This window comes from Paenibacillus sp. CR_12 (assembly GCF_041953985.1).
Taxonomy (GTDB): domain Bacteria; phylum Bacillota; class Bacilli; order Paenibacillales; family Paenibacillaceae; genus Paenibacillus_AQ; species Paenibacillus_AQ lautus_A.
On sequence record NZ_JAVFHO010000009.1, the window covers coordinates 115,344 to 173,014 of the forward strand.

56 protein-coding genes and 1 riboswitch (2 of these 57 cut by a window edge) are annotated in these 57,671 nt (G+C 52.3%); of the genes, 9 read left to right on the forward strand and 47 right to left on the reverse strand.

Going from position 1 to position 57,671, the window contains the following annotated elements:
* On the forward strand, positions 1 to 899 hold the 3' portion of the coding sequence (rnjA, locus tag RB297_RS26290; RefSeq protein ID WP_015737537.1) for a ribonuclease J1. The gene continues 820 nt to the left of window position 1, outside the view; the window shows 899 of its 1,719 coding nt (coding positions 821–1,719); its start codon lies off the left edge, out of view; it ends in the stop codon at positions 897 to 899.
* A 158-nt stretch (positions 900 to 1,057) separates the two neighbouring features.
* On the opposite strand, the gene RB297_RS26295 is transcribed toward rnjA, so the two are convergent.
* Together RB297_RS26295 and RB297_RS26300 are read right to left on the reverse strand one after the other, a co-directional pair.
* Positions 1,058 to 2,281, reverse strand: a complete 1,224-nt coding sequence (locus RB297_RS26295; RefSeq protein ID WP_015737538.1) for an MFS transporter — start codon at positions 2,279 to 2,281, stop codon at positions 1,058 to 1,060.
* Positions 2,282 to 2,342: 61 nt separating this feature from the next.
* The gene (locus RB297_RS26300; protein ID WP_375121803.1) at positions 2,343 to 3,416 is read right to left on the reverse strand and encodes an ATP-binding protein; all 1,074 of its coding nucleotides are present in this window, start codon (positions 3,414 to 3,416) and stop codon (positions 2,343 to 2,345) included.
* A 307-nt stretch (positions 3,417 to 3,723) separates the two neighbouring features.
* Between RB297_RS26300 and RB297_RS26305 the strand changes: the two genes are divergently transcribed.
* Positions 3,724 to 4,344, forward strand: a complete 621-nt coding sequence (locus RB297_RS26305) for a hypothetical protein (RefSeq protein ID WP_009590113.1) — start codon at positions 3,724 to 3,726, stop codon at positions 4,342 to 4,344.
* 207 nt (positions 4,345 to 4,551) lie between these two features.
* On the opposite strand, the gene RB297_RS26310 is transcribed toward RB297_RS26305, so the two are convergent.
* From RB297_RS26310 to RB297_RS26385, 16 genes are all read right to left on the reverse strand, one after another.
* Positions 4,552 to 5,202: a YqaA family protein gene (locus RB297_RS26310; protein WP_015737540.1), complete on the reverse strand. Its 651-nt coding sequence runs from the start codon at positions 5,200 to 5,202 to the stop codon at positions 4,552 to 4,554.
* A gap of 261 nt (positions 5,203 to 5,463) precedes the next feature.
* A complete protein-coding gene (gene pdxK, locus RB297_RS26315) occupies positions 5,464 to 6,276 on the reverse strand; it encodes a pyridoxine/pyridoxal/pyridoxamine kinase (RefSeq protein ID WP_096776902.1) in 813 nt (270 codons plus the stop codon).
* A 589-nt stretch (positions 6,277 to 6,865) separates the two neighbouring features.
* On the reverse strand, positions 6,866 to 7,612 hold the full coding sequence (gene map, locus RB297_RS26320; RefSeq protein ID WP_015737542.1) for a type I methionyl aminopeptidase: 747 nt from the start codon (positions 7,610 to 7,612) through the stop codon (positions 6,866 to 6,868).
* A gap of 531 nt (positions 7,613 to 8,143) precedes the next feature.
* Entirely contained in the window at positions 8,144 to 8,929 is a 786-nt protein-coding gene (locus tag RB297_RS26325) for a TerC family protein (RefSeq protein ID WP_192570526.1), read from the reverse strand.
* A gap of 299 nt (positions 8,930 to 9,228) precedes the next feature.
* A complete protein-coding gene (locus RB297_RS26330) occupies positions 9,229 to 9,864 on the reverse strand; it encodes a hypothetical protein (protein WP_375121804.1) in 636 nt (211 codons plus the stop codon).
* A gap of 155 nt (positions 9,865 to 10,019) precedes the next feature.
* A complete protein-coding gene (locus tag RB297_RS26335) occupies positions 10,020 to 10,586 on the reverse strand; it encodes a class I SAM-dependent methyltransferase (RefSeq protein WP_375121805.1) in 567 nt (188 codons plus the stop codon).
* Positions 10,587 to 10,908: 322 nt separating this feature from the next.
* Entirely contained in the window at positions 10,909 to 12,306 is a 1,398-nt protein-coding gene (locus RB297_RS26340) for a (Fe-S)-binding protein (protein WP_375121806.1), read from the reverse strand.
* Between the two features lie 16 nt (positions 12,307 to 12,322).
* Entirely contained in the window at positions 12,323 to 13,792 is a 1,470-nt protein-coding gene (locus tag RB297_RS26345) for an FAD-linked oxidase C-terminal domain-containing protein (RefSeq protein ID WP_375121807.1), read from the reverse strand.
* Positions 13,793 to 13,922: 130 nt separating this feature from the next.
* Entirely contained in the window at positions 13,923 to 15,113 is a 1,191-nt protein-coding gene (locus RB297_RS26350) for an anhydro-N-acetylmuramic acid kinase (protein ID WP_375121808.1), read from the reverse strand.
* A 3-nt stretch (positions 15,114 to 15,116) separates the two neighbouring features.
* Positions 15,117 to 16,295 (reverse strand): DUF1343 domain-containing protein, encoded by a 1,179-nt coding sequence (locus tag RB297_RS26355; protein ID WP_375121809.1) that lies wholly within the window; start codon positions 16,293 to 16,295, stop codon positions 15,117 to 15,119.
* Entirely contained in the window at positions 16,292 to 16,987 is a 696-nt protein-coding gene (locus RB297_RS26360; RefSeq protein ID WP_375121810.1) for a hypothetical protein, read from the reverse strand. Before RB297_RS26360 ends, RB297_RS26355 begins: the two co-directional genes overlap by 4 nt.
* Before the next feature lie 26 nt (positions 16,988 to 17,013).
* The gene (locus RB297_RS26365) at positions 17,014 to 18,120 is read right to left on the reverse strand and encodes an ABC transporter ATP-binding protein (protein ID WP_375121811.1); all 1,107 of its coding nucleotides are present in this window, start codon (positions 18,118 to 18,120) and stop codon (positions 17,014 to 17,016) included.
* A gap of 14 nt (positions 18,121 to 18,134) precedes the next feature.
* Positions 18,135 to 18,968 (reverse strand): carbohydrate ABC transporter permease, encoded by an 834-nt coding sequence (locus RB297_RS26370; protein WP_009590118.1) that lies wholly within the window; start codon positions 18,966 to 18,968, stop codon positions 18,135 to 18,137.
* Between the two features lie 31 nt (positions 18,969 to 18,999).
* Positions 19,000 to 19,917, reverse strand: coding sequence for a carbohydrate ABC transporter permease (locus RB297_RS26375; protein WP_009590108.1), 918 nt, complete (start codon positions 19,915 to 19,917; stop codon positions 19,000 to 19,002).
* Positions 19,918 to 20,047: 130 nt separating this feature from the next.
* Positions 20,048 to 21,442, reverse strand: a complete 1,395-nt coding sequence (locus RB297_RS26380) for an ABC transporter substrate-binding protein (RefSeq protein WP_009590111.1) — start codon at positions 21,440 to 21,442, stop codon at positions 20,048 to 20,050.
* A 45-nt stretch (positions 21,443 to 21,487) separates the two neighbouring features.
* Complete coding sequence (locus RB297_RS26385; RefSeq protein ID WP_036663781.1) at positions 21,488 to 22,324, reverse strand: MurR/RpiR family transcriptional regulator; 837 nt, start codon at positions 22,322 to 22,324, stop codon at positions 21,488 to 21,490.
* A 225-nt stretch (positions 22,325 to 22,549) separates the two neighbouring features.
* Here RB297_RS26385 and RB297_RS26390 point away from each other — a divergent pair, with 225 nt between their 5' ends.
* Positions 22,550 to 23,506, forward strand: a complete 957-nt coding sequence (locus tag RB297_RS26390; protein ID WP_277747093.1) for a BadF/BadG/BcrA/BcrD ATPase family protein — start codon at positions 22,550 to 22,552, stop codon at positions 23,504 to 23,506.
* A gap of 55 nt (positions 23,507 to 23,561) precedes the next feature.
* Entirely contained in the window at positions 23,562 to 24,473 is a 912-nt protein-coding gene (gene murQ / locus RB297_RS26395) for an N-acetylmuramic acid 6-phosphate etherase (RefSeq protein ID WP_213580936.1), read from the forward strand.
* Between the two features lie 253 nt (positions 24,474 to 24,726).
* Here the strand turns inward: murQ and RB297_RS26400 are convergent, their stop codons facing one another.
* The 12 genes from RB297_RS26400 to RB297_RS26455 form a co-directional block, all read right to left on the reverse strand.
* Entirely contained in the window at positions 24,727 to 25,590 is an 864-nt protein-coding gene (locus RB297_RS26400; RefSeq protein WP_375121812.1) for an SDR family oxidoreductase, read from the reverse strand.
* Between the two features lie 463 nt (positions 25,591 to 26,053).
* Positions 26,054 to 27,016 carry an MraY family glycosyltransferase gene (locus tag RB297_RS26405; protein ID WP_375121813.1) on the reverse strand — a complete coding sequence of 321 codons (963 nt, stop codon included), beginning with the start codon at positions 27,014 to 27,016 and terminating at the stop codon, positions 26,054 to 26,056.
* A 525-nt stretch (positions 27,017 to 27,541) separates the two neighbouring features.
* Complete coding sequence (locus RB297_RS26410) at positions 27,542 to 28,843, reverse strand: pyrimidine-nucleoside phosphorylase (RefSeq protein WP_096776890.1); 1,302 nt, start codon at positions 28,841 to 28,843, stop codon at positions 27,542 to 27,544.
* 177 nt (positions 28,844 to 29,020) lie between these two features.
* Complete coding sequence (deoD, locus tag RB297_RS26415; RefSeq protein ID WP_009589537.1) at positions 29,021 to 29,728, reverse strand: purine-nucleoside phosphorylase; 708 nt, start codon at positions 29,726 to 29,728, stop codon at positions 29,021 to 29,023.
* 23 nt (positions 29,729 to 29,751) lie between these two features.
* Positions 29,752 to 30,930, reverse strand: a complete 1,179-nt coding sequence (gene deoB, locus RB297_RS26420) for a phosphopentomutase (protein WP_096776889.1) — start codon at positions 30,928 to 30,930, stop codon at positions 29,752 to 29,754.
* Between the two features lie 83 nt (positions 30,931 to 31,013).
* Positions 31,014 to 32,192, reverse strand: coding sequence for a NupC/NupG family nucleoside CNT transporter (locus tag RB297_RS26425; protein WP_119846310.1), 1,179 nt, complete (start codon positions 32,190 to 32,192; stop codon positions 31,014 to 31,016).
* Positions 32,193 to 32,276: 84 nt separating this feature from the next.
* Positions 32,277 to 32,942, reverse strand: coding sequence for a deoxyribose-phosphate aldolase (gene deoC, locus RB297_RS26430; RefSeq protein WP_096776887.1), 666 nt, complete (start codon positions 32,940 to 32,942; stop codon positions 32,277 to 32,279).
* A 394-nt stretch (positions 32,943 to 33,336) separates the two neighbouring features.
* Positions 33,337 to 34,272, reverse strand: coding sequence for a DNA-binding transcriptional repressor DeoR (locus RB297_RS26435; RefSeq protein ID WP_096776886.1), 936 nt, complete (start codon positions 34,270 to 34,272; stop codon positions 33,337 to 33,339).
* Between the two features lie 118 nt (positions 34,273 to 34,390).
* Positions 34,391 to 36,526: an MMPL family transporter gene (locus RB297_RS26440; protein ID WP_375121814.1), complete on the reverse strand. Its 2,136-nt coding sequence runs from the start codon at positions 36,524 to 36,526 to the stop codon at positions 34,391 to 34,393.
* Between the two features lie 16 nt (positions 36,527 to 36,542).
* On the reverse strand, positions 36,543 to 36,971 hold the full coding sequence (locus RB297_RS26445) for a hypothetical protein (protein WP_096776884.1): 429 nt from the start codon (positions 36,969 to 36,971) through the stop codon (positions 36,543 to 36,545).
* A 199-nt stretch (positions 36,972 to 37,170) separates the two neighbouring features.
* Positions 37,171 to 37,746 (reverse strand): TetR/AcrR family transcriptional regulator, encoded by a 576-nt coding sequence (locus tag RB297_RS26450; RefSeq protein ID WP_096776883.1) that lies wholly within the window; start codon positions 37,744 to 37,746, stop codon positions 37,171 to 37,173.
* A gap of 273 nt (positions 37,747 to 38,019) precedes the next feature.
* A complete protein-coding gene (locus RB297_RS26455; protein WP_375121815.1) occupies positions 38,020 to 38,754 on the reverse strand; it encodes a ThuA domain-containing protein in 735 nt (244 codons plus the stop codon).
* A gap of 149 nt (positions 38,755 to 38,903) precedes the next feature.
* Between RB297_RS26455 and RB297_RS26460 the strand changes: the two genes are divergently transcribed.
* Positions 38,904 to 39,791 carry an AraC family transcriptional regulator gene (locus RB297_RS26460; protein WP_249732912.1) on the forward strand — a complete coding sequence of 296 codons (888 nt, stop codon included), beginning with the start codon at positions 38,904 to 38,906 and terminating at the stop codon, positions 39,789 to 39,791.
* A gap of 358 nt (positions 39,792 to 40,149) precedes the next feature.
* Here RB297_RS26460 and rnhA read toward each other — a convergent pair whose 3' ends face one another.
* The 3 genes from rnhA to RB297_RS26475 all read right to left on the reverse strand — a co-directional run bounded on the left by rnhA (position 40,150) and on the right by RB297_RS26475 (position 41,830).
* Positions 40,150 to 40,815: a ribonuclease H gene (gene rnhA, locus RB297_RS26465; RefSeq protein ID WP_251501974.1), complete on the reverse strand. Its 666-nt coding sequence runs from the start codon at positions 40,813 to 40,815 to the stop codon at positions 40,150 to 40,152.
* Between the two features lie 29 nt (positions 40,816 to 40,844).
* Positions 40,845 to 41,069 (reverse strand): hypothetical protein, encoded by a 225-nt coding sequence (locus RB297_RS26470; protein ID WP_036663762.1) that lies wholly within the window; start codon positions 41,067 to 41,069, stop codon positions 40,845 to 40,847.
* Between the two features lie 104 nt (positions 41,070 to 41,173).
* Complete coding sequence (locus tag RB297_RS26475) at positions 41,174 to 41,830, reverse strand: hypothetical protein (RefSeq protein ID WP_375121816.1); 657 nt, start codon at positions 41,828 to 41,830, stop codon at positions 41,174 to 41,176.
* Positions 41,831 to 41,927: 97 nt separating this feature from the next.
* Between RB297_RS26475 and RB297_RS26480 the strand changes: the two genes are divergently transcribed.
* Together RB297_RS26480 and RB297_RS26485 are read left to right on the forward strand one after the other, a co-directional pair.
* Positions 41,928 to 42,887 (forward strand): helix-turn-helix transcriptional regulator, encoded by a 960-nt coding sequence (locus RB297_RS26480; RefSeq protein WP_277747108.1) that lies wholly within the window; start codon positions 41,928 to 41,930, stop codon positions 42,885 to 42,887.
* Positions 42,888 to 42,962: 75 nt separating this feature from the next.
* Positions 42,963 to 43,484: a DinB family protein gene (locus RB297_RS26485; RefSeq protein WP_375121817.1), complete on the forward strand. Its 522-nt coding sequence runs from the start codon at positions 42,963 to 42,965 to the stop codon at positions 43,482 to 43,484.
* A gap of 137 nt (positions 43,485 to 43,621) precedes the next feature.
* On the opposite strand, the gene RB297_RS26490 is transcribed toward RB297_RS26485, so the two are convergent.
* The 13 genes from RB297_RS26490 to RB297_RS26550 form a co-directional block, all read right to left on the reverse strand.
* Positions 43,622 to 44,152, reverse strand: coding sequence for a DUF2179 domain-containing protein (locus tag RB297_RS26490; RefSeq protein WP_015737571.1), 531 nt, complete (start codon positions 44,150 to 44,152; stop codon positions 43,622 to 43,624).
* Positions 44,149 to 45,057: an ectoine hydroxylase gene (thpD, locus tag RB297_RS26495; RefSeq protein WP_375121818.1), complete on the reverse strand. Its 909-nt coding sequence runs from the start codon at positions 45,055 to 45,057 to the stop codon at positions 44,149 to 44,151. The genes RB297_RS26490 and thpD overlap by 4 nt, the downstream gene beginning before the upstream one ends.
* Positions 45,058 to 45,071: 14 nt before the next feature.
* Positions 45,072 to 45,464 (reverse strand): ectoine synthase, encoded by a 393-nt coding sequence (locus RB297_RS26500; RefSeq protein WP_009589551.1) that lies wholly within the window; start codon positions 45,462 to 45,464, stop codon positions 45,072 to 45,074.
* Positions 45,461 to 46,753, reverse strand: a complete 1,293-nt coding sequence (ectB, locus tag RB297_RS26505; RefSeq protein ID WP_096776875.1) for a diaminobutyrate--2-oxoglutarate transaminase — start codon at positions 46,751 to 46,753, stop codon at positions 45,461 to 45,463. The genes RB297_RS26500 and ectB overlap by 4 nt, the downstream gene beginning before the upstream one ends.
* Before the next feature lie 16 nt (positions 46,754 to 46,769).
* A complete protein-coding gene (gene ectA / locus RB297_RS26510) occupies positions 46,770 to 47,282 on the reverse strand; it encodes a diaminobutyrate acetyltransferase (RefSeq protein ID WP_096776874.1) in 513 nt (170 codons plus the stop codon).
* Positions 47,283 to 47,306: 24 nt separating this feature from the next.
* On the reverse strand, positions 47,307 to 48,158 hold the full coding sequence (gene ehuA / locus RB297_RS26515; RefSeq protein ID WP_375121819.1) for an ectoine/hydroxyectoine ABC transporter ATP-binding protein EhuA: 852 nt from the start codon (positions 48,156 to 48,158) through the stop codon (positions 47,307 to 47,309).
* A gap of 12 nt (positions 48,159 to 48,170) precedes the next feature.
* Positions 48,171 to 48,833 carry an ectoine/hydroxyectoine ABC transporter permease subunit EhuD gene (gene ehuD, locus RB297_RS26520; RefSeq protein ID WP_090913364.1) on the reverse strand — a complete coding sequence of 221 codons (663 nt, stop codon included), beginning with the start codon at positions 48,831 to 48,833 and terminating at the stop codon, positions 48,171 to 48,173.
* 3 nt (positions 48,834 to 48,836) lie between these two features.
* A complete protein-coding gene (ehuC, locus tag RB297_RS26525) occupies positions 48,837 to 49,490 on the reverse strand; it encodes an ectoine/hydroxyectoine ABC transporter permease subunit EhuC (protein WP_277747112.1) in 654 nt (217 codons plus the stop codon).
* A 1-nt stretch (position 49,491) separates the two neighbouring features.
* The gene (gene ehuB / locus RB297_RS26530; RefSeq protein WP_375121820.1) at positions 49,492 to 50,346 is read right to left on the reverse strand and encodes an ectoine/hydroxyectoine ABC transporter substrate-binding protein EhuB; all 855 of its coding nucleotides are present in this window, start codon (positions 50,344 to 50,346) and stop codon (positions 49,492 to 49,494) included.
* Between the two features lie 354 nt (positions 50,347 to 50,700).
* A riboswitch (cyclic di-AMP (ydaO/yuaA leader) is annotated at positions 50,701 to 50,847 on the reverse strand.
* A gap of 368 nt (positions 50,848 to 51,215) precedes the next feature.
* Positions 51,216 to 51,959: an SDR family NAD(P)-dependent oxidoreductase gene (locus RB297_RS26535; RefSeq protein ID WP_375121821.1), complete on the reverse strand. Its 744-nt coding sequence runs from the start codon at positions 51,957 to 51,959 to the stop codon at positions 51,216 to 51,218.
* A 178-nt stretch (positions 51,960 to 52,137) separates the two neighbouring features.
* Complete coding sequence (locus RB297_RS26540; RefSeq protein ID WP_375121822.1) at positions 52,138 to 52,749, reverse strand: flavin reductase family protein; 612 nt, start codon at positions 52,747 to 52,749, stop codon at positions 52,138 to 52,140.
* Positions 52,746 to 53,699: a ring-cleaving dioxygenase gene (locus RB297_RS26545; RefSeq protein ID WP_375121823.1), complete on the reverse strand. Its 954-nt coding sequence runs from the start codon at positions 53,697 to 53,699 to the stop codon at positions 52,746 to 52,748. Before RB297_RS26545 ends, RB297_RS26540 begins: the two co-directional genes overlap by 4 nt.
* Before the next feature lie 246 nt (positions 53,700 to 53,945).
* Positions 53,946 to 55,025, reverse strand: a complete 1,080-nt coding sequence (locus tag RB297_RS26550) for an AI-2E family transporter (RefSeq protein WP_009589554.1) — start codon at positions 55,023 to 55,025, stop codon at positions 53,946 to 53,948.
* Positions 55,026 to 55,248: 223 nt separating this feature from the next.
* Between RB297_RS26550 and cls the strand changes: the two genes are divergently transcribed.
* Together cls and RB297_RS26560 are read left to right on the forward strand one after the other, a co-directional pair.
* The gene (gene cls, locus RB297_RS26555) at positions 55,249 to 56,697 is read left to right on the forward strand and encodes a cardiolipin synthase (protein ID WP_375121824.1); all 1,449 of its coding nucleotides are present in this window, start codon (positions 55,249 to 55,251) and stop codon (positions 56,695 to 56,697) included.
* A gap of 123 nt (positions 56,698 to 56,820) precedes the next feature.
* Positions 56,821 to 57,225, forward strand: coding sequence for a VOC family protein (locus RB297_RS26560; protein ID WP_015737584.1), 405 nt, complete (start codon positions 56,821 to 56,823; stop codon positions 57,223 to 57,225).
* A 47-nt stretch (positions 57,226 to 57,272) separates the two neighbouring features.
* Here RB297_RS26560 and RB297_RS26565 read toward each other — a convergent pair whose 3' ends face one another.
* Positions 57,273 to 57,671, reverse strand: partial view of a MarR family winged helix-turn-helix transcriptional regulator gene (locus RB297_RS26565; RefSeq protein ID WP_213580984.1) — the 3' portion only. 30 nt of this gene lie beyond the right edge of the window; only the last 399 of its 429 coding nucleotides appear in the window; its start codon lies off the right edge, out of view; it ends in the stop codon at positions 57,273 to 57,275.

The window sequence follows — 57,671 nt, forward strand, 5'->3', positions numbered from 1 at the left end:
GCAGCATGGAAAAGGTGTTTGTGATCGGCCAGGAGCTTGGTTATATTCGCGTGCCGGACGGCATGATGATTGACGTCAAAGCCGTTAACCGCTATCGCGACGACCAGGTGCTGATTATTTGCACGGGCAGTCAGGGCGAACCCAATGCGGCGCTGACGCGCATCGCTTCTGGTGCCCATCGTTCGATCCAGATTCATCCGGAGGACACCGTCATTTTCTCGTCATCGCCGATTCCCGGGAACACCCAGAACGTTAACCGCAGCATCGATCTCTTAATGCGGGCCGGGGCCGAAGTTAAATACGGCTCCATTCTCGATATCCACACCTCGGGCCACGGCTGCCGCGAAGATTTGAAGCTCATGATCAGCAGCTTGCGTCCCAAATACTTTGTGCCGATTCACGGAGAATACCGGATGATGCTCAATCACCGTCATCTTGCCGTGCAGGTCGGGGTTCCCGACAGCAACGTCTACTTGATGAACATCGGCAACACGCTGTCCCTTTTCCGCAATTATGCGCGCAAAGGCCGGAACATCCCTTCGGGTGACGTCTATATTAACAATGGTGAACTGCGCACCCATGAGAAGGAGCTGCTTGAGGAACGCGTTCAGCTCGCTCACGATGGCGTGGTGATCGTCGCGATTACCATCAACCGGGAAACGCGCAAGCTGCTCTCCGGACCGGAGTTGATTACCCGCGGGTTCGTGTATATGCAGGACTCCAAGCCGCTTCTGCGCCGGGCCGAAGCGATGCTCCGCAAACAGCTGAACAAAGCCGGCGAACAGCGGGAATACAATCGTGCTGCCTGGGAGCAGATGACCAACAACACGCTCAACCGCTATTTCAAGCGGGAGCTTGGCAGAAGCCCGTACATTATGCCTTCCATCATGGAGGTATAATGCTTCGATCTCGCTGACGCTTGACGCTGTACACTAAAATAAGGGTGGATCCCAAGTCATTGAACCTTGGGATCCACCCTTTTTTGTCATATTAGAAAGCATGAATTTCGAAGCCTATTGCCCTTCCTGTAAATCAAGCCATAAAGCACGGGCCTGCTTTAGTCTGCAAGCTCCAGGCCTTTCGTTTCCTTGCCAAGCACCAGTACCCCCAGCGCCCCGATCAGGATGGTTACGAAAAACATCACGAAAATGATTTCGATGCGGGTCCCATTCTGCTTCAGCACCCCGACGAGCAGCGGCGCAATCACGCCGCCGATCCGACCGAACGATGTGGCAAGCCCGACCCCCGTTGAACGAACCTTCGTCGGATAAAGCTCCGGACTGTACGCATACAAGCCTCCCCATGCTCCCAGATTGAAGAAGGACAAGGATATGCCTGCGGCGAGCAGCGAGCCTTCCGTATTGGCGTAGCCAAACCAAATTGCGCTCAGCGCCGTAAGCACCAAATAAGTAACCAACACGAACTTACGTCCGAACTTCTCGATAAAATACGCCGCCGTGAAATACCCCGGCAATTGGGCAAGCGTCATAATCAGCACGTACTGGAAGCTTCGAACCAAGCTGAATCCTTTATCGACCATGACGGTGGGAAGCCACAGGAACATCCCGTAATATGAAAATACGACCGTAAACCACAATATCCACAGCATAATGCTCGTACGCCGATGTTCGACCGACCAGACCGAGGCCACACGCTGCCCGAAGGTCAGCTTCCGGACGGCCTTGGCCTTCTGCTCGATATACCTTGGCGAATCCTCGATGGCTCGCCGCAGGTAGAGAGCATAGAACGCGGGCAAAGCCCCGATGACAAAGGCTGTCCGCCAGCCGTAATCCGGAATGACGAAGTAAGCAATAAGCGCGGATAGTATCCAGCCTGCCGCCCAAAAGCTTTCCAGCAGCACCACCGCTCTTCCCCGTTCATGAACGGGCATGCTTTCGGATACCAGCGTTGAAGCTACCGGAAGCTCTCCGCCAAGTCCGAAGCCGGCGATAAAGCGCATCAAGCACAGCATGACAAAACCGGTAGCCAGAGCGGAAAGCCCGCTCGCTATCGAGAATATGAGCAGTGTCCACAGCAGAATATTTTTCCGTCCATATTTATCCGCCAGAAATCCGGCCATGGCCGCGCCGAATACCATTCCGATCGATGTGGTGCTTGTCAGAATGCCGACCTGCTGCGAGCTTAGCGACCATTCCGCTGCCAATGCCGCAACAACAAACGAAATCATGCCGACATCCATCGCATCGAACATCCAGCTGGCACCCGCGCTGAACAGCAGCTTGCGCCGTTTGGGCTCTTTTAACAATTGCATGTTGCCCATTTTAACCGCCCCCTCTCCTATATCTTTCTATAATGTAGAGCGAACCATACGTCCGGTCAAGCTAGATTATGCTTAGCGGCAACATGACCGTTATGGTCGTTCCCTCCTGAAGCTTGCTGGTCACATACACCTGCCCCCTGTGATCCTCGATCATTTTTTTGCTGATCATGAACCCTAAGCCGTTGCCCTTCTCCTTCGTTGTGAAGAACGGTTCCCCGAGACGGGATAGGATCGATTCCGGGATTCCGCATCCGTTATCCGTGAAATGGATGACCACGGTCTCGTCGCTGCCTCTCTCCAGTCGTATGGTCAACTCGCCGCCGTCCGGCATCGATTCCACCGCATTTTTTATAAAGTTGATGAAGACCTGCTTCAGATGATTCACGTCACCGTCCACATTGGCCTCTTGCTCTCCAAAATCGGTTATGATCTCTACGTTATGTATAATCGCCTGCGTATTTAATAACGTAATCACTTGTTCCAGCAGCTGCCGGATATCGGCACGCTCGAATTTCACGCTTTGCGGCTTCGCCAAGAACAGAAGCTCACTGACGATCAGTTCGATCCTTTCAATCTCCGAAGAGATAATATCGAAATATTCATCCTTCCGTCCGGCGCCGGAGCGAATCAGCTGCACGAACCCTTTGATGGACGTCATCGGGTTTCGGATTTCATGGGCGATTCCTGCGGCAAGCTGCCCGGCCATGGACAGCTTGTCGGACTGGATCAGCCGCTTCTCTTCCTGATCGGCCGCTCTCTTCATGTCGGTGATATCCGTCAAATGCGCTACATAGCCCAGCGCCCTTCCCTCTCTGCTGCGGGCTGTGCTAAGCCTGCACGATACCCACCTGATATCTCCCTGTTTATGTATCAATCTCTTTTCCATTTGCAAGGAAGAGATCCGGCCCGTTTTAAATTTTTCCATCATTTCCCTGTCCTTATTTACGTCCTCCGGATAAACCCAATCGTTATAGGGATGATGCAGACATTCGTCCTCCTCATATCCGAGCATCGTGCAAGCGGCCGGATTGATTCGGATAATGCTCCCCTCTGAATCGATGAATACCGTTCCTATCGGCGCAACTTCTATCGCCTGAACCATAAAATCATAGCTGAGACATTCACTATTCATCATCGTTTGGAGATCCTCCTGTCTTTCATTGTTCAAATCGGTTTTACCTAATTTCTAGATATGGGATTGCTTCTCCTTTAGCCTATATGGAATATAAATAAAACAATCCAAAGGATAATTCGGACATGAAGCGAATATATTGGATATGAGGTTTCTAATATTTGGTGTCTATCCCAGCGCTATTCTAGTGAAATTGAGAGAAAATGGTTTTTTTTGACTTGAACGCCATGGCTTTTTCGTTTATTGTGAAAGAAAGCAAGTCATTTACAATTGCTAGTCGTTAGGATCGTTAACAAAGGAGTTTGCGAGTATGTACACGGAACAAGATATTTGGATTGTGCTTACAGGCACGGGCACCTGGTTCAGCAGAATGATCCAATATTTCACGAAGGCCCCACTTAACCATGCATCCATAGCGTTTGATTCCGAGTTACGCGAAGTGTACAGCTTTGGGCGAAAGAAGGCGAACAATCCGTTTGACGGCGGTTTGGTTCGCGAGAACCTGCGTGACCCTTTCTTCTACACTTCGGAGTGCGCGGTATATCGCTTCCGCGTCAGTAATGAAGACTATCAACGCATGCACAATCTTGTCAAAGAGATGATGCGTGATCAGGACCGCTACAAATATAATCTGCTAGGGCTGCTGGGTATATTGTTTCGGATTCATATCGATCGTGATGATGCTTTTTTCTGCTCCCACTTTGTCGCGACGGTGCTGGAGCAAGCAGGCCTGCGGCCTGTGAACAAGCCTTGTCATCTTGTAACGCCGGAAGATTTCTCCCACTCCCCCCAGTTGAATGAAGTCTATCGCGGGCCTCTCCACGGTTATCTTGCTCAAGATATGCCAGCCCCGTTGTCCCCGTCGCCGACATTTGTTCCTGTGACCACGAAAGGCCGAGGCAAGTTCTTCAGAATCGGAAAAACGGGTTAATACCGAGAATATGTAGCTATGATATAAATATGTTTCTCTGATACCTTGGAAAAAAGCAGCCGGGCTCGCACCCGGCTGCTTTTTTTAAATAAGTTTTTTGGGGTCCCCGCAAAGTATTTGGAATAAGCATCGAAGCATAGGCTCCACTTTGTGGGGTTATTTTATATGTTCCTCGCGGGGGTTAACCCCCGGCGTCATTCTCTAGCGTTAGGCCGATGGAGTCTGATCCGACGCCTGCTCCAGAACCGCCTTCTCCACCACGACGGGACCGGATTCAGCCAGCTTTTGCTGCTCCATTTTCTTGCGCTTGCGTTTGCGGTTGAAGTACACGCCGATCAACAGAAGCGGAACGGCGATCAGCGCAATATATAACGATACATCCTTAACCATGCCCTCCGCGGCGTTACCGTACAGATAGAACAGGGTACCCACCACATAAAACTTGGTAGCCCGGCCAAGCGCGGCATATGCCAACAGTCTCCATAGCGGGAATTTCAAACATCCCGACAGAATCGTAAACACTTTAAAGGGAACCGGCGTAAAGGAGCCGATCAGTATGGCGGCTTCGCCGTTTTTTTGAAACATGTTCGTTGCAGCGTCAATCCACTCTTTTTTCAGTATCTTGTATAATACCGACTTCCCAAGCAGCTTTCCGATCAAATAGCCCAGCGGCGTCCCCAGCAAGCATCCGATAAAACCATACGTTGCAAGCCACAGTGCATTCTGCGGATGCATGATGCTAAGCGAAACCTGCAGAAAAAAGGCGGGAACCGGAAAAATGACAGCATCCGCAAACGAATGAATAAACAATCCCCATGGACCAAACTTCATCAAAAAATCCAAAATGTCCTGAAACATGTCTCAACCCCTAAACATTTTCTTCCTGTTTCTATCAGACCCTTTATAAAGTATAGCACATAATTATACTGGAAAGGACCTAAGCCGCTTGATCCCTGCCGAAAAAACGCGCAGAACGAAGCATGCCTTTGCACCTATATACTATATGCAGCAGGTTCGACTAACAACAAAAAAACCTTTCTTCTAGGAAGAAAGGTTTTCGGTCGCTCCTCGCAAGCGGAATTTCAAACATGAATAAGCTTGCAAAGAAATGCATCTTGTTTAATTCGCAGATAAACTGCGGTGTGCGGAATGCCTTGTCGGACCTACGAATTCATTCAGCGGAAAGCCGTTCGAAATCGCCTGGGTAATGAAGGCTTTGGCTTGCTGTACCGACTCGCGAACGCTCAAGCCCTTGGCAAGATTGGCCGTGATGGAAGCGGATGACGTGCAGCCCGCACCGTGGGTGTACTTGGTAACGATGGCGTCGGCCTCGAACCATTCGAAGCTGTTTCCGTCATAGAGCAGATCCATGGCTTTGCCTTCGCGGATCTTCCCTCTGTCTTTAATCAGCACGTTCTTTGCGCCGCGCTCGTGAATGATGGCGGCAGCCTGCTGCATTTGATCCAGGGACGTGATCGGACCGGATTTGGCCAGCTGGGACGCCTCGAACAGATTTGGCGTTACCAAATCGGCGCGCGGGAGAAGGAATTCCAGCATCGCTTCCGTATTCTCGGGCTGCAGCACTTCATCCGTGCCTTTGCAGACCATCACCGGATCGATGACGATCCGTTTCAGATCATAGCGGTCGATATACTGGGAAACGAGCTCGATGATCTCTACGGATCCAAGCATGCCGGTTTTCATGGCATCGATGCCGATGCCCTCGAGCACGGTTTTCAACTGCGTTTCAACGATATCCAATGCCACCGGGAAAACCTGGTGATCCCATGTCTTTGGTTCCATGCAGACAATCGTGGTCAGTGCGGTCATTCCGTATACGTCAAATTCCTGAAAGGTTTTCAGATCGGCCTGGATGCCAGCGCCGCCGCTTGTATCCGAGCCGGCTACGGTTAATGCTTTTCGTATCGTCATGTTCCATGTTCCCTTCGCTTGTAAAATGATTACTCTATTATAAGAAAAACTGGGATTGACGTCTATTCGCTGATGTCGAATTCTTCTTTAGCGGTTGTTTTTCTTGCGAGATCAAGTCGGTTGAGCTTCGATGCCTTCTCTTCCTGATCTCTAAAGAAAAACTGGGATTGACGTCTATTCGCAGATGTTGAATTCTTCATGGTAACGCATCACTCCGCCTGCGGATTATTCTTCCGATCGCTGTTGCCCCCAAATTTCCTTTGAACCACGATATCTATCGTTGGAATTCGGGGGCAAAGGCGACCACTCCGTTTCTACAGAACAATTTCGCCTGCTTCGTTGGAGTTTATCTTTAAAATCCTTAAAGAAAAATTCAGTTTAGCGTGATTCGCTGATGTTGAATTTTGCTTGATCACGCATCACTCCGCCTGCGGATTGTTCTTCCGATCGCTGTTGCCCCCAAATTTCCTATGAACCACGAAATCAATCGTTGAAATCCGGGGGCAAAGGCGACCACTCCGTTTCTACAGAACAATTCCGCCTGCTTCGTTGGAGTCCTTTGCCTAGGCTCACACTATAAAGTCGCCACTTATTGTTCCGTCAGGATCACCGGGCCATCCTTCGTGATGGCGAGCGTGTGCTCATACTGCGCGGACCATTTCCCGTCCACGGTTCTGGCGGTCCATCCGTCCGAATCGATCTTGCATTGATATGTTCCCAGGTTCAGCATCGGTTCGATGGTGATGACCATGCCCTCTTTAAGCCGAGTCCCGCGGTTGGGTGGCCCGTAATGCGGTACCTGCGGTTCCTCATGCATATTTTCGCCGATGGCGTGCCCCACGAAGTGGCGGACAACCGATAAATTCTGTGCTTCCGCATAGGATTGAATCGCATGGGAAATATCGCCGATCCGGTTGCCGATCACCGCTTGCTCAATTCCGAGGTACAGAGCTTTCTTCGTCACGTCGAGCAGATGCTGCGCTTCCTCGGAGACGTTTCCGACCGGATAGGACCAAGCCGAGTCGGCGAGCCAGCCATCATACTTCACCACCATATCAATGGTAACGATATCCCCGTCCTTCAGCGGCTCATGGCTCGGAAAACCATGGCAGATCACGTCATTGACCGATGCGCAGGTCGCAAAAGGATAACCATGGTACCCCTTCTGCTCCGGCGTCGCGCCGCGCTCCGCCAGGAACCGTTCGACAAACTGATCAATCTCCAGCGTCGTTACGCCCGGCTTGATCATGTTGGCGATCTGACGGTGGCATTCGGCGAGAATATCGCCGGCTTTATTCATTTTGGCGATTTGTTCTTGTGTTTTGAGGATTATCAATCCTGCTCACTCCTTTTCATGGCTGCTCTCCTACTCAAATCAAAAAGCCTTAGCTGACCGAAGGAGCTTCAGGACAGGCATCCGCGTCCTCCTCACTCCCCGGCCAATAAGGCTGATTCACAATCACAAGGTGTATCTGTTTTCTTGTCTTGTATCCAAAAAAAGAAAAGCTGATAGCGCCCTACATAATCTTATTCTACTCTTAAGCCAGGGTAACCTCAATGATTTCCGTTAGGAATTTCTGCCTTTCGGTCAAATGCGGACAGGTACGGATGCCGCAGCATAACCGTTTTGCATTCTCGGAGGCATCTTTAACTCGGCGGTAACCCAGAAAGTCATATGACTCTCAATGACCATGAACAGAATCAGGGCGGGCAGCATTTTATCCAATTTTAAGCTTCATTTATCCAATGACAATCGTTTCTCCTCATATCTATATATTTTAAGGTTGCGCAGAAACGATAATTTTACACGCGAGATCACGATTCCTTTCTTTTTCCTATGTTCATTATATCAAAAGGGGCCGTTGCTTTAGCTTTCCACTTGTTTCCGTTCCTTCTCGGTCATATCGCTTTTCTCCTTGGACAAGAACCAGCCGAGGACCGCGATCAGGATCAATACGCCCCAGAATATGAGCTTCCAGCCGGCGCTCTTGGGAAACGTCTTCTCTAATACAGCGATATCCGGGTGCGCGAGCGTATAGACGGCCAGCTTGATTCCTACCCATCCCACGATCAGGAATGCAGCCGTTTCCAAGCCGGGCCTTCTTACGAGCAGCCTGCCGAAATACGATGCCGCGAACCGCATGATCACCAAGCCGATAATTCCGCCTGCCAGGATAACCAGGAACTGTCCGCCGTCCATGCCCCCGATATTCGGGAGGCCGGTTTCCGGCAGCGTCAAGGCGAGGGCTACGGCAGCCAAAATCGCATCGACCGCAAACGCAATATCCGCAAGCTCTACCTTTAACACGGTAACCCAGAATTTTTCTTGTTTCATTTCAGCTTCCTTCAGATGTTTCTTCTTCTTCACAAAGAACTGCTTCACCATATGATTGATACTGATATACAGCAGGTAGAAGGCCCCAATCGCCTGTACGTACCAGACATCCGCCAGAAAAGAGATAATGAAGAGGGATGCGAAACGGAACACAAACGCACCGGCCAATCCGTAAAATAACGCCTTCTTCCTCTTGTCCTCCGGCAAATGTTTAACCATGATGGACATCACCAGGGCATTATCGGCTGCGAGAATCCCCTCGAGTCCAATCAACACCAGCAGCACCCACCCATATTCGAGCAACAGTCCCATTTCCAAACGCAATCTCTCCTTCATGTATAGGATGATCCGATTTACGTTTCAAAGGCGTATAAAACAAAAAACCTTTATCCCGAAAATCGGCGATAAAGGTATCTACCCAGAAATAGGCTGTAGGAATAAGCACCTTTACCGAATCGGCAAAGGTCTCGCAAACAACTTTCGTTGCCAACAAAGCCGGAGACACGTTCGTGTCACGAATTGACGACTTTGCTGCGACTGCTACTCCCCTTTACTTGAATACATGAATTATAGCATGGCCGTTTATCACCGCCAATAGACTTTCAAAAATTTTACATTCACTTTACATTTCTTTTTTTCTTCCTCCAAAAATAGAGCCATAGTCCAGCTGCCAGCAGCACGACGGCAGCCCCCCACAGGAAAGGCCTCTGCATAAATGTCTGATCTGCAGCCTCACCTTCACTTGGAAGCATTCCCTCAGCAAGCGTATCAGACCCCGTTTCGCCCGGTGGAGGCGCAGCTTTCGGAGGATATCCGGCCCCTAGCTCGGATAGCTCCTTGCCGGCGGCGGTGAGCGGCTTCGTTCCGTCACAAAGCCCCGTTGTCAGCCGTCCCGAGTCCGCGGACGCGAACACCAGATATTCGCTGCCTACGGTAAATTGGTCATAACCGCAGCTTGCCGATGACATGGCCGTGGTAAGCTCCGTTACGGGGTTCAGCTCGCCTTTCCATATCTCCGTTACCTCTAACGTAATGTGAACCGGATCTGCCGAGGACATGACCAGCTTCTGCGCCGGGCCCGCGATCTGAGTCACCTTGCCTGCGAATATCGCTGCGCTCCGTTCCAAGCTTTCCGCAACCTCAGGCGGTCCGGCACATGAGCAAGCAAAGACGTCGGATGGTTGTATCGTAAACAGGCTGACGAGCAAGAGCAAACAGCTAAGCATGATCATAACCTTGGATTTTCTCATCATGGGTCACCTCAATCCTTAGACGGCCCTTCCCTCTAAAATGTTCCAGTTCTATCCATAAATGCGCCGATCCACTCCAAAAATGAGGGAGGGATAACGGCGCATTTCGGCTGCCGATCTAAGGAAGCACCCCCGCAAGAAGCTGCCAACGTCATGAACTACTTGCTGGCGATGATCAGGTAGTGACGATCCGTGGGATACCGGATTCCGTCAACCTGCAGCCCTGCTTGCTCCAACATAGCCTGCAGCACCTGCGGGTCAACCCGGTTCGGCCTCGGAACCCGCTTCTCGGACGGGTCTTCCTGCCATTCCAGACACAAGCAGCGCCCGCCTGGCCGTAACACTCTTGCGATTTGGGAGATCGACTCCTCCAGCTGGTCGGTGATGTGAAGGATCAAGGACGCGATGACTCGATCCACGGTTTCATCCTGTAAAGGAAGCTGTTCCAACACGCCTTCCATCACCTTCACATTCGTGATTCCTTGTTCCTGTGCACGCCCGCGCATCATGTCGAGCATGGCTGGCTCGGTATCCAGCGCGTAAACGGTGCCTGTCGTTAATGAGGCTGCCGGTATGGAAAAATAGCCGGTGCCCGCCCCGATATCCAGCACATCCACCTCGCCATTCACCTGAAGCATCTTAAGCAGCGAAGAAGCCGGCAGCTCTTTTTTCCTTTCCGGACTTTCCAATCGCTCGATGAGTGACGGATCAAAACTCTCTTTCATGTTATCGCTCTCCTCCTTGATGAATCGCATTTCATGGCATGTTGCAATATGTATTTGCATCAAATGTGAAAAGGAATTCTCCCTGTGGGTCTACCATACCGTTGATTGGGAACGATGTAAACCGGTTCGTTGGTCTATAACGATTACGGCCGATCCCCTTCCGCTTGGCATGCCTTAGACAGCCTCTTGATTCTACGCGAACTGTACGAAAGAACCATGCAAGAGATCGTTGGATTGGAATAGGAACTGCGGCCATAATAAGGAGTTGAACCAGAAAAGGGCATTTCCCTGATCATGTTGACCATGGAAATGCCCCGATTCGTTACTCGCCCTTATCCTCAATCCATACCTGCCCTGCCAGAAAATCGGCAAGATGAACGGCCTCGATGCCGCGTTGTTTCCCGGCACGCTCGATGCCCCACTTCATCTGCAGCAGGCAGCCCGGATTCGAGGTCACGATGACCTCGGCCCCTGTTGCCTCCACATGCTCCATCTTATGATCGAGCAGCGTCGTCGACATTTCCGTCTGGGTCAGATTGTAAATGCCCGCGGAACCGCAGCAAACCTCTGCTCCCTGAAGCTCGCACATGTCTACGCCCGGAAGCTGCTGCATCAGCTGGCGAGGCGCTCCTTGCACCCGCATGACATTGCGCAGATGGCAAGAATCCTGGTAGGTGACCTTAACGGTCTTATTCGCGCTTTCCGCTTGAATCGGCGTAAGCGGCCGTCCCGGACTGCTCAGCAGCTCCGAGATGTCCTTTACCTGTTCTGCGAAACGAACGGCCGCTTGCTGAAGCCGCTCATCCTGTTCGGCATGCATCAGATGATCGTATTCCTTCAGCAGGGCGCCGCAGCCCCCCGCATTGCTTGCAATGTAATCTACGTTTGCTTCCCCAAAAGCCCATATATTCTGGCCGGCCAGCTGTTTGGCATCGTCCATTTCACCGGCATGGGCATGCAGCGCACCGCAGCATACCTGCTCCTCCGGAATGACAATCTCGAACCCGGCCTGGCGCAGCAGCCGCACGGTGTTCACGTTCGTAGAAGCAAACATGACATCCATAATGCAGCCCCGGAACATGCCGACCCGGCCAACCCTGGCCCCGGACGCGGGGATCACCATAAGCTTGGAACCGCTCCCTGTCGTCTCGCGGCGGTAGGGCAAGCCGGCCTTGCTCCACAGTTCTTCCAGACCATCGCCCGTTACGTCAGGCAGCGCCTTTTCCAGCTGCTGAAGATGGTCGGGAAACAGCTTCATGGCCCCGGAGCTGCGCGCAAACTTCTGCAGCCCGGATTTCTGATAGAACGATAGCGTCTTGCCGATCAGCTTCAGTCTTCCGCGATGCGGGAAAATCCCTTGCAGGAACGTCTTGCGGACGACTCGTACCGGCAGCGAATAAGGCTTCTCCGCCGCAATGGCCGCCCGGGTCTGCTCGATCAATTGGCCGTATTTCACGTCGGACGGACATGCCGGCTCGCATGCCCTGCACCCCAGACAGAGATCCATTTGGCTCCGAAAGCTCTCATCCGGTTCCATCAAACCATCGACAACCGCTTTCATGAGGGCGATCCGCCCGCGTGGGGAGGCAGCCTCGAGCCCGGTTTCGATGAATGTCGGACATGCGGTCTGACAGAACCCGCAGCGCATACAGTTCGTCAATTGATCCTCGTCCAGCGTCAGCTTCAGCGATTGTGCAAGCTTCTCATGGGTTGAATTCATGCGCGATCGCCTCCTCTCACGATGTTTCGATCTTCCGATCCTGATCCGAAGCTGAGTCCCGCCCTGCTTGCTCCGTCCGCTCCTGGAATACGATGCGCTTTCGGGTTTCCGCAAACAGCTTGCCCGGATTCATGATCTGGTGCGGGTCGATTGCATCCTTGATGGATTTCATCATCCGGATGCCGGCTTCTCCCACCTTCCATTCCAGGTAAGGCGCCTTCACGATACCGACGCCATGCTCGCCGGTAATCGTGCCGCCCATGGCAATTGCCGCCTCAAAGATTTCGGCGAATGCCTCTTCCACGCGATGAATTTCTTCCGGGTCGCGGGCATCCGTCATCGCGGTCGGATGCAGATTGCCGTCCCCGGCATGGCCAAACGTGCAGATCTGCACATCGTATTTCTCGGCGATGCGCTGAACTTCAAGCACCATGTCCGCAATCTTCGAACGCGGAACCGTTGCGTCCTCCAAGATCGTGGTCGGCCGCAGACGGGACAGTGCAGCGAGCGCGCTCCGTCTCGCCTCCATCACCTTCGCCCCTTCTTCCGGGGTCTTGGCGATATTCAGCTGCACCGCGCCGGAAGCAAGACATATCTCCTCCAGTTTCTTCAGATCCCGCTCCACATCCTCCACGCTGCCGTCCTGCTCGATCGCCAGCATCGCTTTGGCGTGAACCGGGAGCCCGATTTTGGCAAAATCCTCAACCACCTGAAGAGTCGGCTGATCCATGAACTCCAAGGTGCACGGGAATATATGATTGGCTATAATGTTGGATACCGTTCGAGCCGCCGCTTGAAGGTCATCATATACGGCGACCATGGCCTTTCTGTATGAAGGCTTCGGAATTAGCTTCACCGTGGCTTCCGTCAGTATGGCTAACGTTCCGCCCGATCCCACCAATAACCGGGTCAAATCATACCCGGCAGCATCCTTCACCAGCTTGCCGCCCGTGCGCAGGATACTGCCGTCCGGCAATACGGCCTCCAGGCCGAGTACGTAATCCTTGGTCGTTCCATACTTCAATCCGCGCAGCCCGCCGGCTCCCAAGGCAATATTGCCGCCCATCGTGCAGATGATCATGCTGCTCGGATCCGGAGGATAGAACAGCCCCGTCCGCTCGACCGCCAGATGAAACTGCTTTGTATTCAGACCCGTCTGGAAGGTTGCGGTTAGATTATCCGCATCGATCTCCAGCAGCTTGTTCATACGGGTCATGACCACGATCAGGCCGCCCTGAAGCGGAATGGTGCCGCCGCACAGATTGCTGCCCGCTCCCCGCGTAATAACGGGTATCCGGTGCTTCGAGCAAATTTTGACGATGTCGGAGACCTCCTGCGTGCTTCCAGGAAAGATAACTCCGTCCGGCATCGCTTGATACAGCGGCGTAGCATCATAACTGTATGAGACGAGACTTTCCGGATCATCCTTGAACCACTTCCCGCCAACCACGGCGGCCAGCTGCTCGCGAATGACAGTTTCCAGCATGTTGTTTTTCCCCCTCCCCTATGCGGGTTTGACTACTAAAGATAATCACAATGCTTACCACCCAATCGCTGCCTAGCACTACCCCTACGCCATCGCTTGGCGCTTCCGTTTGCTGGCTTTAATGAATGGTCTATGGCAGCGCCAGCTTTCCCATAACGGTCGGCCTGCGAGCACCGGTTGCCGCTGGCAAATTGTTAGGAACGCCGAGCATGAAATCATTGCCCAGCAGCGCAAAAATCACGGCTTCCTTGGCATCGTCATCGAAGCCCAGCGCCTTGGAGGTCATGACCTTCTGCTTCGGCAACAGCTCCCCTAACATCGAGATCAGCGTCTTGTTATGAGCCCCTCCACCGGTTACGATCACCTCATCCATTCTGTGGTGAGGAAACACATAGTTCACATAGCTATCGGCAATGGAATGTGCGGTAAACGCCGTCGCCGTGGCCATCGTATCCTCATCCGAGAGGCTCCTGAGCCTGGCTTGCTCCAGAAACGAAACCGCGTAATTGTGGCCAAACAATTCCCTGCCCGTTGATTTCGGCGGCTCTGCTTGAAAATAGGGATGCGCCATCATCTCCCTTAATAAGACTTGATCCGGGTTCCCCCGGGCAGCCCATGTGCCGCCTTCATCATAGGGTAATCGCCCTTCGGTCAGCATATGGGCCACCGCATCCATGATCATATTGCCGGGTCCGGTATCAAAGGCCAGCACATCCGAAGGATCCGCCCCTGCGGGCAGCGCCGTACAATTGCCGATCCCGCCGATGTTCTGCAGCAGCCTCCCCCGCTCCGGATGCCGAAACAGGATCAAGTCTCCGTAAGGCGCAAACGGTGCTCCTTGGCCCCCAACCGCCATATCAGCGGGCCGGAAGTCTCCTACCGTAAGTTTGCCGGTGCGCTTGGCGATAACGGAAATATCGCCGATCTGCAAAGTCGAAGCGACGGAATACGGATCCCCTTGCTCCGGTACGGGCTGATGCCAAATCGTTTGTCCATGGGAGCTTACCAAATCCACCTCATCTATGCGCATGCCGGCATCGGCAACCGCTTCCAGGACTGCGGCTCCAAACTGATACCCCAAGTATGCATTCATGCTGCAGACAGCAGCGCTATTCGAATTCTCCTCACTGCACAAATCGCGCAGCCGCTGACGGAGCTCCGGTTCGTAAGGCTTGCTATAGTAATGCAGCAGCTCAACCGATGCCCCGAAGCCGCTTCCCTGTATGCGGACGATGGCCGCATCGATGCCGTCCAGCGAAGTACCGGACATCAGGCCGACCACAATGGCCGGCCTGCCCTCCTTCCATGGCGAGAACATCATATTTTACGCCTCCCCGTACAGCAGATACGGAGCCCGCATCGTTCTCCACTGCTCCGCGTCCTTGCCCCACTCCGCAACCAGACGCTGGAGTCCGGCTTCTTCGTGGATGTGCCAGCGGACATCCTCGCTTCCCGTCAGCAAATCAATGAAGTACCGGCTTCGTCCTTCCGGCGGGCTAAGCCACTGGAACTGATCCGGGTACATCCGGCTGACAAGATGCAGGAGCACAAGCCCTGTGCGCACAGCCTCTACTTCTGCCGGACGGGTCACAAACAGCATGACCCCGCCGCAGCCTTCGCCCTGATGCTTCGAGAAGGTAGGGGTCATGTACATGGAATGGGCATGGACGCCGGGCAGTCCGTATGCGTTGAACGCCTGGGCCAGCTCCTCCCCGTTGACCCATGGAGCGCCGATCCATTCAAACGGCCGGGTCGTCCCCCGACCTTCCGAAAGATTGGTCCCTTCGAAGAAACAGGTCCCGCTGTACAGCCGCACCGTATCCATCGTGGGAATGTTCGGCGAAGGCAGCACCCACGGCAAGCCCGTGTCGGTATATTCCATGCCGCGCGTCCAGCCTTCCAGCCTAATGACATCCAGATCGCAGCCGGTTCCCCGCATGTCATTGGCCATGCGCGCAAATTCGCCGATGGTCATCCCGGTGTTAATCGGAATGTGCCATCCGCCCACCATGGATTCATATCCCGGCTTAAGGAAACCTCCTTCGCAGCGCTCGCCGCCCAGCGGATTCGGTCGATCCAGGACAAGCAGGCTCTTGCCATGTTCGGCGCATGCCTCCATAACATACAGCAGCGTCGTCATATACGTATAAAAGCGCACGCCAAGATCTTGAATGTCGAAGATGACCGTGTCTACGTTCTTCAGCATGTCAGCATCCGGCTTGCGCCGCGAACCGTACAGACTGTACACCGGCACGCCGAATACCGGATCCACTTCGTCATCCACGTGCTTGCCTGCCTGCAGCTGGCCGCGCAGCCCGTGCTCACAGGCGAACAAAGCCGTCAGTTCCGACTCTGGCAAGCCTGCAACCACCTCGATAGATGAACGAAAATCCGACGTGAGCCCCGTCGGATTCGTAATGACGCCAAGGCGACGACCCGTGATTTTCTCGTGCTTGATGCCCGGCAGCACATCAATGCCGCTTCGCACATTGACTTTTATCATATGCTCACACCTCTCGCTTCGGAGGCTACCACACCGTCTTCCGCCGGCTTGGCCTCTTCCGGATTCAGTACATTATACGTAACCTTATGCTGGTATATGGCCCACATGCCGTTAAATAAGAATCCAAAGCCAACAACCGTGACGAGCAGCGGAATGGCGACGCAGAAGGCTTGGAAGCACGCGCCCAGCGTATAGGCCGGAAACTTCAAGAACAGCTTGACGCTGTGCGCCATGGCCTTGAAGATCCCCATCCCTTCCTGAATGACAAGCTGAAAGGTGTAGAATTGGGAGATGAGCGCCATGATGACAAAATAGGTTTGGAACACGCCGATCGCAAGATAGCCGATCCCTTCTTTTCCCCCGTAATACCACCAGGTGGACCATAGGATCAATGTCATCACGACGAAGAAGAAACCCATCACAACGGCGGGGCCAAGCCCTTTCAGCGCACCCTGAAACACGTCCTTCAGCCTGGACTTGCCCCGCACCGTCTTGCGGTGATAGGCATAACAAACACCATAGAAGAGCGGCATATACAGAACCGGCAGCAGCACCAGCGCTGCCCACAGCGGAACGAACATGACCACCGTCACGAGCACCAGCGAGGTAATCATGCTGTACAAGGCCACCGCCGTAATCTCACGGTAAATCTCAACCCCGGTCTTCTTTAACACATCATTCAGCTTGCGCATAGCTTTCCTCTCCTCTTCGTCGTTGTTTACCAATCGATACGCTGCTCCGTCTCCGGATCGAAGAAATGCACTTTATCGAAATTGAAAATGAAGGTTTTGTCCATGCCCGGATAACCCGTCGTTTCCGGATGAACCTTCGCGGTCACGGTCCGGTTGCCTACGCGGAAGTACGCCAGATTCTCCGAGCCGAGATGTTCAACGACCTGGACCTTCGTGGAATACTTGTAATTCAGATTGGTCGTGCCCGGCAGATCCTCGCCGGTGATATGCTCGGGACGAATCCCCAGAATAAGATGCCCGTTGTCGTATTTGCTTAGGGCACCGGCCATCGAATCCGGAATGGTGAATGTCCCGCCTTCCATCCGGAGAACATTTCCTTCCTTCTGCACGTCGATGAAGTTCATCGGCGGGGATCCGATAAAGCCGGCTACGAACATATTCTGCGGATTCGCATACAGCTCGGTCGGTGAGGCGATCTGCTGGATAATGCCGTTATTCATTACAACGATCCGCTCACCGAGCGTCATCGCTTCAACCTGATCATGCGTGACGTATACGATGGTAGCTTCCAGGCGCTTGTGCAGCTCGGACAGCTCTACCCGCATTTGCACGCGAAGCTTCGCATCCAGGTTCGACAGCGGCTCGTCAAACAGGAATACCTGCGGGTCGCGCACGATCGCCCGCCCTACCGCAACACGCTGACGCTGTCCGCCGGACAGCTCGCGCGGCTTCCGGTCGATCATCGACTCCAGGCCGAGAATGGAGGCTGCCTGCGATACCTTTTGCTCGATGTAAGCCTTGGGCTTCTTCAGGTTCTTCAAACCGAAGGAGAGGTTCTCGCGGATCGTCATATGCGGATACAGCGCATAATCCTGGAACACCATGGCAATGTCGCGGTCTTTCGGATGCAGATTGTTGACCACCCGGTCCCCGATGATGATGTCGCCGGACGTTTGACGTTCAAGCCCCGCAATCATGCGCAGCGAGGTGGTTTTGCCGCAGCCGGACGGACCGACGAATACCACGAACTCTTTATCATTGATCACAAAGTCCGACCCCGCTACAGCGGTAAACGTCCCTTTGTTGTCGTCTACAAATTCTTTTCGTATATTTCGGAATTCTACGCGTGCCATAACTTTGCCTCCTTCTAGCCTTTAACGGCTCCAATGGTGATGCCTTGCAGGAAATAGCGCTGAAGCGAGAAGAACAGGATCATCATCGGCAGTGCCGCGACGGTTGCTCCAGCCATAAGTGCGCCGAAATCGGTCGTGTCCGCATAGACGAAGGAAGCAAGACCGACCTGAATCGTCCTCATTTCCGTCGAGTTGGTCACGAGGAAGGGCCAGAAGAAATCATTCCATGATGCAACGAACGTGAATATCGCAAGCACCGCAAGACCCGGCTTCGCCATCGGAAGAATGACCTTCCAGAAGATGCCGAATTCGCCGCAAGCGTCGATGCGCGCCGCATGGATCAAAGAGGTAGGCAGCGATGACATGTACTGCTTCATCAAGAAAATGTTGCCCACGCTTACGATTCCGGGAAGAAGAATCGCCGTGTATGTATTCCCGAGATCAAATACGTCGATCATCAAAATGTAAAGCGGAATCAGCGTCACCTGCGCCGGGATCATCATCGTGCTGAGCAAAATCCAGAATACCGCTTTGTTCCCCGGAAACTTCAGCTTCGCAAAAGCATACCCTGCGAGCGAAGCCAGGAATACGTTGGTCACCGTCAGGATGGATGAGATCAATAAGGAGTTAAAGAGCCACCTCATGACGTCGGTTTTGCCAAAAAAACGCTCGTACGGGGCTACGGAGAATACCTCCGGTATCATTTTCGGGATAAACGATGCCGCTGACTTGGTGTCCTGCACAGAGCCGATCAGCATCCAGTACATCGGAATGATCGTCAGAACGCTCCATACCACCAGAATGACCGAGGCCACAATCAGCATGATCACTTTTGATCTTGATTTCATAGGTGCACCCCCTTAGCTTCAAAAATAGGCCTTAGTACTCCACGTCGGACGAGAAGTATTTGAATTGAATGATGGAAATGACAATAATCAAGGCAGCCAGGACAAAAGATTGCGCCGCCGCAAGTCCGAATTCGTAGAAATTGAACGCCGTGCTGTAAATCAGATAGGCGATGGTTGTCGTCGCGAAGTTCGGTCCGCCCTGCGTCATCAGGTACACCGAGATAAACACCTGGAAAGACGTAATGACGCCCGTCACCAGCAGATACAGGGTGGTCGGTTTCATCAGCGGCCACGTAATGCGCCAGAATTTGGACCAACCGCTGGCATGGTCGATGTCCGCGGCTTCATAGAGCGATTTCGGAATCCCGCCCATGGCGGCCAAATAGAGAATAATGCCCGCGCCATGCGAACCGAGCCAGTTCATCAGAATGAGCGAAAAGAGCGCCGTGTTCGATTTGCCGAGCCATATGACCGGATCGAATCCGAACAAACCGATGAAACGGTTCAGCAACCCGGCTTGGGTCGGATCGTAGATCGCGAGCCATACCACCGATATGGTGACGCCGGAGGCAACGGCCGGCAAATACATCGTAGCCTTGAAGAAGGTCTGCCATTTATTTTTCATCTGAAAAATAAAAAAGGATAATGCATACGTGATGACAATGTTGACCGGAACGGTACCGATCGTGAAGATGACCGTATTCCTCATGGATTTCCAGAACACTTCATCCTGTACCATCCGTGTGTAGTTGTCTGCTCCAATCCATTCGGAGCCCATCACGCTGTATTCCTGAAAGCTCATCAGAAAAGCGGAGGCGACAGGGTAGAGCGTGAATATCAAAAACAACAGTACGGGAGCCAGAATGAATAAATACGCCCATCCATATTCTCGTATGTACCCCTTCATGGGGGGACGTGATGGCCGGGCTTGCGCCGGGGCAGTCTGCATGTGATTTCCTCCTTTGCGCACAGGTGAAGTATTTTCATGAAGCCTTATAGAGTCTGGAGCGATTGGTTTAAAAAGGGAGTGCCCCGATCGTTCCTGCTAAGGACAACGGGACACCCCCTTATAACTTCAATTACTGTCCTAAAATTTGTTTGCCTTTGTCCTTGAAGTCTTGTGCGATCTGCTCCGGCGTCTTCTCGCCAGAGAACAGCGCTTGAATGTTCGGCTTCACCACTTGCTCCTTGAATTTCTTCTGGTTGCCCGAAGCATCCGCATCGAGATTCAAAGTCACCGGAATTTCCTTGAAGTTCGCGAAAATTTCTGCTGCTTTAATGGTAGATTCCGTACCGAGCCCTTTGCCTTCATAAAACTCCGCTTGGGATTTACGAACGAAAGGCAGCACCAGTTCATTCGCGGAATTACCGGCTTTCGCGCCGCTCAGTCCTTCCATGATCAGGAACGTGTTCTTTGCATGCTCTTCGCCTTTATCCTTCTTCTGTTTGAACGCTACGTAGCCTTCGCCAAACATGGAGGTCTTGCGCTCAGCCCCGTCATTATGCGGAACCGGCAGCAGGACGAAGTCGATTTTCGCGCCTTGGACCGTACCGCTGTCAATATCCTTCGCGCGGTTCTGCAGCATCACGTCATAGTAAGGGATCGCCTTGGACACGATCGCGGCTTCCTCGGCATAGAACAGGTCCATCCGTTTCGCCGGCGTAATCGCGGCAGTCTCGGCAGGCAGATGTCCGGCTTTCATCAGATCGGACACGAACGTCATCGTATCCAGGATCCGCTCGTCATTCCATTGGAACTCTCCCTTGTCGTTCAGAACGTCAGGCATGCCGTTGCTGCGTGTCAGCATTTCCATGAAGTCCAGGGATGTACCGTCCGTCACCAGCGCATACTGCGTATTGCCGTTCGGAAGTTTCTTGGTCAGCTTCTCGGCAGCAGCCTTGAACTCGGTCCAAGTCCAGCCGTTCTCTTGAATAGCCTTCCAGTCGATGCCTGCTTCTTCGAGAATCTTCTTGTTGCCGCCCCAAGCCCAGAGGGATTGGTACAGCGGGAGACCATACTGCTTGCCCTGGATTTGACCCAGCTCAAGCGTTCCCGGCAGGTAGTCGTTCTTGATTTCATCCGTAATATAAGGGGTCAGTTCCAGTGCCAGGCCCGTATCCACATAAGCTCCATCCACCGCGTGGAAGTATAGGTCAGGCGGGTTGCCGGCATTCAAGGCGACGTCGAACTTCTTCGGGCCTTCAGCCCAGGAGAGCACTTCGGTTTGTACGGTAATATGCGGATATTTCTCCTTCAAATCCGCCACATGCTCTTTCAATTCATCTTCGTATTTACCATGTACCGGATAAGTCCAGACAACAACCGTGTCCTGCTTCGGCGCAGCTTCGCCGTTTCCTTCCGAAGCCGTTCCGCTTCCGCCTTCCGGTGCCTTCGCTCCGCCGGAACCGCCGCAAGCCGCGGTAAACACGAGCATCAAAGAAGCCAACAATGTAAGCCAACCTTTTTTCTTCATGTACTACTCCCCTTATCATTTATATATTTGTGGTTTCGCTATGAACTACAAACGCTTGATCGCTCGCCGGCTTTCATCCAGGTATTTCACTGAATTCTCGTAATTCCGGCTGGCGACGCCAAGATATAAAATATCGATAAGATTAAGCTGCGTAATACGAGAGGACATCGCGCCACTGCGAATCTCGTTCTCCGTCGAGGAGGTGTACAAAGGGATGTCGACCGATCGGCTCAAGGTAGAATCTCCGTATTTGGTAATGCCTATCGTCTTGCACCCCTTCTCCTTGGCAATGGCTGCTGCGCGGATCACCTCGTCCGTTTCACCGGAATAGGAAATGCATACGGCCGCATCTTCCGGAGTCAGCAGCACCGCCGAGGTGAGCTGAACATGAGGGTCCGGAAAAGATATGCATACCTTATTGATCCGCAAAAATTTCTGCTGGGCATCCATCCCGATCAGATTGGAAGCCCCTACCCCAAACATGAAAATGCGCTTCGACTGATCGAGGGCCAGAACGGCCTCTTCCACCATCCCTTCCTCCATAATCTTCATCGTATCCCGAATCGATTGAATGTTATTGTTCGAGACGTTCTGTATAATTGCAGAAATGCTGTCATTGGGCCGGATATCCTGATATCCGGTGGCTAATGGCTCCTGCAAGTCTCCGGCTACCTTCAGCTTCAGATCCTGATAGCCTTTGAATCCCATCGTTTTGCACAGGCGCACAATGGCTGCCTGACTGGAGCCGCTTCGGACAGCAAGATCCGCCACCGACATTTGTATCATCTCTGCCGGCTCCTGCAAAATGAAGGCTGCAACCTTGCGCTCGGACGGATTTAATGAATCATACACCTCGCGCAATCGAACCAATCCGCCGTTCATTTCTTGCCCCCCTTTTCAAATCATCCTCTGATGGTCACTACTATGTAATATTACTTTACACATCTTGAATGAAAGCATGACTGGTATCGCTTTCACTATCAGTGGATTGAGTTTATTATAAATTGTATGAAATTATATTTCAATACATAATTCATGATTTAAAATTTTATTTTACAACACCTGGTTTTTCTCCTATACTGGATATAGAAAGCGAAGTGGTTCAATATGGAAATTTTTATCGGTGTCGATGGCGGCGGTACAAAGACCGAAGCAACCGCTATCAATAGCGCTGGAGAAGTGTTGTCCCGTTTTACCGGAGGTTCCACCAATCCTTACATTGTAACATTCGATAAAGCGATGGAGGAACTCCGAACCGTGTTGGATGAGCTCATGGCCCCTCTTTTTAATAAGTCGTTTTTATTAACATCAATATGCCTTGGTATGTCAGGTATAAGTTCGGTAGAGGAACGGCAGCGTGTACAATCTCACCTGCGTTCCTACTTCCGGCAGCGGCAGCTCTCGCTGCGTATTTACATGCGTTCGGAAGCCGAAATTTCATTGATGGCGGTACTGGGGCGTCAGCATGGAATACTCGCAATCTCAGGAACAGGCTCCAATACCTACGGCATCACCCAATCGGGAGACATCTACCGCGTCGGTGGTTGGGGACATCTTCTCGGAGATGAAGGCAGCGGTTATCAGATCGGACTTCAGACTCTGAAATCCGTGATCAAGAGCCATGAAGGCATAACGCCCCCCACCCTCATGAGCAGCCTGATCGTTGCAGCCTACCCGATCCGGCATATTACCGACCTCAAATCTTACATTTACCAGCCCGCTATAACGAAACAGGATATCGCCTCTTTCGCCCGCTGCTGCATCGAGGCAGCCGACGCCGGCGATGAAACGGCACTACGCATTATCAGGCAGCAGGCCGAAGAGCTGGCCGATACCACTTGCGCGCTCATTCGACAGAACGCCGAATTCGCCGAGAGCGAGCTTGTGGGAATCGGCTCGATTTTCAAGCATTCACGATGGTTCCGGGAGACGTACACCAGCCTTATGCTTACACGTTACCCCCTGCTCCGTTTCCCTGAAGGAAACCGTGAGCGAACGCCCGCGCAGGGCGGGGCCCTGTTGGCCTGCAAGCTATTTACTGACGGCGTCTCTGACTTGCTGTAGCTTCCACATCATCAGTGCCCGTCCATATTCCAAGGCAAAAAAGGAGACCTGTCTCATGACGAATATTCTAAGTCAATTGACAACCGAACAGCCTCACGAAAATACCCAGAACATTGATCAGTTGAGCTCGGAACAAATCATGATCCTCATCAACAATGAAGATAGCCTGATCACCGATGCGATTCGCGAACTCATTCCTCTGATTGCCAGGGCGGCCGATCACGTTGTCGATGCTTTCCAGAAGGGCGGCAGATTGTTTTACATCGGTGCGGGGACCAGCGGTCGCATCGGGATTCTGGACGCATCCGAGTGCCCGCCTACCTATGGAACGGACCCGTCCATGGTGCAGGGGTTGATTGCCGGCGGCTTCAGGGCCGTCAAAGAGGCCATCGAAGGCGCTGAGGATAGCGAAGAGCTCGGCGAGCAGGATATCAATGAAAACGGTATCAACGAGAAGGACGTCGTTCTTGGCATCGCTGCAAGCGGACGCACGCCGTATGTCCTTGGCGCCATGAGACGCGCCAAGGAAAGAGGGGCCGTTGTTATCGGTTTGTGCAACAATTACGAATCGCCGATGCATCAGTATGCCGAATTCGTGATCGAGGCCGTCGTGGGTCCCGAGGTCATCATGGGCTCCACGCGCATGAAGGCCGGCACCTCTCAGAAGCTGATTCTGAACATGCTGACGACCACCGCCATGATTCGGATCGGCAAGGTGTACAAAAACCTGATGGTTGACCTCAACCCGTCGAACAATAAGCTGGTCCATCGCGCCAAGCGCATCATTACCCTGGCAACGGGAGCATCGGAGGAGGCCGTGGAGAAGGCATACCATGAAGCCGGCGCCCATGTCAAAACCGCGATCGTAATGCTGCTTGCCAACGTCAGTGCCGCGGAAGCCTCCAAGCTTCTTGACGGTACCAGCGGGTTTGTGCGCAGCGCGATCGATATGAAAACAACGAAATAACATAACGTGTGCTTATGTGCGAACTAAGGCACCCGTCGTGAAATGTTAAACGGGATATCCCAGGTCCGGTCGATCTGGAGGATATCCCGTTTATTTGTTTGCCAGCCTTGGACCTTTATGTACGGATAGACGTCATCTTATTGATGGGCCGACGGGCTTCATCGTTCATGGATGCCCGTTCTGCTGCCCCATCGGATCGTTCGGCTTCAGCCCCTCGCGAAACCTGGACTTCTTGTAAACAACCGTGGGTTCATCACTCCTTGTCCGATGCCCGGCCGACCTGTTGTTCGCTCCATTCCCACAGGCGCGCAGCCAGCTTCGGATCCCTTGCCTTCTCGGTCGTTTTGGCCGGTTTGCATTTGACGTAATATTCCCCTGTCACATGCTCCACTTCTGCGCTTGATGCCAGGTAAATCGCTGTCCGGGCTCCTTCGAGCGGGGTTAAGAAGAAGGGACGAAGCAGCTTATGGACGGCTTTGCCGAAGCCTGTATCCCGGTTCACGCCGATGCTGGTGCTGACGGCGCCCGGATGAAGCGCATTAACCGTTATCCTTGTCGGCTGCAGCCTGCGGGCCAGCTCTTTGGTGAATAAGATGTTAGCCAGTTTGGACTGCGCGTAACCCTTGGCCACATTGAATCCCTTCCCAAGATTCGGATCATCGAAGTGGATGCTGCCCACCTTGTGCGCTCCGGAGGAAACGTTCACGACCCTCCCCTGCCTGGCACGCTGAAGGGGCTCCAGCAGCTCGTTAGTTAGCAAAAAATGCCCCAGATGGTTGACTCCGATCATCGCTTCGAATCCGTCCTTCGTCAGTTCCCTCTGAATGGTGACCACGCCGGCGTTATTCACCAGAACGTCAAGCTGCTCGTATTTGGCCTTATATTCGGAAGCAAATGCTCTAATGCTGTCAAAAGACCCCAAATCCAGCGACATCAGCTCGATGTTCGAGCTGCCGCTCTCCTGCTGCGCCTGCCGAAGAGCCTCTTCGCCCCTGGCCCGACTACGGCAGGCCATAATCACGTGCGCTCCGCCTTTTGCCAGCTCCGACGTCGTTGCCAGGCCCATGCCGGAGTTGGCTCCTGTTACGATGACGATCTTTCCTGTCATGTCATTCATCCCGCTGACCTCCTGTTCGTATTCCTTCTACCATTGTAATAAGAAAAACGTCTATCGACGTACTTTCTCAGAAGACAGACCGCATTTAGCGGAAGTTTTTCTTGCGATATAGAATTTCATCAGCCTAGCTGATAACTTATAAATTCTATATCTATAACAAAAACGTCTATCGACGTACTTTCTCAGAAGACAGACCGCATTTAGCGGAAGTTTTTCTTGCGATATAGAATTTCATCAGCGTAGCTGATAACTTATAAATTCTATATCTATAACAAAAACGGCTATCGACGTACTTTCTCAGAAGACAGACCGCATTTAGCGGAAGTTTTTCTTGCGAGACAAGGATGGTAAGCCTCCGAAGTTTATACTTTCTTATCTCAAAAAAAAGTCCCGCCACCAACATCGATCTGGAGACGAGACTTCAATTACGTACTAAAGAAAGCTTATGCCAGGCTTATACGCCTCAAGCGCCGCCGTTCATGGCGAGTATGATCGCAGCCAGTCCGAAGCACAGGTTCAGCAGGCATAGGAATACCAGCGTCTGCTTCTGGTTGAGCCCCGTTGCCAGCAAACGATAATGGGCCTGGGAAGCATCGGCCTGATAGATCGGCTTGGATTGAAGCATTCGGCGGATGACCACGATGATATTATCGAAGATCGGCACGCCCAGCGCAAAGATGGGAACGAACAAGGACGCCAGGGTTGCACCCTTAAACGCGCCGTCCAGAGCAATAATCCCAAGGATGAACCCGAGGAAGGTAGCGCCGGCATCCCCCATGAACACTCTGGCCGGCGGCTTGTTGTACCTTAAATATCCCAGCGCGGCTCCTACGAGTATGACGGCGAGCAAGGCGGATTCGCCTCGGCCCATCGTAATCGCGACAACAAACAGCGTACCTCCGGATATGGCGGATAGCCCTCCTGCCAGCCCGTCGATGCCGTCCGAGAAGTTAATAACCGTCGTAACGCCGAAGATCCACAGAATCGTTAAGATCAGCTGCAGCCATTCCGGCAAGTTAATATAGTGACCCGTAAACGGATTGTTGAATCCTTCGAACGCGATGCCGTAGCTGTATACAACGACGGCTGCGCTGACCTGTACAATGAGCTTCGGCAGCGAAGCCAACTCCTTGCCCTGGGACTTATACCAATCGTCCACGAGGCCGATCCCAAGAATCAACGCGCTACCGATAAAGATACCTACCACTTCCCTTGAGATGGTACCTGTAAGCGCTAAATAAGTGATGAAAAATCCGATGAATATGGCGACTCCCGCCGTCAGCGGTATCGGCTCGCGGTGTATTTTCCGCTCGCTGTCCGGCCTTGGCTTGTCCACAAAATCAATTTTGATCGCAAGTTTGCGAAATGGCGGAATCAATACCAACACCAGCACCATGGATATGACAAACGCTGCAAAATAGAGCATGGTTTCCTCCCAATGAATGATGAATAATGGAGAACATTGCAATCTAAGTATATGACTTATAGCGAATCCTATCAACCTATCAAAAAGAAAAAGACCGCCGCATCCGTAGAATTTCTACTTAGCAGCAGCCCTTTTCGGACTCATCGGTTAAGACTCCTTCTTCACCGCAAGCCCAATGATCATAACGATAAGTGCCAGCAAAGCAATCAACTGATCGATGGTCATGGCCAAAAGCCTCCTTGAATGGCAGGATGGCTCTTGCCGGACTACGCATCTCCCTCTCCCGTTAAATGCCTTACGTTTTCCCCATTACCATCCTATGAGGGTTCATCCCCCGTTTATGACGATGACCGCCAAAAAAAACTGCCCTCGTTCAGATAACTTTCGAGGGCAGGTTTGCATATCGCGCAGGCACGGGGGAAGAGGCAGCGCACGGGGTACGAGGTACTCATTCCGGACAGCGTACGAGGCACTCATTCCAAACAGCGCCAGCGTTTAATGGCTCGCTTCGGATCGGGATTCACCTTATTCCGTCACGATGTCATAGATCAATATAGGCGCATCTGCATGATCAGCGATTCGAATGCTTTCATACAGCTTCTGCTTCACGTCGTCCACGTTCTCGCGGTTGGCATGGATCGTGACAAGGGAATCCCCCTTCTTCACGGCATCGCCGACCTTCTTGTTCAGCATCAGGCCTACCGCCAAATCAATTTCAGATTCCTTCGTCGCGCGGCCGGCTCCGAGCAGCATCGCCGCCGTACCGATCTCATCCGCTACCAGCTCGGCGACAACGCCGTCCTGCTGCGCGGGAAGCTCAATGAGATACTGTGCCTTCGGCAGACGGTCAGGATGATCCACCACGGACGAATCTCCGCCCTGGTTCTGGATGAATTCCTTGAACTTCTCCAGTGCCTTGCCGTTGCGAATCACCTCTTTTAGCTTCTCTTCGGCATCTTCGAGCGAGTCGGCCTTCCGGGCCAGATACACCATCTGTCTGCCCAGCGCCAGGCACAGCTCTTCCAGATCCTTCGGACCCTCGCCGCGAAGCGCATCGATCGCTTCCTGCACTTCCAGCGAATTGCCGATCGCGGCCCCAAGCGGTTGGCTCATATCGGAGATGACCGCCATCGTTTTACGGCCGACGTTGTTGCCGATGCTGACCATGGCGTGTGCCAGTTCCTTGGCATCCTCCACCGTTTTCATGAACGCGCCAGCGCCGGTTTTAACGTCCAGCACAATCGCATCCGAACCGGCGGCAATCTTCTTGCTCATGATCGAGCTTGCAATCAGCGGAATGGAATTGACGGTGGCCGTCACATCCCGGAGCGCGTACAGTTTTTTGTCCGCCGGCGTGAGGTTTCCGGTTTGGCCGATGACGGCGATTTTATGTTGATTCACAAGGTTCACAAATTCGTCTTTGCTGATCTCCACATGGAAGCCTTCGATGGATTCCAGCTTGTCGATCGTTCCTCCGGTATGGCCGAGGCCGCGTCCCGACATCTTCGCTACCGGAATATCCAGAGCCGCTACAAGCGGAGCCAGCACCAGCGTCGTCGTGTCGCCTACGCCCCCGGTGGAATGCTTATCGACCTTGATTCCCTCAATTGCGGACAGATCAATCGTTTCGCCGGAGTTTACCATCGCCATCGTCAAGTCCGCCCGTTCCCGGTCGGACATGTCCTGGAAATAAATCGCCATGTTCATGGCGCTCACCTGATAGTCGGGAATATCTCCCTTGGTATATCCGTCGATAAAGAAATTGATCTCTTCTGTTGTCAGTTCCTTGCCGTCGCGTTTCTTCGCAATTAAATCAACCATTCTCATCGTACATTCTCCTCACTGTTTGCGATGATTGTATTCCTTCCACGGGAATCACTACAAATACGGACTGTTCTTTCGATCGCCGCTGCCCCCAGACTCTTTATTATTGGAATCCGTGGGCAAAGGCGACCTGGTCGCTTCTCCAAAACAATTCCGCCTTCTGCGCTCAGGGCAGTTTCCTTACAATGAAATCGCCGTATCCAGCGCGACTTCCATCATCTCGTTAAACGTCGTTTGACGCTCCTCGGAAGAAGTCTCTTCCCCTGTGAGCAAGTGATCGCTAACGGTCAGGATCGTCAGGGCGTTCACGCCGAATCGTGCCGCGATCGTGTAGAGCGCCGTCGTCTCCATTTCCACGCCGAGCACGCCATGCTGCATCAGCTTCTCCACGACGGATTTGTCCTCGCGGTAGAACACATCGGACGTGAACACGTTGCCGACATGCATCTTCAGGCCTTTCTCCTTGCCACGCTCATACGCGCCGAGCAGCAGCGGGAAGCTGGCAATCGGGGAGAAATCATAACCGTTGAAGTGGTGACGGTTCATGCCGGAATCCGAGCAAGCCGCCTGGGCCAGGATGACGTCGCGCACCCGGACGTGCTCCTGCATCGCGCCGCAGGTTCCGACGCGGAACAGGTTTTTGACGCCATATTCCCGAATGAGTTCATTGACATAAATCCCGATGGAAGGCACGCCCATGCCCGATCCCTGAACGGAAATGCGTTTTCCTTTATAGGTTCCCGTAAATCCAAGCATCCCCCGCACTTCGTTGTAGCAGGTCACGTCCTCCAAATACGTCTCGGCAATGAATTTAGCCCGCAGCGGGTCGCCTGGCAGAAGAATCGACTCCGCGATATCTCCCGGTTTCGCTCCAATATGTGTACTCATGTCCCATTCCTCCACTTATTCGATTATTTCAAGTCATTCAAAAAGCTGGTTCCGTGCTCCGGCAGCTTCACGCCGAAGTTGTCGGCAACCGTGGCGCCGATGTCGGCAAAGGTCTTGCGAAGCGGCAGTTCCTTGCCTTCCGCGAAGCGAGGGGAATATACAAGCAGCGGCACGTATTCTCGCGTATGGTCCGTGCCCTTGTAAGTAGGATCATTCCCGTGGTCGGCCGTGATGATCAGGAGATCGTTCTCCGTCATTTTCTCGAATACCTCCGGCAGGCGCCGATCGTAATCCTCCAGCGCTTGGCCGTATCCTTTCGGGTCGCGGCGGTGTCCGTACACGGCATCGAAATCCACGAGATTCAGGAAACTCAACCCCTTGAAGGATTCATCCAGGGTTTGCACCATTTTGTCCATGCCGTCCATGTTCGATACGGTTCTGACTGCCTTCGTAATGCCTTCCCCGTCGTAAATATCGGAGATTTTACCGAGGGCGATGACGTCAAGACCGGCATCCTTCATCTCGTTCATCGTCGTACGTCCGAAAGGCTTCAAGGCATAGTCATGCCGATTCGCCGTACGCTTGAAGCTCCCCGCCTCGCCAATGAAAGGACGGGCGATAATCCGGCCGAGCATATACGGATCTTCCAGCGTAATTTCGCGGCAGAACTCGCAAATCTCGTACAGCTCCTTGAGAGGAACCACATCCTCATGCGCAGCGATTTGAAGCACGGAATCGGCAGAGGTATAGATGATCAAAGCCCCTGTTTTTACATGCTCTTCGCCAAGCTCCTCGATAATCTCCGTTCCGCTGGCCGGCTTGTTGCCGATGACCTTGCGTCCGGTTTTCTCTTCGATGCGCTGAATCAGCTCGTCCGGGAACCCGTCCGGGAACACGCGGAATGGCGTATCGATATACAAGCCCATGATCTCCCAATGGCCTGTCATGGTGTCTTTGCCATTCGAAGCTTCCTGCATTTTCGTATAGTAAGCCCGAGGTTGATCCGTTGCAGGGACGCCCTCGATCTCCCGGATGTTGGATAGCCCGAGCGCTGCCATGTTCGGCATGTTCAGCCCGCCGCATTCGCGGGCGATATGCCCCAGCGTGTCGGAGCCGATGTCGTCGAAATCAGCCGCATCCGGTGCTTCCCCGATGCCAACGGAGTCCAATACGATCAAGTGAATTCGGTCAAAACGTTCCATATCCATTGCTCCCCCTCATATATGAGTTGTTAAATCAAACTTATCCATAAGGCTCGCTTGCAGTAGTTCCCTTCCTGCCAGGCTTACAGGAACAGTCCGGTAATCGTAGCCGACAGCACGCTCACCAGCGTCGCGCCGTACAGAAGCTTAAGGCCAAAGCGGGCCACCACGTTCCCCTGCTTCTCGTTCAGGCCTTTGACCGCGCCGGCAATGATGCCGATCGAGGAGAAGTTGGCGAAGGACACCAAGAATACCGATACGATACCTACGGTTCGTTCGGACATATTCGTGAAGTTGGCCAGATCAAGCATCGCGACGAACTCATTCGATACCAGCTTGGTAGCCATGATGCTGCCTGCATCCACCGCCTCTTTCCAAGGCACGCCCATCACAAAAGCGAATGGAGCAAAGATGTAACCTAACAGCTCCTGGAAGGTGATTCCGAAAATCATATCAAAAATGCCGTTGATCATTGCGATCAAAGCAACGAAGCCGAGGAGCATCGCCGCAACGGTAATCGCGACCTTGAAACCATCCATGATGTATTCGCCCAGCATTTCGAAGAAGGATTGCTTCTCCTCCTCCTGCACCTCCAGAATATCCTCTTCCTTCTCCACCTTGTAGGGATTGACGATGGAAGCAATGATAAATCCGCCAAACAGGTTCAATACAAGCGCGGTCACCACATACCGCGGCTCGATCATGGTCATGTATGCGCCGACGATCGACATCGATACCGTGGACATCGCGGAAGCGCAGAGCGTATACATGCGGTGCTTCGGAATTAAAGCGATCTGTTTTTTGACCGAGATAAACACCTCGGATTGCCCCAGGATCGCGGAAGCTACCGCATTGTAAGACTCCAGCTTACCCATGCCGTTGACTTTACTCAAGACGAGGCCGATATATCTTACGATAAACGGCAGTACCTTAATATATTGAAGTATACCAATCAACGCGGAAATAAACACGATTGGCAGCAGGACGTTTAAGAAGAACGGACCATCACCTTCAATGGCAAAGCCGCCAAATACAAACCCGATTCCGGCTCCGGCGTAATCAAGCAGCGCTTTAAACGTATTCGCTATCCCTTTGACAAGATACTCGCCGACATTGGTGTTCAGCAGTATGAATCCAAGGATCAGCTGCAGCACAATCATGACGGCCAGCGGGCGATAACGAATGTTGCGCTTATCATTGCTGATAAGGAACGCAAGACCGAATACGACCAGCAAACCTAGTATGGCGATTAGAAATTTCATCGTCGATGTTCCCCCATAGGTGAATTTTTTTGATAGATGGCATGGCTACCGAATTATCGAAAACCTTATACCCCAATAAACGGTTTAGTAGGAAGAGCTGGATTGGCCGCCCTCCATAATTTTCACGCCGGAGCTGGCTCCGATACGCGTTGCGCCCGCTTCAATCATGCGATCCATGTCTTCCTTGCTGCGCACGCCGCCGGAAGCCTTAACGCCCGTGTTCTCACCGACCGTCTTGCGCATCAAGGCGACATCCTCCGGAGTAGCTCCGCCTGTAGAGAATCCCGTGGAGGTTTTGACAAAATCGGCTCCGGCTTTCACGGACAGCTGGCACGCACGCACCTTCTCTTCTTCGGTCAGAAGGCTTGTCTCAATGATGACCTTGACCAGGGCTTTGCCCTTGGCTGCATCCACGACAGCCTGAATATCTTGCTGCACCAGCTCATCGTTCCGATCTTTCAGCGCCCCGATGTTGATGACCATATCAACCTCCGTAGCCCCGTTATCGATGGCATCCTTCGCTTCAAAAGCCTTTACAGCCGTCGTGTTAGCCCCCAGCGGGAAGCCGATAACGGTGCATACTTTGACGCTCGTGCCCGCAAGCTGCTCAGCACAGTAGGATACCCAAGTCGGGTTCACGCAAACCGAAGCAAATCCGTACTTTTTGGCCTCATCCGTAATTTTCGTGATCTCAGCCTGGGTTGCATCCGCCTTCAACAGCGTGTGGTCGATCATTCCTGCTATATTCATCTGGTTAAAACACTCCTTATATTGTTTTTATGCAATCTTGTAAAAGCGCTATCATAACGCTCAATCCTTTAGACGGGACCATCATATCATAGCCTTGAACATATGTAAAACATATATTGAAAATATGTTCATTCCGATTTATGGCAATGATATTTATCATTGTTCGCTGAAGAACTATTCATCATTCAGGAATAATCTAACAATTCGCACCGTTTACTATGCTCTATACCCTGTCAGCGTAAACATAAACAGAGAATCGGCCCCATACGGCTTGGGGAAGCCGATTTCCAATACGCAAAAAAACACCCCGTCCAGGCAAGAGGAAGCTGATTACCGCTTCGATCTTCCGGAACGAGGTGCCGTAAAACTAAAACTGGACAATATGTTGAACATGTCATGGAAGCAAGGCTTGCGCCGTAAACTGGTCCGTTACCAGGATGTTTGCATACTTGCCGATCAGCGCAGCTCGGATGGCCTCCACCTTGCGCTGCCCGCCTGCCACGAGAATCGATTTCTCCTTGTGGCGCAAATCGTCCAAATCGATGCCCACCGTACGATTGTTGATATCCTCGCTGCACACCCTGCCCTCCGCATCGAAAAAACGGGAGCAAATATCTCCCGCGCCGATCCGCTGGAGCAGCTTCTGTTCTTCCTTGCTCAGATAACCGAGCCGGAACAGCAGCGCGTCCTCATGAACGGTGCCCACCGTAAACATGGCGATATTGGCTTGTTTGCCTAATTGGATAATCCGCTGGATATGCCGGTCCCTCTCCACCATTTCCTTCAGCTCCGTGGTGTCGAAGATGACCGGCAGCGGCAAATATCTCGCCATTGTGTGGTACGCCTCGGCGAACAGATTGACGATCTCGGCGGCATACGTGTTCACATGCGAATGGCTGACGCCGCCCTTCAACTGCACGACCTCGACGCCCCGAACTGGCTTCTGCTGCAGCTGAAGCGCCACGGCATGCATGGTCGTTCCCCAGGTAACGCCGATGATATCCGCATCCTGGACCGTTTCATGCAGGTAATCGGCTGCCTTTTTGCTGATATGCTTCTGGATTTCGCGGTATTCGTTGACGGGAGAATAACTCACCAGCACGTGTTCCAAACCGTAAGCCTTCTTCACCCTTTCGGCCAAAGCGCCCAGGTCCTCGAGAGGGTCCACGATGCTGATCTGCACATACCCCTGCTCCTTGGCGTGCTGAAGAAGCCTGGAGACCGTAGGGCGGGAAACGCCGAGTCTCGTGGCGATATCCTGCTGGCTGTAATCCGACATATAGTACAATCTTGCCGCCTCAATGCTGAGGCGCTGTTTATCCTGATCCATGATCCAACCCACTTTTATTATGTCGTAATCGAATTGGGTCCATTATACATCGTTATGCTGCGGATTTCGATAGCCGCATTAATTCCATGAATGGTCAGCGTGCTTATGGACAGAACCATTAAACATCGGTTGATTTTGCGGGATGCCGCTTCTCTTGATCGATGGGTTTCTTTTTTTCAAGGAGAACGAGCAATGCCGGCATCAAAAAGCCGCGAATGATAAACGTATCCATAAGAATGCCCACCGCCACGATAAATCCGAATACGAACAGCACCTCGACCGGCTGAGTCATTAAAACCGCAAAGGTAGCAGCAAGAATAATACCGGCGGATGAAATGACTCCGCCTGTGCTCGCAACCGAAATTTCTACCGCTTTGGCAAGCGGGTATTTCCTGCGCTCTTCCAGAAATCTGGAGATCAGAATGATGTTATAATCGATGCCTAGTGCGACCAGAAATACAAAAGAATAGATCGGAACCCGGTTGCTGATGGAGTCGATACCGAACAGCATCTGCGTAAGAAACATTCCCAGCCCAAGTGCTGCCAGAAAGGACACCAGAATCGTCCCGACCATGTAAAGGGGGATACGGACCGATTGGGTCATCACGATAAGGAGAATCAGAATCATGAGCGTCTCAAGGATCACAATGACCACCAGATCCCGGTTATTGACCAAGCGATCATCCACTTGGGATGCCGTTTCCCCGGCAAAGTACAGCTTGCCCTCCATCCCGCTTTGCTTAACCAACTCCTCCGCGCGGTCACGAATATCGCTTAACGCATCCATCGAGCGGGTATCGTAAGGACTCTCGTCGAACGTAAGGCTGTACCGCACAGCGTCACCAGAATCCGTCATTCCGTTCATCCGAATGTTTGCGACAAGCGGTTGCCCCTCCAGAATAGCCATCAGTTCCCGGATGTCGCCCTCTTTCATTGGACCTGCAGATTCGAACAATACCGTGGTAGGAGCTAAATCGCCTTTATCGAACCCACTCTCCAACGCCTCATAGCCTACTCTCGATGATATGTCCTCTGGAAAGGATTTGATGTTGTCAAAGGAGTAGTTCAAATTGAATAGATTGCTAATCGATAATAGTAAAATGATGCCCACAAGAATAACGGATTGTAAAGGTCTCTTGACTACCAAGCGACCGACACTACCCCAGGCGGAGCTTTGCGCTACTGTCGGATCGCCGACTTTCGGAATTTTTGGCCAGAATGATCTTCTTCCGAACAAGGTAAACAACGCAGGAATCAGTGTCACGGACGCCAGCATGATAACAACCATAGCCGTCCCGAAAATCGGAGCGAAATTCCGATATTCTCCGTAGTTCGCGAAAAAGAGGATCAGCATGGCAGCCAGCACGGTGCCGCCCGAGAAAAATACGGGAAGGCCAACTTCTCTCATCGCTGACTTCATCGCTTCATATTTGTTGTCGCAGCGTTTCAGTTCCTCCCTGAACCGGGAAAACACAAACAGCGAATAATCGATGACGGCCGCGAACAACAGTATCATCATAATGGACAAAGATTGATTGTTTAGGAGAAGCCCCGCTTTCCCCAATAGCCCAAGCGATTGGTTGACCACTTCATAAACAAAAGCGACGGCCAGCAGCGGGATGAAGGCTAACAAGGGTGAGCGGTAAATTATGATCAGGAGAACCAGCACCAGTCCCACCGTTGAAAGAAGGAGAATCACATCCGCTCTTGAGAACAGATCGAGTGAATCAGCCGAGATTCCGGCAGGACCCGTAACGTACATTGCCAGCTTCGAGCTGTGCGCAACCTCATCCTTGATCTGGTTAAGGATATCCCTAAGCTCCTTGAATTCCAAAGAAGAGACAAACTGCATAGGGATAGCTACTGTCTTCCTATCCTTCGAGTAAAGGCTTTCCCATGCCTGCGGCGGCAGTTTATCCAGCGGAACAGACTCTTGTATGGCCTCTTGATGATTATGCTCGATCCCTTCCATCATCTTTTGGATTTCTGCTTGATCAATCTCTCCTTGTTTAGATTGAAAGACGAATACGGCCGGCATGCTGTCTTCGTCCGGGAAATATTCACCAAGTTTATCTTTGGCAATTACAGACGGCATGTCTTTAGAAAGCGAGTCTATTCGACTGACCTCGTATTCTTTGGCGCTTGGAGCAAGGGCACCCAGCAGCATTGCGGCAGCAAACCAAATGATCAGGGTAACCCACATTCCTTGTCTCGACGCCACGCGGTCGGTTAGCCAGTTTAACCATGACTTCACGGGTAATCTTCCTCCTTCACATCAATCTGAGGGCCGTAATCAGAACGACTCCGAGGGCGAGTACAGCCGAACTGATAATCGTTGTCCGGTAATACCCAAGTAACGAAGACTTTTTGTCAACATTAACGGCTTTAGATATTTTGCGGCTCAACACACTGAGTACGGTAATGCTGAGCAGCACAATCATCGAACCTGCCATCTCCATCAAAGACAAGTAGAACGGAAGATTGCCCCTTTCAAATTGACTGATCATGTAAGATCCGCTGAGTACAATCATAATGGAGCTGGGAAGAATGACCCGGTTAACGATTTTGCGGATTTGATCGCCCGTTCGAAGTGCGTCCCCCTTCTTGATCATGCCAGTCAACAGTAAACCAAAGCTAAAAAAAGCCCCTATCCACAAAATAATTCCTGCAATGTGGATAAAATAAGAAAGCTCATACATTAGGAAACACTCACTTTCATCGAGTAGTGGTATTTAGCCGCAAGTGACACATGTGTCACTTTGGAGATAGAATCGCTTCTATTTCCGCATTGAAGACAATGACTCCAATATGACATAAGTGTCACTTTTATGAGCGTCATGGAAATCATGCTTCCTTGTGTCACATGGACAGTATCCCGCAAAGTGACACAAGTGTCAATTAATTATTTTTGTAGATTCCGTGACAAATCATCAGCTGAATAGCATCCAGCCACTCTGTTTTGGGGAGGCCCTCATGATTGGGGATGTTGATCGTTTGGAATATCATCCCCAGGACCAACTGATCCGGAAGCCCGGGATTCAGCAGATCTTCGTCCCGCCCCTGCTTAATAAAACCCTGAAATCGTCCATACATCTCCATATGGAGTTTCTCCAGCAGTTCTTTATTCGATCTGACCTTATCGCCCGCTTCGGCCGGTATCTGTTGATTCATACCAAGTATCTGGTGGATGTTGCTATGTTTATGGATGATGTCCAGCAGTTCCCTTAGTTGCTTCTCAAAGCCTTCGGATTTCTCAAATTCCCCCAGATCCTTCAAAAATCGACGCATTTCATATACCATATAGTCCATAATAAATTCTTCTTTATTCTCGTAGTATTTATAAATCGTTCCCCTGGCTACCTTCAACCGGTCCGCCAGCATGCCGAACGTGAACCCTTCATATCCATGCCGCAGCAGCAGGTCCTTCCCCGTTTGAAACAATAACTGCGTTGAAAATTTCCGTTCCCGTGCCATCTGCTCACCTCTTACGAATAAACGACTCTTTAGCTAAGGATAGCTAAAGAGCCCGTAAGGTGCAACCACCATCTGTTGCGACGGGTCCTAACACGTCAAATCGCGAAGAAAGCACGGTTCCTTCCGGCAACTTGATGTTTACTCAGGTATCGGGCTCGATCGCCAAATAAGCCCTGACCAAATTTGCACGCAAATAAAAAACGAAGCAGCCGTCAGGACACGCTGCTTCGTTATGAAGGTAAACTTCCCACGAATTCATCAAAAGCTTAGAGCCTATACCGGCTGTACGTATTCGAGCGGAGATACCCGGCCATAGGACGTCTTCGCACCTTGAATCGGTGCCGCCCAAGCCACGGCATTGGCAATCACCTGCTGAATTTCAGGCTGGTGATAGGTAGGGAACGCTTCATGACCCGGTCTGAAATAGAAGAGCTTGCCGCGTCCGCGCTTGTAGCAGCAGCCGCTGCGGAACACCTCGCCGCCTTCGAACCAGGAGACAAACACCAGCTCATCCGGCGCCGGAATCTCAAAACGCTCCCCGTACATTTCCTCCTGCGGAATCTCGATATACTCACCGAGCCCGCTGACGATCGGATGGCCGGGATCGATGACCCACAACCGTTCCTTCTCGCCGTCGTCGCGCCATTTCAGCGCGCCGGTATTCGTGCCGAGAAGGCGCTGGAAAATCTTCGAGCCGTGGCCGGAATGCAGCACGATGATCCCCATGCCGTCCAATACGCGCTGGCGCACTTTTTCCACGATATCATCCCGTACTTCACTATGCGCCACATGCCCCCACCAGATCAGAACGTCCGTTGAAGCGAGCACGTCGTCCGTCAATCCGTGTTCCGGATCATCCAGCACGGCGGTGCGTACGACGAACTGTGCATCCTTCCGCAGAAAATCGGCAATCGTCCGGTGAATGCCTTCGGGATAAATCTTCGCGATCTGTTCATTATGTCTTTCGTGCCGGTATTCGTTCCATACCGTTACATTGATATTAGCCAAGGATGGCGGCCTCCTTTAAATTGAAATCCAAAGACCTCTTATACATTCACCCCAAGTATAGGCTGTGTTACAATGAACGGGAATGTGTGAAAGTTACTCTTTTTGTACAAAAACGACTTCGCGTTTTTTAAGGAGAGAGGGTGGAACTCGTGCTATCGATGAACGCTGACTATGTGCCTAGAATCAAACTGATGGGCTTCGTCTCCTATAAGAACCCCTGGATTCATTTCAAACGGAACACCCACGAGCATATTCTGTATTTCGTGAAAAGCGGCGAGCTTCATATGCGGGAGAACGGCGAATCCCATGTGCTCCGAAAAGGCGACATGCTGGTGCTTGAGCCGCATCTGGACCATGAGGGAACCCAGAAGCATCCCTGCGACTACTACTATATTCATTTTGAGCATCCCGATATTCGGCAGGCGCCCGAACGTCCCTTATCCCTGCTGGCCAAGCAGTGGATCATGAGCGAGAATCAGCCGGCAGGCAAGGATGACGGCAGGCCGCTGTACTTTCCGAAGACCTGCACGTTAACCCAGAGAAAAAGTCTTCATCACATGTACCATGCCCTCAGTGAAATGCTGCAGCTTTACAGAAGAAAGCACTTTAACCGCAGTTTGACCGCGCTCAAATTCATGGAAATGCTGATCGAGCTGTCCCGCGAAAGCCTGTTCGATGAACTGGAGAAGGACAGCCCGCACACCAAGTCCTATATGAAAGTGCATGCGCTGCTCGACTACATCCACGAACATTATGCCGAGAAAATCATCAGCTCGGATATCGAACAGCGCTTCGAATGCAACTATGACTATATCAATCGGGTGTTTGCCAAGCTCACGGGCCATACGATCATGCGATACGTGAATCAGGTCCGGATCAATCATGCCAAAGAGTTAATCGAGGCCACCCATCTCAGCTTCGGGGAGATCGGATATCTGACCGGCCTGGATGATCCCTTTTATTTCAGCAAGGTGTTCAAGAAATACGTCGGCATGTCGCCGAACCAATACTATAAGCAGGTTCGCGACAAGGAATAAGGCGGGGGACCGGGGGCCAGCGTCCGGCATCATGGTTGGCGTATCGTGGATAAGTCATAGCGAACGTTCCGGGCGCCCCTTCTTCCTTGGGGATAACCCGCCGCCCCTCCAAGTTAATAGGAAGTTATCCTTGCACTTCTCCACATTTGTTCACAAACGCTGGATAACTCCCCTGGAATCAGGGAGCAAAATGCAGCTTGCGCTGAATGAATGGGGATGATGTTCATAAATCTGTGTATAAAGTAACGTAAGAATAGGTTATGCACAGTTCATGCTGACTCCATCCGTTTTATAGAATGCAATTATCCACATCCGGGGATTTGGATTTTATCGCATATTCCGGGACAGGATCATTCTTTTATTTGCGCCCGTAGTCTGCCTTAATCTCTCCCCAGCTCTTCGTTTGCCATTTCAGCACCTTGTTCTCGTATGTATTGGTTCGAAGCCAGTGCTCGGCCCGGTCCACGAGATCCCATATCTCTTTGGTTGACGCGTCGCGCGGCAGCGTGGACACCACCTTCTTCTGCTTCAGCCATTTGAGCGCATTCATGGAATCGCTGTACACCGTTTTGGTGCTGCCGATTTTCTTCAAATAAGCCAGCGCATGGACGATCGCCAGGAACTCGCCGAGATTGTTCGTTCCCTTCTGGATCGGTCCGCACGAGAACAGAATATCTCCCGTCTGCGTATCCACGCCTTTATATTCCACCGGTCCCGGGTTTCCCCGCGTCCCCACATCCACGGAGATGCTGTCATAATCAATCTCCCCCGGGTCCTCGTCCGCGGAAGCGCTGCTGCGCTTATAGCTCTTGCTCTTGGAGCCCGAGCTGCTTGAACCGCTTCCGGACTGCCCCCAGTAATTTTTATACCCTGCCGCATAGGCCTGTTCCGCTTCGCTTCGGGATTCGAACGCCTTGAATTTCGCACCTGTAAATTGGTTCACCTGCTGCTGGCATTCGCCCCAGCTTGTATAAATTCCGGGTACTTTGCCTACCCAGACTACGTAATATTTTTGCTTTGCCATCATAAACCTCCATCCTGGAACTAACCTCTCTAGCGTACTATATCACATCCTCCGAAACCAACAAAAAAAGCGCCATCGTCTCCGATCCGCTTTCGATGTTTGACCTTATTCAATTGTTCCTGTTTCGTCGGCTTCACTCTCACATGCTGTGACAGCGCGCCGTAATCCTCGTTGGTCTTTCTCATCGAGACGGCTGACCATATGCCGGCGCGTTCCGCTTTGCGGAGCGCTTTTTGCGTTTTGGTACGGGCCATGAGGCTCACACTCCTTCTATTATAGAACTCCCTATATTGTACGGCAAAATCGAAGGGAATGGAACCGGAGCCGCCGGGACTCCGCCCACCCTTTTGACGCCCGTTTATTTCCATCCCTCAAACGTGAGGATCTTATCCCGGTAATTGACATCCACTCCCTCATGCGTCCGGTATTTCAGTGCATCCAGCTTCGCTTCGGCGTCGGTCTCCGTCTCATCGCTGCCGATCGTGACCTTATCCTGTTCTACGGCGGTGATGACCCAGGAACCCTCCGTTTTATCCAGGGAATACCTGCGGTTCATTTGAGTCAGCGTTTTTCCTTTCAGTTCCCTGGATTCCGATGCATATACAAACACCTCCCCACTTTGATCACTCTCATAAGGGTCCGAAATGCGAATCGAGGCCTTCTCTTCGTTCATTCCCAAAGATTTGACCAGCCCCCGCATATGCTCCTTATGCTTCTCGTACTCTTCGGCGGACATCTCTATCATGTCGCTTGCACGATATTCCTTCTCGTTATATCCGAAAATAATCCGGTCGCTCATAGCCTGCATGTAAGACTCGCTGACAATCCAGTCCACCTCGGCCAAATACTCCGGATAATCCATTTGAAAATGCAGCAGCTTATATTCCGCCGTCTCCAGCTTCTCGACCTGGTTCACGATCTGCTCCCGTTCGTTCTCCGACAAGCCCGAGCCGCCGCAAGCGGACATTCCCGCAACCGATAATACGATCAACCCTAATAATAGTAGTTTTTTCATGTTCCCGCCCATCCGTAAATCCTCTCCCTCCTGTAAACCTATGATATAATACGGAATCATTGGAGAATAGATCCAATTATGATAGGAGAGTGTACCGATGAAACTGGAGCGGCTCATATCCATGATTTACATGCTGTTGAACAATGAGATTCTGTCCGCGTCAGCCTTGGCAGAGAAATATAACGTGTCCCAGCGAACCATCTACCGCGACATCGATGCCATCTGCGCCGCCGGCATTCCGGTCGTATCCTATCAAGGGGTCAACGGCGGATACGGCATTATGGAGCAATACAAGATGGATAAAAGCCTGCTCGGTTCCTACGATGTCAGCGCCCTGATCACCATCCTGCACAGCATGTCTACGGTGTTCGAGGATGAACGGGCCCTGGATACGATTCAGCGCCTGCAGACCATTGACCGTTCCGCCAACTCCGCTTCGCAGGGATTGTCCATGGATATCGGGAGCTGGCGGTCGTACAACGAAATCCTTCGTCTTCTTCGCCGCGCCATTACGGACAAGCATGTGATCTCCTTTCAATACATAAGCGCCAAGAATGAACGCATTTATCGAAAAGTCGAGCCCCTGCGACTTATGTATAAATTCGGATCCTGGTACTTGTACGGCTTCTGCAGAACGAGGAACGATTACCGCGAATTCCGGATCTCGAGAATGTCGGAGCTGTCCCCCTCCGCCGAGCCCTTTATGCGCCAGCACTCCGAGGAGCATACGCACGGACCTCAGCTTCAAGAGCAACATCCATATGGGCGGAGCGAACGGTCTAACTGGGCATCATCGCCCGATGCCGTAGAAGTCGTGCTGCACGTGTCCCCCGGGGCCCTGGCCAAAGCGATGGATCAATTCTATGACGTACAGCGGGAATTTCATGAAGACGGCTCGCTTCGTCTCACGTTCAAGGTCAATGATCCGGATTCCTGGTGGTTCTGGTCTACCCTGCTGAGCTTTGGCGAGGAGATCGAGATTGTGGAGCCGGCCGACTTAAGGATCCGCATGCAAGCCAAATTAGAAAAAATGCTGCAAGTGTACGGAAAAGTATGACAGTCCGCTGTCATACTTTTTTATTTACAATGTTCCCAAGAAGGAAATAACACGAAGCCAAAGGGGACGATCTCGATGAACTATCCTGTAAAAATGTATGAATACCATGTATGGGCCAACCAGGCCATATTCAACCGTCTGCTGGAACTTCCGGGCGAATTGTACAATCGGACCATCACGAGTATCTTTCCGACCGTATCGGAAGCGTTGATTCATATCTACACGGTGGATCTCGGCTGGATGAACATTTTGTCCGGGAAGGACATGAGCTCTGCATTGGCTGAGGCCTACCAGCTTCGGGAAGAGCTTGAAGCGATTTCGCTGGAAGACCTGAACCTGCGGTTTATCGAATTGTCGGATCGATACGCTGCGTTTCTCCGCCAGCAGCCTGACCTGGAGCGGATGATCCGATTGGATAATCCTTATGCCGGCATCCGGGATACCCGCCTGTCCGAGATCATGCTGCATGTCATGAACCACGGCACTTACCATCGTGGAAATATTGCCGCCATGCTGCGCCAGCTCGGAAGCTCCTCCGCGATGACCGATTACGCTTTTTTTTGGTACCAGAATGAACCGGAGCCCGTCTTCGCCTGATGGCGCTCAGAATAGCGGCGGAAGTCCAGGACCTCTGAAATTCCATGCCGGTCTCAGCCCGACAACAACCAAAAAGCCTGCTTCAGGAACCCGGTTCCGAAGCAGGCTTTCTATCCTACATCCCGTTTGTACGCTTGTCACAATTTGCGACCTTCCGTCAATCGCACCCAGAAGCCGCCTTTGAAGCTTTTCGGTTCATGGGAGATAATGAACGCTTGCGGCGACATTTTGGAAAGTGACTCCATCAGCCGCCGCTCATTCTTCCGTTTCACGAGCACTTGAAGCACCAGCCGCTTGCCATCCTTGCCGTCCGCTTCCCAAGCGGTCACGCCGTATCCCTTCTCCCGGAGGTTCATGGCCAGGTTCGTCTCAACGGAATTGACGATCACCTGCACCACGATGTATCCGAGTGCCAGATACTCCTCAATTCGGCTGCCGGCATACACGCCCAGGCCAAAGCCCAGGCAGTAGGCCGCCATATTAAAGGGATTGTCCAGATTTTGCAGGACGAGATTGAGACCGAGCAAGTACACGAATACCTCCAGCATGGCCAGAAGGGAAGCTATCCCTCTCCTGCCTTTGATCATCAGAATCAGCCGCAATGAAAAAATCGAGACATAGACCACATTGATGCCGATGATGGAGCCGATCAGCGACAGCGAGATCATAGAGAATCACGGGTGGCGATATACTCCGGTCTTGGCTTCTGGCCCGAATACGGCTGCTTGACCTTGTTCTCCACGCTGTTATAGACCATGAATATATTGCTGCGCGGCATCGGGGTGATGTTGCTGTTCGAGCCGTGCATAATGTTGCAGTCAAAAATCACGATCGAACCCGCCTTGCCGACCGGCGTGTCGATCCCGCCCTCCTTCACCATCCGCGTCAGGCTGTCATGATCCGGAACGCCGTACTCCTGCTTGCGCAGGGAATCCTTGAAATGATCCTCCGGCGTTTGGCCGATGCAGGCCACGAATTCCTTATGCGATCCGGGCACCACCATAAGGGGACCGTTATAAGGATAGTTATCTTCCAGGGCAATGGAACAGCTTAGCGCTCTCATGCGCGGCATGCCGTCCTCGACATGCCACGTTTCGAAATCGGAGTGCCAATAGAACTCCTTGCCCGTAAAGCCCGGCTTGTAATTAATTCGGGATTGATGGATATACGTCTCGCTTCCCAAGAGATATTCCATGATCGCCAGGAGTCTAGGATGCTGGGACAGCTTCTTGAACACTTCGTGGCTCTCATGCACCGCGAATACCGACCGCACTTCGTCTCCGCCGGGCTCCCGGATCACCTCGTCCTTCTCGGAGTCCCGTGCCGTTATGTGCAGCCTGCGGGCCTCCTCCTGATATCGCGAAAGCTCCTCCCGATCAAAGAAGCCTTCCAGAAATAAATAACCGTTGCGCTCGTAGAAGTCGGATTGCTCCTGCGTTAGCGGCGCATCCGGCGTCCACTCCGAATGTACGACCGGATCCTGCCTTTTTAAGATCCGGGGCTCCGCATGCATTCTTGAAGGGTAAACGTCCATTTCTTTTTCCTGAAGGGCCGACGCATGATGTTTACTCATCGCATATCATCTCCTTAATCCGTAATGGGGGCAAGCAGCGGGTAGGTTCCTTCCTCATCGTGAACTTCCGCGCCGGTTAACGGCGGATTGAATACGCAGACCATCCGCATCTGCGAACGGGCTCTCAAATAATGCTTCTCGTGTCCGTCCAGCGCATACATCATGCCAGGGGTGATGGGATAGGTCTCGCCGCCGACAACCTCGATTTCTCCCTCCCCCTCGATGCAGTACACGGCCTCGACGTGGTTTTTGTACCAGATCAGCGTCTCCGTTCCGGCCTTGATCAGGGTGTCGTTAAGAGAGAAGCCCATGCCGTCTTTGGTCAGCAGAAGCCTTCTCGAATTCCATGTCGTTGTATCGATGTCGTCTTTCGTATCCACGATTTCTTCCAAATGTTTAACGATCATGACAACCTCTCCTCTGCAGCTAATTGTTTCATGCTGTTCTCAAAAATCCCCAGTCCCTCTGCCAGCGTGTTCATTTCAATGGTCAGCGGCGGCATCAGCTTGGCAACTTCGCTATGCGGTCCTGACGTTTCCATAATCAGTCCTTGCTCAAAGGCGATTTCGGATAGCCTTCCTGCGTGCTCCGGCTTATCAAAGGCTACCCCCTGGATCATGCCCCTGCCGCGGATTTCGCCCTTAAGCCGGGGATAATCCCTCATGACGTCTTCGAGCGATTGGCGAATCCGATGTTCGCGAATGCCGATATCGAGCTGAAAATCCTCCGTCTTCCAATAACTCAGCGCTTCGGCAGCGGCAACGAATCCGAGATTGTTGCCCCGGAAGGTGCCGTTATGCTCTCCCGGCTCCCAGATGTCGATCTCCGGCTTGATCAGCGTGATGGCCATCGGCAAGCCGAAGCCGCCGATCGATTTCGAGAGGCACACGATGTCCGGCTCGATGCCCGCATCATCGAAGCTGAAGAACGAACCGGTTCTGCCGCAGCCCATCTGGATATCGTCCAGAATGAGCAGCATCCCCTTATCCTTGCAGATGCGCGCCAGCTTCTGCAGCCATTGGCGGCTGGCGGCGTTCAATCCGCCTTCCCCCTGAACCGCCTCGACGATGACCGCTGCCGGCAGCGGAATGCCGCTTCCCGGATCATCCAGAAGCTTCTCCATATATGCCATCGTATCCACGTCGCTGCCAAAGTAACCGTCATACGGCATAAATACCGAGTGGCTCAGATCCACGCCGGCGCCCTGGCGCTTGAAGGCATTGCCGGTCACCGCCAACGATCCCAGCGACATGCCGTGAAAGGCATTCGTAAAGCACAGAACGGTGCTGCGCCCCGTCACTTTTCTGGCGATTTTGAGCGCGGCCTCCACGGCATTGGTGCCGGTCGGTCCGGGAAACATCACCTTGTGATCCCACCCGCGAGGCTTCAGGATAATCTCCTGAAAGCGGGTCAGAAACGTTTCCTTCGCTCCCGTAGCCATGTCCAGGCTGTGCGTAACGCCGTCCTGCAGGATGTAGTCGACCAGCTTTTCGCGAATCCTCTCATTGTTGTGCCCGTAATTCAAGGCGCCGGCGCCGGCAAAAAAATCAATGTATTCATTGCCCTGCGTATCCCACAGCTTGGCATTCCGGGCTTTGTCAAAGACCGTCTGAAAGCTCCGGCAATAACTTCTCACTTCCGATTCCAGCTTGTTAAACACGGTAAGCTTCGGTTTCTCCATGACTTGGTTGTCCATAGTTCCCTCCATTTGTTTAAATGTCATTGAAAAAGGGGCCAATCACGAATAACGGCTCATCTTCATGTGTCGTACCATCCGGAAACATCTCTGCTCCATAACCCACCGTTACGGTGCTCGGAATGGATTTCTCCTCGGCATAACCGAGAAACAGTCGGCGTGATCCCATATTGCTGGGCGATACCGTCGTTTCGATGAAACGGACGCCATGACAGGCCTTCTGGTTCATGAGGCCGGTAAGCATCGCCTTCGCGATCCCCTGCCTCCGGTGCGAGCTTGCAACCGCCACCTGCCATACAAAAAGCGTCTCCGGATTGCGCGGAGAACGAAAAGCGGAGATAAAACCGACGATGTCTCCTTCATGCTCCGCGATCATGCAGGTATCGTTGAAGTAATCCCCTAACAGCATGTAGCAATAAGGCGAGTTCAGATCAAGCGATCCGGTATCGCGTATGAGCTCCCATACCCGGGTGCCGTCCCGCGCCTCCGGTCTTCGGTAAACCACTTCGGTTCCGGTATCCACTGCCATCTACATAAACACCTCTTTCCAGCACTAATTTCCGTTCGAGCGGAACCGCTGCAGAAAGCTCTGCAGCCGCTCGCTCTTCGGATGATCGAATATTTCCTCGGGTGTTCCTTGCTCAACGATCCTGCCGTCGGCTCCGAAGATGACCCGATCCGCGATTTCCTTCGCAAAATCCATCTCGTGCGTAATCAGCATCATGGCCATTTCGCCTTCTTCGGCGATTTCCCGGATCACCTCCAGCACCTCGCCGACCAGCTCGGGATCCAGCGCCGAGGTTACTTCGTCAAACACCATCACCTTCGGCCGCATGACCAGCGCTCTGGCGATGGCGACGCGCTGCTTCTGGCCTCCCGACAAATTGGACGGGTGCATCTTCAGCTTATCGGACAAACCGACCTTGCCCAGCATCGAGACGGCCCGCTCCTCCGCTTCCTCCTTGGACAACCCCAGCACCTTGCGCGGGGCTTCCGTCACGTTGCGAAGCACATTCATATGCGGGAACAGATTGAAGTGCTGGAAGACCATGCCGACGTTGCACCGCATCCGATGCAGATGCTTCTCGTTTGCCCGGACCAGCCTGCCCTTCTCCTCCATATGCCAGAGCAGCTCGCCATCGACCTCGATGGTCCCCTCGGTCGGCTCCTCCAGCGTCATCAGCATTCGGCCCATCGTCGTTTTGCCAGATCCGCTCGGTCCGATCACGGCCACCTTTTCTCCCGGCTTCATCTCCAGATCGATGCCCTTCAGCACCTGCAGGTCGCCATACGACTTGGTCACGCCCGCATATTTCACGATCGGCTGTGAGCCCGTAACGGGATTTCTTTCCCGCTGCGGCTTCTTCGCCTCTTCGGCCTGCTCATCGATTACAACGGCATTCAATAGACTCCCTCCTTATTTTCCACGCTGCAGATTCAAACGCTTCTCCAGCCTTTGCACCAGCAAAGACGCAATATAACTGATGATCAGGAACAGAATCCCGACCAGCGTGTACGGTTCGAAAGCGCGAAATGATTGCGACACGATATTTTTGGCCGTCAGCATCATCTCAACCAGCGTTATGGCGCATAGAATCGGCGTTTCCTTAAACATGACAATCAAATAATTGCCCAGCACCGGGATGATCGGCGGCACCGCTTGCGGCAGTATAATGCTCCGCCAGGTCTGGGATTTCGTGTAGTTCAGTGCGGTTGCGGCTTCCCACTGTCCTTTCGGCACCCCTTCAATGCCGGAACGGTACACCTCCGACAGATACGTGCTGTAATGCAGCCCCAGGCCGATGACCCCCGCATAGAAGGCCGGAATCGAAATGCCCGTCAGCAGCGGCAAGCTGTAATACAGGAAGAACACCTGTACCAGCAAGGGGGTATTGCGAATAAATTCTATGATTCCTTTGGTGATGAGCGACAAGGGCTTAAATGTACTCCGCGCGGCAAAGGCAAGCAGCAGTCCGATAATCAATGCCACCACAAAAGCACAGAGCGTGACCCATACCGTCATTTTTAATGCGCTCAGAAGCTGCGGCAGTATTTCAAACACATATTTCCAATCCCACATCCGCTACAGCCTCCCCGCGGTCAGTTTGCGCTCCAGCAGTCGAACCGCCATCGAGACGAGCGTGGCGATGACAAAATACATGAGGAGCAGCAGCACCAGAATCTCGGTGGTCCAAGAGATGTAATTGTTGCGGAGCACCATCGCCTGATACGTCAAATCCGCCATCGTGATGAAATAAACGAGCGAAGTGGATTTGATGAGTTCCACAAGTTGATTCCCGAACGGGGGAAGCATTCGCAGGGACGCTTGGGGTAGTATAACGTTCCACAGCCTCTGCCAAGGCTTCATGTTAAGCGCCACGGCAGCTTCCCACTGTCCTTTCGGAACGGCCAGCACCGCGCTGCGAACAATCTCGGAGCCGTATGCGCCGAAGTTAAGTCCGATCGCGAGGATCGCCGCCAGCATTTTCGGAAGCTCGATGCCGATGAACGGAAGGGCAAAATACAACCAGAAGAGCTGCACCAGCAAGGAGGTTCCCCGAAAGACTTCGACGTACACGGCGGTCGCCGTGCGGACGATCCACAGCTTCGACAGCCGGCACAACCCGGCTGCAAAGGACATCACGATAGCCAGGATGGCTGAAAAGAACGCGACGATAATCGTGATCTCTGCTCCTTTGAGCAGCGTCGGAAGAAAATCGATCCAAGAATTCGGCATGCTATTCCCCGCAGAGCGCAGCGGCCGTCATCTCACCCGGGAGCTCTTCTTCCGTGAACCCGAACTCTTGCAAAATTTCCAGCAGCTCGCCCGACTCCTTCATCTTTTCAAGCTCTGCATTATAAGCCTCCTGGAACTCGGTATCCGCTTGGCGGAAAGCCGTAGCCCCGTAACCGCGAACGCTTTCGCCGTCGATGACCGGCTGCTCGAAATCAGCCACGCGTTCGATGCTGTCGTCGCTGGCTGAATCCAGCATCGCCTGCAGGGACGGCCCCGTCATGGTAATCGCCTGCACCCGATCGGCCTGGAGGGCGCTGATCGCCGAAGCCTGGTCAGGGACCTGTACGATCCGGTCCGCAGGAATGCCCGATTTCTCCATGTAGCCGATTTCGACCGCGCCGGTCATGACGGCCACCTTGGCCTGCTCATTCTTGGCAATGTCCTCATAGCTTCCGAGATCCATCGGATTCCCTTGCTTTACCGCAAGGGCTTCCCCGATGCTGTACTCCGGATTCGCGAACAGGACGGCAGAGCAGCGGTCCGGATTAATGAACATGCCTGCCGTGATCAGATCAAACCGATCGGCCTGCAATCCGGCGACCAGCGAACCGAATTCCGTTAACTCCCCTCTCATCTCCTTGATGCCAAGACGCTCCAGAATAACGCGGGCAATCTCAACCGCCTCGCCCGTGAGCTCCCCATTGGCTTCTTTGTAGGCATACGGCTTCTCGTTCGCAAACCCTACGGTGATATATCCCTGCTCAATGGCTCGATCCAGCGTACTTCCTTTGTCGCCGCAAGCCGCGAGCAATACCACCATCATCACGGACAACACCAGCACAACCACTTTCTTCAAAACCTTCCACAACCTTTCGTAATAACTTTTCACTTTCTTAAAAAAACGGCATGACGAAATTATCCGTGTTAGCACATGTGTTAACTTGGATATATAGACGTTCAGATACCCTTGCATGGGACGAGGCTTCAGGGAAGATGATTCATCCGCTTCCTTGCGCGCTTTGACCCAATGCCGTCTGATCGATTCATTTCATTCCACATTTGCAGACGTTGCCCCTCCTCTGTAATTGAATGCAAAAAGACCACCAAACAGGGGATCTAGACATAGCTCCGCCAGCAGGGGGTCAAAAAATAGAGAAAAGGCCCCTATAGAGAATAAAGGGCCTTTTGTATGAACATCCATTATGTATGCAAGACCCATCCACTGCTGACGAGGTTAGCTGACGGACTCGGGTAAGATGGTACCCTACACTCGTGAATTCCAAGTGACTCGCCCCTGGTGAAACTGGTTCCCCCGCTTTCCGGAATATGTATGCCGGAAACTAAGCGTGTGTTCATGATAAAGGGAAGCTCAGGAAAAGTCAAACCCCTTTAACCGCTTTTTCTGGAAATTCAGAAGTAAAAAACACCGTTTTTGCAACGAAAATATCGGGCCTTTCGAACACCTTATTTAAGGCTGTCCATACACCGGATTGGTCATGGAATCCATGCTCCATTTTCCGCTATATAGCAGGCATTTGACGGGTCTTGCGGAAATCGTTCATGCCATATATGTTTTATGCCATGAATGAGCCCCGGATCAGGAAGTCTGCCCGTATGAAATACGGGACCGAAAAAAAATTTTGAAACACTCCATAATAAGTCTGATAACAACGCCTGGAATGACTTGAAAAAAAGCCCCGATGCTTAGCATCAGGGCTTTTCTCATCATACCGCGGTATAGCCGCCATCCACCAGCAGGCTCGTGCCCGTAATGAAGGAGGCATCTTCACTGGCGAGGAACAACACGGCTTTGGCCACTTTTTCCGGCTGTCCCAAACGGCCCATCGGATGAAGGCCGACCAGGTGCTGCGTGATCGCTTCCGTTCTTCCCTTGATCAGCGGCGTATCGATATATCCCGGACACACGGCATTGATTCGGATTCCTTTGGAGGCATAGTCTGCGCTGAGCGACTGGGTTAACAGCTTGACGCCTCCCTTAGCCGAAGCATAGGCGGTTACCCCTGCTTTTCCGACATGGCTATGGATCGAGCCGCAGTTTACGATTGCCCCTCCGGTTCCTTGGGACAGCATTTGCTGAATAACATATTTATCGCACAGGAAGACCCCTGTCAGATTAATATCAATCGTTCTCTGCCAGTTATCCATCGTTAACTGATCGGCAGGAGCATCATGGGCTATGCCTGCATTGGCAAACAATACATCGACATGGCCAAAATGCTGCACCGTCTGATTCACCATATTCGCGACTTCCTGCTCTTGGGTTACATCCGTTTTGACGAACAGCGCTTCAAAGCCGGCTCCTCTCAATTCGTCGGAAACCGCTTGGCCCTGGTCGGAATAATCCGCGATAACGACCTTGGCCCCCTCTTTTGCAAAAAGTCTGACTGCCGCTTCGCCAATCCCGCTGGCGCCCCCCGTCACGATGACAACCTTGGAATCAAATTTCATGCGTTGATCACTCCTATGTTGTAAATTCATCAACCGGCTATCCATTCATGTAGAATGGGCAAATACCGACCATGATATTCCAATACCCCGTTTCCTAATGAATGACCAGCAACTATCGAAAAAGAATGTTCGCTAAAAATAGTCGCAAAGCAATAACCCTATTCAAGCTCAAGCCCTGTCAGACCGGACGCTCAATCGTAAACATCTCTCCCAGGGTCGAATAGATATTTCCTGCCATGCGGCTCACAGGTTTCAACTTCGATGCGTCAATCCGGCCATGCTCGTAGAGCTCCTCGGACACGTGAAATCGGACGACGCGGGCAATCAATAGATCAGCGGCAGGCAGCTGATCCGCGCCATCCAACGTGACGACCTGCTCCAGCACGCATTCCATGCGGATCTTGGATTCCAGAACGCCGGGAACCTTAACAACGTCACTAACGACCGGGGTTAAACGGGTTCGGTCAAGCTCACTTTCGTCCGGAGGCAGATTCGCCGCCGTTTCGTTCACGGCTGCAACGGTATCTTCGTCCACGATGTGGATGACAAGCTCGCCGCTCTGCATGGCATTTCTCGCCGTGTCCTTAGGTGCACCGTTCTTTCGCTGAACGGAAACCGACAGCAAAGGGGGATTGCTCGACGCAATGGAAAAGTAACTGAACGGCGCCGCATTCAGCACGCCATCCGCCGATAATGTCGTAACGAAAGCGACCGGACGCGGAACGATGCTTCCAATCAGCAGCTTGTATGTGTCCCGTTCGCTTTGGGTATTCGGGTCAATGGATATCACTTGAGTTGCCCCTCTCCATTATTTTTGACTTGTATAGGCTCCAACCCCTGCTCGATTCGGGCACGCTCCGGTTCGAACCAGGCAGGAAGCTTTAATTGTTCCCCCAGCGAGTGCAGGTCTTCGTCCACCGTAAATCCGGGCGGATCGGTTGCGATCTCAAACAGGATCCCCCCACGTTCCCTGAAATATAACGCTTTGAAATAGTTACGGTTCCTGATATCCGTAGGGCGAAATCCCTGCTCCTTCACCCATTCATGCCATTTGCCGTGCTCCACATCATCTTGAGCCCGCCATGCGATATGATGGGTCGTTCCGGCACCTCCGGCTCCCAAAGGAATATCCCGCATCGGCAGATCAATCACGTTGCCGAAGGGGCCCGCAGCTTGAAACCGGGCATAATTGACGTCCTCTCCAATGTAGGTCAGTCCCATGACGTTCTCCAGCGCCTTCTTCGTTTCCTCCCATTTGCTGCTGAACAGAACCGCGCCGCCGAATCCCTTAATGGCTGTATCCGGAGTTATATCGTCCACGGACCAGCCGTTATTCGGACCGCCTTCCCGCTCCACCAACTCTAGCGAAAGTCCGTCCCGATCGGAGAATTGAAGATATTGTTCGTTAAACCGGAAAGCCTTCATGACGGGAACGCCAAAGCTCCGCAGCCGCTGTTCCCAATAAGGCAGGGCCCCTACAGGAACGGCAAAGGTCGTATATCCTGCCTGTCCTCCTCCACGCAGCCCTCTTCGCGAAGCGGAGGAAGGGAAGAAAGTGATGATCGTTCCGGGTTGTCCTCCTTCATCCCCGAAATACAGATGATATACCTCGGGCGCATCGTAATTCACGGTTTTCTTTACCATTCTGAGTCCTAGCACGCCTGTATAAAAATCAACGTTCTTCTGCGGATCCTGCGCATAAGCGGTAATATGATGAATGCCTGCCGTATGTAATGTCATATCCCATCTCTCCCTCACCGTTTCGTGTCGAAACCCGTTATTTCCGTTCATGATCCGTTTTGCATGATGGATGAGCCATAAACCATAAATAATCTTTATGTTTAATATCTTTAAATTAAGATTATATAATTTTCTTATCGTTGTCAAGCTCCTGTGCACCCCAAATATATAAAAAGCCGCCAAGAACGATTCCTCGCTCTTGGGCAGCTTTAATATGCGGCTAAAGGCCGCCTGCCTATCCCACGCTTAGGCTTTTTGCCATTTCTCCTTAAAGAACAGCTGGTACACTCTGGTTACGATAATTTTAATGATCATATAGATCGGTACGATCAGCAGAATTCCGATAATCCCGCCAAGATCCTGTCCTACCAGCACCAGGATAATGATGGTAATGGGATGGATCGCCAGCTGTTTGCCGAAGATATACGGACCAATCAGGTTGTCCTGAATCTGCTGGGCCGCCAGAATGACGACAAGGGACCAGATCGCGGTTCCCGGGGACTGAATAAAGCCGATAATCACGATCGGGATCGAGGATAGAATGGCGCCGATAAACGGTATGAAATTCGCGATGACCGCCACGACCGTCAACAGCAGCGCATAAGGCAGGCCGATAATCAGGAATCCGATATACATCAGAACCCCCAGCGCCAAATTGACGAGAACCCGGCCTACGATAAAGCCTTTGAGTGCATTGTTGATTTCATCCAGCACCGAGGCTCCCTCGCCCTTGAATCGGTCAGGCAAAAAGCTGACCACCATCTTCCCGAATTTCCCGCCTTCCTTCAGCATGTAATACAGGAGAATCGGGAACGTAAACAATACAATGGCAAAATTCGACACGAACGAGAACAGATTCATAATATAATTCGTCAGGAACGTGAAGCCTTGATTCAAATAATCGGTGAGCTGTGTAAGCGGGTTGGCGTTCTCCGGAAAAATATCCTGGAAAAAGCCGTTATTCTCCAATTCCTGAAGCTGCTCGCCAAGCTTGGCAAACAAGGCTGGAGCGTTCTGTACGAGAGCCACGATCTGATCGCGCAGCGATGGCCATACGCCCAGGATAAAGCCGGTAAGGATGCCCGCGAACACGACATACAGGAGCAGGATGGCCAGCGAGCGATTTAGCTTGCGTTTTTCCAGGAGATCAACCAGCGGTCTGAGCAGGTAATAGAAGAATCCCGACAGCATCAACGGCACGAGGATGATGGAGAAGAACGAAAGTACGGGTCTGAATATAAAATCCACCAGCGATCCCAAATAAATGATGGTCAGCACCAGGATCACGGCAAGACACAATTTGAAAAACTTGTTCATTTTCAGCAAAAAGCATGCCCCTTCTCCTATTTTTTCACCATCGTATCATGACAACGAGTACGGATTCAAATGGCTCCTTCTATATTCGTTGCGAGCGACCTTACCCTAGCCGCCAACGTTTTAGGACCTTTCGGTTTCACTCCATGCCGCCGATATATACTTCTTCTAACGCCTCACGTATAATATGAAGGATTGCTAGGGCAAGGCTATAGTGTAGGAGGATATCATAAACATGCATGTTACATCCATCATTCTCGGTCTGATCATCGTTCTGAATATCGTGTTCTCCATGTTCGTGGTTTTCAGGGAACGGCGGGATGCCGGCTCCACCTGGGCATGGCTGCTGGTGCTGTCCTTTATCCCGATTCTGGGCTTTGTGCTGTACTTGCTGTTCGCCCAGAATTTAAGAAGAATCCGTCTCTTTCATTGGGACGATCTGCAAAAAACCGGCATCGAGAAAGTATTGCTGTCCCAAATGGAAGGGATGAACAACGGCGAATACCCGTTCACCAATCAAGCGGCGGCGGACAACAGCGATTTGATCCATATGCATATCAATGAGAACCAGGCGATCCTTACGGACGACAACCATGTTGAAATTTTTACGGATGGACGCAGGAAGTTTGAACGGTTGTTTCAGGATATCGAGGAAGCCAAAGACTATATACATATTCAGTACTACATTATCCGCCGCGACGAGCTCGGCAAGAAGCTGATCTCCCTGTTGACCCAAAAAGCTAATGAAGGCGTGAAGGTCCGTGTTCTATACGATGAGCTGGGCTCGCGTCAACTAACCAAAGGCTTCTTCAAGGCATTCCGCGAAGCCGGCGGAGAAGCCGAGGCCTTCTTCCCGTCCAAGCTGCGCTTCATCAACCTGCGGCTGAATTACCGGAATCACCGAAAGCTGGCGATCATCGACGGCAATATCGGGTATGTCGGCGGTTTCAACGTCGGGGACGAGTACCTGGGCCTCAACTCCAGGTTCGGGTATTGGCGGGATACCCATCTGCGCATCCAAGGCGAGGCCGTTTATGCGATGCAGGTTCGCTTCATTCTGGACTGGAATCAGGCTTCGCATCATAACGATATCACTTACGAATCGAATCTGTTTCCCAAGATCAATTCGCCCGGCAATGTCGGGATTCAGATTGTCACCAGCGGTCCGGATTCCCGATATGAACACATCAAGAACGGTTATATCAAAATGATTTCGTCCGCCAAGAAATCGATTCATATTCAGACGCCTTATTTTATCCCGGATGCCAGCCTCCTGGATGCACTGCGCATTGCGGCGCTTTCCGGCGTAGAGGTGCATCTGATGATTCCGGATAAACCGGATCATCCCTTCGTGTATTGGGCTACCTTATCTTATATCGGGGAAATGCTGGGTACCGGGGCTAATGTGTATCTCTACACTAATGGCTTTATTCATGCCAAGACGATCATCATCGATGAGAAGATTTCGTCCGTGGGCACGGCGAATATCGACGTTCGAAGCTTCAAGCTGAATTTCGAAGTGAACGCATTCCTGTACGATGAGCATATATCGAAACAGTTGACCCACATCTTCCACCAGGATCTGCGGGTATCCAGCCAGCTTACGATGAAGCAGTATCTGGAGCGTTCGCGGTGGATCAAGTTCAAGGAGTCCATCTCCCGCCTGCTGTCGCCTATTCTATAGGACAACCCCGAGATACTGCCGTATCATTTAGCAATCCAGAAGAAATGTGAGGGCCAGAGACCGTTTATACTAAAACCAAGGAAAACGAATCCATCATATTAAAACCTGGGAAGGATGTTGAACGTGGCTAAACTGACACCGTATATTTTCTCTGAGGATGCAAAAGCGCAGGCTGAGTTTTATACCCAAGCACTGGGAGGAGAAATCTTATCCGTGCAAACCCATGGCGAGGTTCCCGGAACCAAGGAAGAATTGAAGGACAAGGTCATGCATCTGAGTCTGGTAGCCGGAGGAATCCCGATCTTTATGTCGGACTCGATCTTCCAAACCCTGGAGCGTGGGAACGGGATTCATCTGAGCCTGTCGTTTGAGAGCGATGCCGAAGCCCATGAAGCTTTTGACCGCTTGGCCGAGGGCGGCAAGGTGATTGATGCGCTGAAGACTCAATTCTGGGGAGCGCTGTTCGGGGTGCTTGAAGACAAGTTCGGCGTGTTATGGCAGGTCACGACGGAAGTCCAAGCCAATTAATCTTAGAAAAGGCCCTTCAAGTTTGGCTTGAAGGGCCTTTTTTGCGTTCAGTCCTTATTCTCTAATCGATCGCTAACCTCGTATAGGCGCAGGGATAGTTCATCCCCTTCGGCATTGCCTAAAACATCTCCGTATCGACTACGCAGATTGTTCCAGCACTCGTGTATTACTTTCTCAAGAGCCTTTCCTTTATCGGTCGTATAGATCAGCGACATCCTTCCTTCCACCCGATTGTATACCAGTCCTTTAGCGGCCAGCTTCTCAATCAGTCGGGTTACGGTGGATGGCTGGAGGTGTAGAATTTCGCCTAATTCCTTCTGCGAGATCCCTTCCTTCTCATATACAGCCATAAGCAGATATGCATACGTAGGCGACAATCCGCTTGCGGCAAACTCGTCTTCGGCCATCTTGGTCATGACCCGGCTAAGGCGATTGGCTGTGAAGTA

Excerpts from the sequence above, each read along its gene's own strand:
- RB297_RS26295 (WP_015737538.1), bottom strand. The coding sequence starts at position 2,281 with ATGGGCAACATGCAATTGTTAAAAGAGCCCAAACGGCGCAAGCTGCTG.
- RB297_RS26300 (WP_375121803.1), bottom strand. The coding sequence starts at position 3,416 with ATGATGAATAGTGAATGTCTCAGCTATGATTTTATGGTTCAGGCGATA.
- RB297_RS26305 (WP_009590113.1), top strand. The coding sequence starts at position 3,724 with ATGTACACGGAACAAGATATTTGGATTGTGCTTACAGGCACGGGCACC.
- RB297_RS26310 (WP_015737540.1), bottom strand. The coding sequence starts at position 5,202 with ATGTTTCAGGACATTTTGGATTTTTTGATGAAGTTTGGTCCATGGGGA.
- pdxK (WP_096776902.1), bottom strand. The coding sequence starts at position 6,276 with ATGACGATACGAAAAGCATTAACCGTAGCCGGCTCGGATACAAGCGGC.
- RB297_RS26330 (WP_375121804.1), bottom strand. The coding sequence starts at position 9,864 with ATGATGAGAAAATCCAAGGTTATGATCATGCTTAGCTGTTTGCTCTTG.
- RB297_RS26335 (WP_375121805.1), bottom strand. The coding sequence starts at position 10,586 with ATGAAAGAGAGTTTTGATCCGTCACTCATCGAGCGATTGGAAAGTCCG.
- RB297_RS26340 (WP_375121806.1), bottom strand. The coding sequence starts at position 12,306 with ATGAATTCAACCCATGAGAAGCTTGCACAATCGCTGAAGCTGACGCTG.
- RB297_RS26345 (WP_375121807.1), bottom strand. The coding sequence starts at position 13,792 with ATGCTGGAAACTGTCATTCGCGAGCAGCTGGCCGCCGTGGTTGGCGGG.
- RB297_RS26350 (WP_375121808.1), bottom strand. The coding sequence starts at position 15,113 with ATGATGTTCTCGCCATGGAAGGAGGGCAGGCCGGCCATTGTGGTCGGC.
- RB297_RS26355 (WP_375121809.1), bottom strand. The coding sequence starts at position 16,295 with ATGATAAAAGTCAATGTGCGAAGCGGCATTGATGTGCTGCCGGGCATC.
- RB297_RS26360 (WP_375121810.1), bottom strand. The coding sequence starts at position 16,987 with ATGCGCAAGCTGAATGATGTGTTAAAGAAGACCGGGGTTGAGATTTAC.
- RB297_RS26365 (WP_375121811.1), bottom strand. The coding sequence starts at position 18,120 with ATGGCACGCGTAGAATTCCGAAATATACGAAAAGAATTTGTAGACGAC.
- RB297_RS26370 (WP_009590118.1), bottom strand. The coding sequence starts at position 18,968 with ATGAAATCAAGATCAAAAGTGATCATGCTGATTGTGGCCTCGGTCATT.
- RB297_RS26375 (WP_009590108.1), bottom strand. The coding sequence starts at position 19,917 with ATGCAGACTGCCCCGGCGCAAGCCCGGCCATCACGTCCCCCCATGAAG.
- RB297_RS26380 (WP_009590111.1), bottom strand. The coding sequence starts at position 21,442 with ATGAAGAAAAAAGGTTGGCTTACATTGTTGGCTTCTTTGATGCTCGTG.
- RB297_RS26385 (WP_036663781.1), bottom strand. The coding sequence starts at position 22,324 with ATGAACGGCGGATTGGTTCGATTGCGCGAGGTGTATGATTCATTAAAT.
- RB297_RS26390 (WP_277747093.1), top strand. The coding sequence starts at position 22,550 with ATGGAAATTTTTATCGGTGTCGATGGCGGCGGTACAAAGACCGAAGCA.
- murQ (WP_213580936.1), top strand. The coding sequence starts at position 23,562 with ATGACGAATATTCTAAGTCAATTGACAACCGAACAGCCTCACGAAAAT.
- RB297_RS26400 (WP_375121812.1), bottom strand. The coding sequence starts at position 25,590 with ATGAATGACATGACAGGAAAGATCGTCATCGTAACAGGAGCCAACTCC.
- RB297_RS26405 (WP_375121813.1), bottom strand. The coding sequence starts at position 27,016 with ATGCTCTATTTTGCAGCGTTTGTCATATCCATGGTGCTGGTGTTGGTA.
- RB297_RS26410 (WP_096776890.1), bottom strand. The coding sequence starts at position 28,843 with ATGAGAATGGTTGATTTAATTGCGAAGAAACGCGACGGCAAGGAACTG.
- deoD (WP_009589537.1), bottom strand. The coding sequence starts at position 29,728 with ATGAGTACACATATTGGAGCGAAACCGGGAGATATCGCGGAGTCGATT.
- deoB (WP_096776889.1), bottom strand. The coding sequence starts at position 30,930 with ATGGAACGTTTTGACCGAATTCACTTGATCGTATTGGACTCCGTTGGC.
- RB297_RS26425 (WP_119846310.1), bottom strand. The coding sequence starts at position 32,192 with ATGAAATTTCTAATCGCCATACTAGGTTTGCTGGTCGTATTCGGTCTT.
- deoC (WP_096776887.1), bottom strand. The coding sequence starts at position 32,942 with ATGAATATAGCAGGAATGATCGACCACACGCTGTTGAAGGCGGATGCA.
- RB297_RS26435 (WP_096776886.1), bottom strand. The coding sequence starts at position 34,272 with ATGGATCAGGATAAACAGCGCCTCAGCATTGAGGCGGCAAGATTGTAC.
- RB297_RS26445 (WP_096776884.1), bottom strand. The coding sequence starts at position 36,971 with ATGTATGAGCTTTCTTATTTTATCCACATTGCAGGAATTATTTTGTGG.
- RB297_RS26450 (WP_096776883.1), bottom strand. The coding sequence starts at position 37,746 with ATGGCACGGGAACGGAAATTTTCAACGCAGTTATTGTTTCAAACGGGG.
- rnhA (WP_251501974.1), bottom strand. The coding sequence starts at position 40,815 with ATGGCAAAGCAAAAATATTACGTAGTCTGGGTAGGCAAAGTACCCGGA.
- RB297_RS26470 (WP_036663762.1), bottom strand. The coding sequence starts at position 41,069 with ATGGCCCGTACCAAAACGCAAAAAGCGCTCCGCAAAGCGGAACGCGCC.
- RB297_RS26475 (WP_375121816.1), bottom strand. The coding sequence starts at position 41,830 with ATGAAAAAACTACTATTATTAGGGTTGATCGTATTATCGGTTGCGGGA.
- RB297_RS26480 (WP_277747108.1), top strand. The coding sequence starts at position 41,928 with ATGAAACTGGAGCGGCTCATATCCATGATTTACATGCTGTTGAACAAT.
- RB297_RS26485 (WP_375121817.1), top strand. The coding sequence starts at position 42,963 with ATGAACTATCCTGTAAAAATGTATGAATACCATGTATGGGCCAACCAG.
- RB297_RS26490 (WP_015737571.1), bottom strand. The coding sequence starts at position 44,152 with ATGATCTCGCTGTCGCTGATCGGCTCCATCATCGGCATCAATGTGGTC.
- thpD (WP_375121818.1), bottom strand. The coding sequence starts at position 45,057 with ATGAGTAAACATCATGCGTCGGCCCTTCAGGAAAAAGAAATGGACGTT.
- RB297_RS26500 (WP_009589551.1), bottom strand. The coding sequence starts at position 45,464 with ATGATCGTTAAACATTTGGAAGAAATCGTGGATACGAAAGACGACATC.
- ectB (WP_096776875.1), bottom strand. The coding sequence starts at position 46,753 with ATGGACAACCAAGTCATGGAGAAACCGAAGCTTACCGTGTTTAACAAG.
- ectA (WP_096776874.1), bottom strand. The coding sequence starts at position 47,282 with ATGGCAGTGGATACCGGAACCGAAGTGGTTTACCGAAGACCGGAGGCG.
- ehuD (WP_090913364.1), bottom strand. The coding sequence starts at position 48,833 with ATGTGGGATTGGAAATATGTGTTTGAAATACTGCCGCAGCTTCTGAGC.
- ehuC (WP_277747112.1), bottom strand. The coding sequence starts at position 49,490 with ATGCCGAATTCTTGGATCGATTTTCTTCCGACGCTGCTCAAAGGAGCA.
- RB297_RS26535 (WP_375121821.1), bottom strand. The coding sequence starts at position 51,959 with ATGAAATTTGATTCCAAGGTTGTCATCGTGACGGGGGGCGCCAGCGGG.
- RB297_RS26545 (WP_375121823.1), bottom strand. The coding sequence starts at position 53,699 with ATGACATTACATACGGCAGGCATTCATCATATTACCGCTTATGCGCAG.
- cls (WP_375121824.1), top strand. The coding sequence starts at position 55,249 with ATGCATGTTACATCCATCATTCTCGGTCTGATCATCGTTCTGAATATC.